The organism is Nocardia aurantia (assembly GCF_009604425.1).
Classification (GTDB): domain Bacteria; phylum Actinomycetota; class Actinomycetes; order Mycobacteriales; family Mycobacteriaceae; genus Nocardia; species Nocardia aurantia.
Window position 1 is genome coordinate 285661 of sequence record NZ_WEGI01000012.1, and the last position, 57456, is coordinate 343116.

The following is a 57456-nucleotide window of genomic DNA, read 5'->3' on the forward strand; positions in this document are numbered from 1 at the left end:
CGCGCCCGCAGCAGGTCGGTATGTGTCACCGGGACACCGGCGATGATCTGCGGTGGCGTGCCGCGCAACCGGCCGACGACAGCCGCCGCAGCCTCCTGATCGGCGAGCCGCAACGAGACCTGATCGCCCGCGTGCAGGCCGAATTCGACCGCGTAGTCGTCGAGCACGTCGGGCAGCCGCCGGCCCGTGGCGGCGAGCCGGGCCACCAGATCGGCGGCGGCCACCGCCGCCGAGATGCCGTCCTTGTCCCGCACGGCCGTCGGGTCCACGCAGTGCCCGATCGCTTCCTCGTAGGCATAGACCAGGCCGTCCCCGGCCCGGGCGAGCCATTTGAACCCGGTCAGCGTCTCGGCGTAGCGGGCGCCACGAGCGGCGGCGAGCGCGCTCAGCAGCCGCGACGACACGATGGTCGTGGCGACCAGCGAATCGGGCGCCGCCGCCCGCAGCACGTAATCGGCGAGCAGCACCCCGGTCTCGTCGCCGCGCAACATCCGCCACCCGTCCGTCGTCGGTACCCCGATCGCACACCGATCGGCGTCCGGATCCAGTGCGATCGCGAGGTCCGCGCCGATCCGCTCGGCCAGCGCCAGCAGCAGATCCGATGCCCCCGGCTCCTCCGGATTGGGGAACGGCACCGTCGGGAAGTCCGGATCCGGCGCGAACTGCTCCTCGACCACCCGGACATCGGTGAATCCGGCATCCCGCAGCGCGGCCACCGCGAGATCCCCGCCTACCCCGTGCATCGGCGTCAGCGCGATGCGAAGACCGTGTCGCGCCGAGGCGTTTCGCGAAAGCGCGGCGTCCTGTTCGCCGTCGTCCGTCCCGGGCGTCTCGTCGGAACCGCCGATCCGTTGCGGCAGTTCGGTGATGCGGGCCAGATAGCGGCGCACGAGTTCCTCGCCGATGGCGGCGACCGAGGCGGCCGGAGGCAGCGACACGATCGTGGGGGAGGGCGCGGTGGGCAGCGGATCGGCCCGGGTGACAGGGTCGCGGACGGCGTCGATGCACGCCTCGATCTCGCTGTCCGCGGGCGGGATCAGCTGTGCGCCGCCGTCCAGGTACACCTTGTAGCCGTTGTCCGCCGCCGGGTTGTGCGATGCGGTGATCTGCACACCCGCAACGGCTTTCAGCTCCCGGACCGCGAACGCCAGCACCGGAGTGGGCAATGGCCGCGGTAACGGCAGCACCGTGAAGCCCGCAGCCGCAAGGACTTCCGCCGTCACCGTCGCGAATTCCGCGGAACCGTGCCGTGCGTCGCGACCGACCACGACCAGCCCGCCGCCGAGACACCGGTCACGCAACCACCCGGCCAGTCCCGCGGTCGCGCGCGCCACAGTATCGACGTTCATACCGTCCGGCCCGTCCTGCAGCGGCCCGCGCAGTCCGGCCGTTCCGAATCGCAACATCGATAATTCCCTTCTTCCGCCGTCCGTCCCGCCCGCCTCGATACCTCCTAGAAGGCACCCGTACCGCTCGGCGCCCTTCGCCCGTAGGCGAGGCGTGGTCCGGCCGAATCATGTTGCCGGGGAAGAGGATCCGCCGACCGGCTTCGTCCGCGAACCATGGGCCGTGTGTGCCCGCAGCGGACGGCTCCTCGGAACGGCGGTTCGCATGCCTACAGGCGCTCGAGCACCCCGCGCAGCAGTTTGCCGAGGCGGGGGGCGGCGGCGTGGCCCTCGGCGAGGACCTCGGCGTGCGAGAGGTGGGCGCCGGTGACGCCGGCCGCGAGGTTGGTCACCAGCGAGATGCCCAGCAGCCGGACGCCGAGGGCGCGGCAGGCGATGGCCTCCAGCACGGTCGACATGCCGACGAGATCGGCGCCGATGGTGGCGAGCATGCGGATCTCGGCGGGGGTCTCGTACTGCGGCCCGGTCAGGCCCGCGTACACGCCCTCGGTCAGGCTCGGGTCGACTTCCCTTGCCAGCGAACGCAGTTCGGGGTCCCAGGTGTCGACCAGATCGACGAATTCGGCGCCGGCGAGCGGGCTGCGGCCGGTGAGGTTGAGGTGATCGGCGATCAGCACCGGCTCACCGACCCGCAGGCCGGGCCGGATACCGCCGGCGGCGTTGGTGAGCAGCACCGTGGTGGCGCCCGCCGCGATCGCGGTCCGCACACCGTGCACGACCTGGTCCGGGCCCTGGCCCTCGTACAGATGCCGGCGGCCCATCAGCAGCAGCACCGGGGTGTCGCCGACGGCGACCGAGTGGATCGTGCCCTGATGTCCCTGTGCGGTGGGCGATCCGAACCCCGGCACCTCCACCATCGGCAGCGACACCGCCGGGGTGCCGATCTCCGTGGCCGCGTCCTGCCAGCCCGATCCGAGCACCACCGCGGCCCGGTGGCGCGTGACTCCCGTACGTTCGGCGATCGCCGCGGCGGCCTCTTCGGCAAGCATGCGGCCCACCCTAATCCTCCGCCGCGGCCGTCGCCGACCCGGCCGTCCGGTGCGGGCGCGTGTCCCCACGCCGGGTTTCGCGGCCGGACGCGGCAGGATGGGGGCGTGCGTGAACTCGTGGTGCTGGGGACGGCCAGTCAGGTGCCGACCCGACAGCGCAACCACAACGGTTATCTGCTGCGCTGGGACGGCGCCGGATTGCTGTTCGATCCCGGCGAGGGCACCCAGCGGCAGATGCTCTTCGCGGGTGTGTCGGTGACCGGGGTGACCGCCATCTGCCTGACCCATTTCCACGGCGACCACGTCCTGGGCCTGCCGGGCGTCATCGCGCGGCTCAATCTGGACCGGGTGCAGCATCCGGTCGACGTCTGCTTCCCCGCCTCCGGCGTGGACATCTACCGCCGGCTGCGGGATGTGGTGCCGGAATTCCCGGGGCTGCGGGAGCATCACGTGACCGGTGGCCCGATCCCGCTGCCGGAGGCCGCGTTCGACCTGGAAGCGGTGCGGCTGTCGCATCGGATCGACTCGTTCGGCTATCGGCTCACCGAACCCGACGGCCGCCGCCTGCTGCCGGAGCGGCTGGCGGAGTTCGGGCTCGGCGGTCCGGTGGTGGGCCGATTACAGCGCGAGGGCGTGGTGCGCGCGCCCGACGGCCGTACCGTCACCCTCGACGACGTCTCGGCGGTGCGGCGGGGCCAGCGCTTCGCCTTCGTGATGGACACCCGGATGTGCGAGGGCGTCGAGGAACTCGCCGCCGAGGCCGACATGCTGGTCATCGAGGCCACCTTCCTGGACGGCGAGGCCGATCTGGCCCGGGAGTTCGGGCACCTCACCGCCGGTCAGGCCGCGCAGGTGGCGCGGGAGGCCGGGGTGCGGACGCTGGTGCTGACCCATTTCTCGCAGCGCTATGCCGACCTGGAAGGTCACCGACTGGAGGCCCGCAAGCACTTCGACGGCGACCTGGTCGTCGCGGAGGATCTGATGCGGGTGCCGGTTCCGACTCGCCGGTAACTTATGCTCGCGTCATGCCGTATTCGACCCGTGACGGGGATGTGTTCGTGCTCTACCTCGGCGAAGAGGGGCAGACCGACAGCGAGAACCGATTCCATCCCGACTGGCTCGATCGGTTCGAGGCGGCGCTGGACGAGATCGAGGCGTCGGAGGGACCGGCGGCGCTGGTCACCGTCTCGACCGGCAAGTTCTACACCAACGGTCTCGACGTCGACTGGCTGTTCGGCAACGTCGACAAGCACTACTGGTATCTGGACCGGGTGCACGCGCTCTACCGCCGGTTGCTGACCTTCCCGATGCCGACGGTGGCCGCGGTCAACGGCCACGCCTTCGGCGCCGGCGCGATGCTGGCCACCTCACACGACTTCCGGGTGATGCGCGGCGACCGCGGGTACTGGTGCCTGCCCGAGGTACATCTGGGCATGCGGTTCACCCCGGCCATGAATTCGCTGCTGGTCGAGCGCCTGCCCAATCAGGTCGCCCTGGAGGCGATGACCACCGGCCGCCGCTACACCGGCGCCGACGCGCTGGCCGCCGGCATCGTGGACGACACCGCCACCCCGGCTGAATTGCTGTCCGTCGCGGTGACCCGCGCGGCCGCGCTGGCGGGCAACCGCAAGCCGAACCTGCAGGTGATCAAGCGGCATCTGCACGAGCGGGTGCTGGCGGGCCTGGCGGTCCCCACCACGGCCGAGAACATGGCGTTCACCATCGGATAGCCCACCGGGCGCGCTCGCGTTCGCAGTGCAACACTGGGTGCCATGCCGCAGGGAAACAGCGCGAGTGGTCAGGGCTCGGAGGCGGCAGCGCAGCGTCACCACGGAGAGCCCCCGATCGCGCCCAGTCGATACAGCGCGAGTGGTCAGGGCTCGGAGGCGGCAGCGCAGCGTCACCACGAAGAGACCCCGGTCGCGCTCAGTGGTGACAGCACCGGCTCGGACACCGCGGATTCGCGGGTGGCGGCGGCCGATCTGCGGCTGACCACGCGGGCCGATGCCGCCATCACCGCGGCCTCGGCGGAGTTGATCGGGCTGTCGCACGCCATCCACGCTGAACCCGAGCTGGCCTTCGATGAGAGTCGCAGCGTCGCAAAGGCTCTCGCGCCGCTGCGGGAGCGCGGATTCACGATCGAGACGCCGGTCGCGGACCTGCCGACGGCGTTCACCGCGAGCTACGGCAGTGGCGACCTGGTCGTCGGGCTGTGTGCGGAGTACGACGCGCTGCCCGAGATCGGCCACGCCTGCGGGCACAACATCATCGCCGCGGCCGCCGTCGGCGCCGCGCTCGGCCTGGCGGAGGTGGCCGACGCCTGCGGGATCACGGTCACGGTGTTCGGCACCCCGGCTGAGGAGAGCGGCGGCGGCAAGGTACTGATGCTCGAGCGCGGCGTCTTCGACCCGGCCGCGCTGGTGATGATGGTTCACCCCGGCCCGTTCGACATCGTCGCCACCCGATCGCTGGCCCTGGCCGATGTATCGGTGACCTATCGAGGTCGCGAGGCACACGCCAGCGCCGCCCCCGAACGCGGCCGCAACGCGGGGGACGCCGCCACCATCGCGCAGGTGGCTCTCGGCTTGCTGCGACAACATCTCGAGCCCGGACAGCAACTGCACGGTATAGTTGCTTCGGGCGGCGTGGCCCCCAATATCGTGCCCGGACATGCGGAACTGCTGTACTACCTACGCGCAGGCAACTCCGCAGCTCTCGATGATCTGACGCGACGCGCGTCGGCTTGTTTCGAGGCGGGAGCACTGGCTACCGGATGTACCCATGAAATCCGGCCGTTGGCTCCCCGGTATACGGAGCTCACGCCCGATTCGGCGCTACTCTTTGCTTATCGCGAGCAAATTCTCGGCACCGGCCGGGCACCGCTCGCCGACGAGGTCGCGGCAACGCGGCCCCTGGGTAGTACCGATATGGGAAACGTCACCAACGTGATTCCGGGCATCCATCCGGTCATCGGCATCGATGCCGGTGGCGCGGTGACCCACCAGCCCGAATTCGCGGCCGCATGTGTGACCGCCTCCGCGGACCTCGCGGTCCTCGACGGGGCCACCGCGCTGGCACGTACCGCGATCCAGATCGCGGGCGATCAACTACACAGAGACAGGCTCTCGGAGCACAGGATTCGCAGAACATCGCGACAGGAGGAACGTCGGTGAGCACAAGCGGCCGGTCCGTCCGGACCGGCACGGACGCAGTGGAAGCGTGGCTGAGCGAGCACTCGGAGGATCTGATCGGCTGGCGGCGGCATCTGCACGCCAATCCCGAACTGTCCCGGACCGAGTTCGCGACCACCGAATTCATCGAGACCTGGCTGGTCAAGGCCGGGCTCGAACCGCGCAAACTGCCCAGCGGCACCGGCTTACTCTGTGACATCGGCCCCGACACCCCGCGTATCGGCCTGCGCGCCGACATGGACGCGTTACCCCTGCAGGAGTACACCGGCCTGTCCTTCGCTTCCACTGTCCCGGGTGTGTCGCACGCCTGCGGACACGACGCGCACACCGCGATCCTGCTCGGCACCGCGCTGGCGCTGGCCGAGATGCCCGATCTGCCGGTCGGCGTGCGGCTGATGTTCCAGCACGCCGAGGAGGTCATGCCCGGCGGCGCGATCGATATGGTCGCCGCGGGTGCGATGTCGGGCGTGTCGAAGGCGTTCGCCCTGCACTGCGATCCGCGGCTGGAGGTCGGCCGGGTCGGCCTGCGGGTCGGCGCCATCACCTCGGCGGCCGATACGGTGGAACTCGTACTCGATTCGCCGGGCGGGCACACCTCGCGCCCGCACCTGACCAGCGACCTGGTGTACGCGATCGGCACCGTGATCACCGGCCTGCCCGGCCTGCTGAGCCGCCGGGTCGATCCGCGGACCAGCACCGTGATGGTGTGGGGCGCGGTGTCGGCGGGCAAGGCGCCGAACGCGATCCCGCAGACCGGCATGCTGACCGGCACCGTCCGCACCGGCGATCACACCACCTGGGCGTTGCTGGAGCCGCTGGTGCGGGAGATCGTCGAGGGCCTGCTGGCCCCGACCGGGGTCCGGTACCAGCTGAACTACAAGCGCGGCGTCCCGCCGGTCGTCAACGACGAGCAGGCCGTGCGGATGTTCGAGGAGGCCGTGCGCACCCTCGGCCCCGAGGCGCTGGCCGACACCGCGCAGTCCGGTGGCGGCGAGGACTTCTCCTGGTATCTGGAGGAGGCCCCCGGCGCGATGGCGCGCCTCGGCGTCTGGTCCGGCCAGGGCGAACAGCTCGACCTGCACCAGCCGACCTTCGACATCGACGAGCGCGCGCTCGGTGTGGGTGTCCGCGTGCTGTCGAATCTGGTTCTGCGGCAACAGGACTGAGCTGCGGTCCGCCGGAATGCGCCGGCCCGGCCCGGCCCGGCCCCGGACATCTCCGGACGCCGGGCCGGCCTGCGTCCGGATCTAACTCAGACCGTAGGACGTACCCGGGCCGACATTGCGGCTGTTGCGGGTACGCAGCGCGTGCGCGTATTCGCTGGGGGCGCCGGCGTTCTCGGCGGCGTCGGCGATCACCCCGAGGTAGCGCGCGGAGGGCAGGCCGCCCTCGTAGGCGTCGAGCACGTACAGCCAGGGCAGGACCGGTTCGGTACCGGTGCCCGGATTCGGGGTCACGCGTAGCCGGATTTTCCTGTGGATACCGAAATCCGAACCCTCCCAGCGATCGAGGCTCTGCTCGTCCTCCGCGGAGACGTCGTACAGCACGACGAATACGCGAGAACCGGGGTCCTCGACCACCGTCGCGAGTGGTCCCTCCCAGCCGATGTCGTCGCCGGCGAAGGTCAGGCGCCAACCCTCGAGCCATCCGGTCCCGTACACGGGGGAGTGCGGACAGCGCTTGAGCATCTGCTCGGGATCCATGTTGGACCCGTAGGCGGCGTATATCGGCACTGGGAAAGCGTAGCGAACAACCGGCCGGGCTCCCCCGGCAAGGTTGAGATTAATTGTCACCATCGCGTTGCACGTCGGTTGCCGCGGCCCGCGATCGACCCCCACGGGAGAGACTGTTGTCGCGATCACAACGGGTGATGCGGTCAAACGGGGCGAGACCAGGACCGATAACGTTGTTCGCGGCCCGGAGATCCCGGCCCGCACAGCTCGACAGCGGAGGTAGAACATGTCCCGCATAGCCATCATCGGGGGCGGACCCGCCGGTTACGAGGCGGCCCTGGTGGCGGCCCAGCACGGCGCGTCGGTCACGGTGATCGACAGCGACGGCGTCGGTGGCGCCTGCGTGTTGTGGGACTGTGTGCCGTCCAAGACCTTCATCACCTCCACCGGTGTCCGCACCGATCTGCGCCGCGCGCGAGATCTGGGCATCACCGTGCACCACGCGCAGGCCCAGGTGCGGTTGTCCGAGGTCAACGCCCGGGTCAAGGCGCTCGCGCAGGCCCAGTCCTCCGATATCCGGTCCAAGTTGCAGGCGGCCGGAGTGACGCTGCTGTCCGGTCGCGGCGAGATCATCGACCAGGCTCCGGGCCTGGCCACCCATCTGGTGCTGGCCCGCCTGCTCGACGGACAGGAACGGGTCATCGAGGCCGAGGTGGTGCTGATCGCCACCGGCGCGAGCCCGCGCGTGTTGCCCGGCGCCGAACCGGACGGCGAGCGCATCCTCACCTGGCGCCAGCTGTACGACCTCAGCGAACTGCCGGAGACCCTGGTGGTGGTCGGGTCCGGCGTCACCGGTGCGGAATTCGTCTCCGCCTACACCGAGATGGGCGTGCAGGTGAAACTGGTCTCGAGCCGCGACCGCGTGCTGCCCGGCGAGGACGCCGACGCCGCGCTGGTGCTCGAGGACGCGCTCGCCGAGCGTGGGGTGGAGTTGGTCAAGCACGCCCGCGCCGACGCGGTCGAGCGCACCGCGGAGGGGATCGTGGTCAAGCTGTCCGACGGCCGGACGGTCACCGGCACGCACGCGTTGATGACGGTCGGTTCCACCCCCAACACCGACAACCTGGGCCTCGAGCGGCTGGGCATCCGGCTCGACAAGAGCGGCTATCTGCGGGTGGACCGGGTCTCCCGGACCCAGGTGCCCGGCATCTACGCCGCGGGCGACTGCACCGGCCTGCTGCCGCTGGCCTCGGTGGCCGCCATGCAGGGCCGGATCGCGATGTATCACGCACTCGGCGAAGGGGTTCAGCCGATCCGCCTGAAGACGGTGGCGTCCGCGGTGTTCACCCGCCCCGAGATCGCGACCGTCGGGGTCAGCCAGACCGCCATCGACAACGGCGAGGTGCCCGCCCGCACGGTGATGCTGCCGCTGAACACCAACCCCCGGGCGAAGATGTCGGGGCTGCGCCGCGGTTTCGTGAAGATCTTCTGCCGTCCCGCCACCGGTGTGGTGATCGGCGGTGTGGTGGTCGCGCCGATCGCCTCCGAACTGATCCTGCCGATCGCGCTGGCGGTGCAGAACAATCTGACGGTCAACGATCTCGCGCAGACCTTCTCGGTCTATCCGTCGCTGACCGGATCGATCACCGAGGCGGCCCGGCAGTTGATGCGTCACGACGATCTGGACTGAGCTCCGCTCGGAACTGGAAGGCCGCCCCACCCCTGAGAATATGCGCTACCTGGAGCGATGCGACTTGCGCCGCAGGGCATTCCGTCTGCCTTGCCGGAATCATCCTCGTGTGGTTCACTTCCCGCAGTGATGCCAATGGGTGAACGTTGGCAGATTTCGTGTGTGGGGGGCTCGACCCGTTCCACTCCACCGGAATTCGGCGACGATCGCCCGGGCCGCCGCAGGGTGCGGCCGGTGTCCGATGAGGGACAACTGGAGAGCGGCCGGATCGTCGTGACGGCGTTGCCGGCCGGGCTCGGGAAAGGGACGAGCAGTGAAACACCGTAAGCCCACTCGGGTGCAGCGGGCGATGGCGACCACATCGCTGCCGCTGGCCGCGGCGGCCGCCGTGGCGACCATCCTCGCCGCGCCCGCCGGTGCGGATCCGACCGATCAGTCGGCCGCGCCCACCACCCCCGTACAGCCGCAGCCGAGCGACAATTCGCAACTGCCGCAGCAGAACACGCCGTCGCCCCAGCCGAACACGCCGTCGCCGCAGCCGAACAAACCGCCGCAGGACGCGCCGCAGCAGCCCGGCACTGTCACCCCGCCGCAGGGCAACACCACTCCGTCGCCGAGCCAGCCGGGCGTCACCACGCCGCAGCCGGGTGTCACCACCCCGCAGCCCGGCGTGACGACCCCGCAGCCGGGCGTCACCAACCCGAACAACCCCAACAATCCGGAGCAGGGCCTGGCCGGTCCGAGCCAGCCCGGCGTGACCACGCCACGCGTGGCGCCGCTGCCGGTGCCGGGTCAGAAGGATCAGGGCCCGAACTCGGTGCAGCCGGCCGTCGTTCCCGGCCAGAACGGCCCGAACTCGAACCAGCCGGATCAGCTCGCCCCGCCGCCCGGGCAGGGCGGCACCGTGCGCCCGGCCCAGCCGGGCCAGGGCGGCTCGGACAGCCTCGCGGGCAACGGTTCCCAGGGCGCGCCGGCGCAGCCGCAGACCCAGTGGTCGTCGCCGAGCCTGCAGGGCGCCCCGGCCGCGCCGGTCGTCACCATCACCGGTCCGCACACCGAGGTCGCGGCCAACGCCGACGGCGGCACCGTGCTGCCCGGCTACGTGGCCAACACCCACCACTTCAGCAACCTGGACGGCTACGTCGGCACCGTCGGCTACAACACTCCGAACGGTTCCGGTGACGCCGGTATCTCGGTCGAGTTCGTCGAGGCGAACAAGATCAAGGTGACCACCTACACCCACAACAGTGGCGTCAACGATGTCACCAACGAGGCATTCATCGACACCACCCAGGCCAATCTGGCCAAGGCGGCGGTGGAGGGCTGGATCCGGCAGCAGCCGGGTGGCATCGCAGCCCTCGATGCGGCCGCTCAGATTGGTAGACTCCCGGCGGGTGAACTCGGTCCGCAGACGGTGGACGTCGCCGGTGTCACCGCTCAGGTCGGCGGTGACGTCCAGTACTGACACCGGGCTCGTGTCCGGCATAGTCCGAATCGACGGTGGGGCGGTCGTTGTCGACCGCCCCATGCTGGTGTCATGGTGGAAGTGACGGGTGATGGTCTCCGCAGACGACTCGAAGAACGACGATTCCGAGGGGTCGGTTCCGCCCGCGCGGAATCGCGGCGATGCGGAGTCCGGACCGCCGAGGCCCGAAACCGGCTCGGCGAAGGGTAATTTCGGCCCGCCGACGGACGCGTTCGGCCCACCGACCGGCGAGCTGCCGCGGTGGTCGCCGGTGGACACGCCGAATATCGGCTGGCAGCCCGCCGATCCGCACACCCACGCCCAGCCGTCGTCCGCCGTGTACCGCCCCGCCCCGGAATCGGCTGCGCCACAACCCACCCCGACGTACCGTCCGCCCACCGACCCCTCCACCCGGCAGTTCCGCCCCGGGCCGGAGTCCCCGGCACCCGAATCCACCCGCCAGTTCCGTCCGGCGCCGGAATCGGCTGCGCCGGGGACTACGCAGCGATTCCGTCCTCCGCCGGACACTCCCGCGCCGGGGACGGCCCAGCAATTCCGTCCTGCTCCGGACGCTTCTGCGCCGGGGGCGACTCAGCAGTTCCGTCCTGCCCAGGATGCTCCCGCGCCGGGGGCGGCTCAGCAGTTCCGTCCTGCGCCAGATGGTTCCGCGCCGGGGGCTCAGCAGTTTCGTCCTGCTCCGGACGCTTCTGCGCCGGGGACTGCCCAGCAATTCCGTACTGCTCCGGACGCTTCTGCACCGGGGACTGCCCAGCAGTTCCGTCCTGCCCCAGAGGCTTCCGCGCCGGGAACCGCCCAGCAGTTCCGGCCCGCGCCGGGCACGGCTCAGCAGTTTCGTCCTGCTCCCGATGCTTCCGCGCCGGGAACGGCCCAGCAGTTCCGTCCCGCTCCGGAGGCGTCCGTATCGGGCACGGCCCAGCAATCTCGGCCGGCCCCGGATGCGGCAGCGACCGAGTCGACCCGGCAGTTCCGGCCCACGCCGGACTCCTCGGCGACCGAGTCCACACGCCAGATCCGGCCCGAAGGCGCGGCCCAGCAGTTCCGGCCGGCCTCGGATTCCAGTGCTACCGAAGCTACCCGGCAGTTCCGGTCGCCGGAGGCCGCCGGGACCGAGTCCACTCGCCAATTCCGTTCCGCCCCTGAGTCTTCGGCCGCACCGAAGGCCCCGGCGGCCGCGCAGAAGCCCGAATCGCCGGCCGCGAAGCCGAGCGCCGAGAAGGCGGGCGAGAGCACGGCGGCGGACGAGCCGTGGTGGCGGGCGGCGGCCGGTTATCCGGCCGCGTCCTCGGCCACGCCCCGCACCGGCGGCGGATCGCTGTGGGACGACGACACGCTCGCCAAGGCGCTGGCCCCGGCCACACTCACCGCCGCCACCCGCAAGCCGAAGCGGCGTACACCGTGGCGCGCGATCGGCCTGGCGGCCGCGGCGATCGTGCTGATCGTCGGCTTGGTCGTGGTCATCCTGGCGCTCACCCGCAATTCCGGATCCCATACCGCGGCCCCGGTGCCGCCCACCCCGCCGCTCTCGGCCGCGCTGAGCTGCCCGTCCCGGGTCGACGGCGCCGTCACCATCGGCAACGGCGCCGGCGGCACCGATTCCGGTACCGCCGCGATCCTCGGTTTCCAGCACGGGTTCTACTCCGAGCGCAGTGGGGCCGTCGCCCGATCCTTCGTGGCGCCGGACGCCGCCAACGTGTCGACACCCGAGATCATCCAGAAGGCCATCGACGAGCAGATTCCGCGCGGTACCACCTACTGTCTGCGGGTGGAGCAGCTGGCCGGTGACAGGTACAACGTCGATCTGACCGAACACCGGCCCGACGGCACCACGACGGTGTATCGCCAGCAGGTGTCCACCGTCGTCCGGGACAACAAGAACCTGATCTATGCGATCAACGAGCGCTGAGAGATTCCCCTCATCTCATAGAATGAGAATGTAGTTTCATCCCATGAATGCGGCGTGCGACAGTGGATCATCCCGCTGTCCCGGAGGTCTCCATGTCGCTCGCGTACCCACCGCTGTCCAGCCGCCTCGACGGACTGCAGAGTTCGGCGATCCGTGACCTGCTGAAACTGACCGCCCGCGGCGACATCATCAGCCTGGCGGGCGGCCTGCCGGACCCGCGGCTGATGCCGCTGGATCGGATCGCCGCGGCCACGGAGGCGGCGCTGAGCGAGCGGGCCCGGCTCCAGTACACCGAGTCGGCCGGTTGGGGTCCGCTGCTCGAGGTGCTGGCCGGCCGGGAGTCGGCCCGCCTGGGCCGGCCGGTGCCGGTCGAGGAGGTCTTCGTCACACACGGCTCGCAGCAGGCGCTGTCGCTGCTGGCCGAGGTGCTGCTGGATCCGGGCGCACTGGTCGTGGTCGAGGATCCGGCGTATGTCGGTGCGCTGCAGGTGTTCCGGGCCGCGGGGGCGCGAATCGTCGCGGTGCCGCTGGACGCCGAGGGCATGCGGGTGGACGTGCTGTCCGACCTGCTCGCCCGTGGCGAGCGCCCGGCACTCGTCCACACGGTCAGCAACTTCCACAATCCTCGTGGTGTCACGATGAGCGCGCAGCGGCGCGCCGGCCTCGCGGAACTCGCTGCGCGCCACAACTTCTGGGTCATCGAGGACGATCCCTACGGTGAGCTCTGGTTCGACCGGCCGGTCCCGGATCCGGTCGCGACCTACTCGCGCAACGTGATCCGGCTGTCGAGCGCCTCGAAGATCCTGGCCCCGGCGCTGCGCGCGGGCTGGATGGTCGCGCCGGCGGCGGTGTGCCGGGGCGTGGAGCTGCTCAAACAGGGCGCGGACCTCTGCGGCTCGGCCCTGACCCAGCAGATCACCGCCGACCTGCTCGCCGACACGGAATGGCTTGCCGCACATGTGAACACGGTCCGCAGTAGCTACGGTGAACGAGCCAAGGCGCTGGTGACGGAACTGCGCACCCGCTTCGGCGACCGGATCGTGAGCACCGACGCGGCCGGCGGCATGTTCGTGTGGGCCGACTTCACCGACGGCACCGACACCGCCGCGCTGTTGCCGCGCGCGGTCGAACACGGCGTCGCGTTCGTCCCCGGCGCGGCGTTCGCCGTCTCGACGGACTACCGCCACAGCATGCGGCTGTGCTTCACCACCGACGAACCGGAAACCCTCGCCGAGGCCGTCGACCGGCTGCACCGCGCGATCGGCTGAACCACCGGGCCACCGGTCGGCCGACCTGCCGGCCTACCGGTTGGCCGGTCGACGGCCTCGGCCAACCGTCTGATCCGGTGATCGGCCGGTCCGGTGATCGGCCGGTCCGCCGGTCCGGTGATCCGCCGGGCCACCGGCCGGTCGGCCGACGCTCCGCTCCGCTTGGCGGTCGACCTGTCCGGGTCCGGCCGCCGCTCGTCCGGTCCCGTCAGTCGTCGGCCCAGTCGTAGGTGCGCTCGACCGCCTTGTTCCATTCGGCGTAGAGCCGTTCGCGTTCGTCCGCGGCCATGCTCGGCTGCCAGGTCTTGTCCTCGGCCCAGTTGGCCCGCAGTTCGTCGGTGCCCGCCCAGAAGCCGACGGCCAGCCCGGCGGCATAGGCGGCGCCGAGGGCCGTGGTCTCGGTGATCACCGGCCGCACCACCGGCACGTCGAGGATGTCGGCCTGGAACTGCATCAGAAGGTCGTTGCGGACCATGCCGCCGTCCACCTTGAGAGTGGTCAGCTCCAGGTCTAGTCGCTGGGTCTCGGCGTCGGCCCGCATCGCCTCGATCACCTCGCGAGTCTGGAACGCGGTGGCCTCCAGCACGGCTCGGGCCAGATGGCCCTTGGTGACGAACCGGGTGAGCCCGGCGATCACCCCGCGTGCGTCCGGCCGCCAGCGCGGCGCGAACAACCCGGAGAAGGCCGGCACGAAATACGCCCCGCCGTTGTCGTCGACACTGCGGGCCAGCGGCTCGATCTCGTCGGCCGAGCCGATCACGCCGAGATTGTCGCGCAGCCACTGCACCAGCGAGCCGGTGACCGCGATCGATCCCTCCAGCGCGTACACCGGCTCCTGATCGCCGAGCCGGTAGCACACTGTGGTGAGCAGCCCGTGCCGGCTCGTCACCACGGTGGTGCCGGTGTTGAGCAGCATGAAATTGCCGGTGCCGTATGTGTTCTTGGCCTCGCCGGGGATCAGGCACGCCTGGCCGAAGGTGGCCGCCTGCTGGTCGCCGAGGATCCCCGCGACCGGAACCCCTTGCAGCGGACCGGTATTGATCTCCGCGTACACCTCCGACGAACTGCGGATCGCCGGCAACAGACTCTCCGGCACCCCGAATTCGGCGCAGATCTCCGAATCCCATTGCAGGGTACGCAGATTCATGAGCATGGTGCGGGAGGCGTTGGTCACGTCGGTGAGGTGCTGTCCGGTGAGGTTCCACAGGACCCAGCTGTCGATCGTGCCGAAACACAACTCGCCGTCCTCGGCGCGCTGCCGCACACCGGGCACGTTGTCCAGGATCCAGCGCAGCTTCGGCCCGGCGAAATAGGTGCTCAGCGGCAGTCCGGTGCGGTCGGCGAAGCGATCGGGCCCGGCCGATCCGGCGAGTTCGTCGCAGAGCGCGGCGGTGCGGGTGTCCTGCCACACGATCGCGTTGTACACCGGTTCGCCGGTCGCGCGGTCCCACACGACGGTGGTCTCGCGCTGATTGGTGATACCCACCGCGGCGACGTCGGCGGCGGTGCACCCGGCGTCGTCCAGGGCCGCGCCGAGGACGTATTCGGTGTTGCGCCACAGGGTTCGCGGATCGTGCTCGACCCGGCCGCGCCGCGGGAACAGTTGCTCGTGCTCGCGTTGCGCCGAGCCGGCGATGCGCCCCGATCGGTCGAAGAGAATGCATCGGGTCGAAGTCGTGCCCTGGTCCAGGGCGGCCACGCAGCGCTGCATCCGTGCAGGCTACTAAATTCGGGCGGCCCACCGCAGGTTTCGCGATCATGGTCGCCCGGCGACCGGCGGCGTTCCGGGGTACCGTGCAGTGACGATATTCGCCGCTCGGATCGGTTACTCGTTGATAACGGGACGGGGTCCGAGGCACCGCTGCCGCGCCGCCCGCACCCGGGTCCCCTAGCCTGTACCCGAGGTCTGTACGCGAGCGGAAGCGGGAGCTGTCCCGGCATCGACACGGTTGCGGTGAAGGAGCCGACCACATGACCAACGAACGGCGTCCGAACGAGCGGCTCGGCGAGCTGGGCCCGGTACAGCGGGCCGCGGCCTGGGATCGGTTGGGTAAGAACCATTTCGACGTGGTGGTGATCGGCGCGGGCGTGGTCGGCGCGGGCATCGCCCTGGACGCCGCCACCCGCGGCCTGGAGGTCGCGCTGGTCGAGGCGCGGGATCTGGCGTCGGGCACGTCCAGCCGCTCGTCGAAGATGTTCCACGGCGGCCTGCGCTACCTCGAGCAGCTGGAATTCGGCCTGGTCCGCGAGGCACTGCACGAGCGCGAGCTGAGCCTCACCACCCTCGCTCCGCACCTGGTCAAGCCGCTGCGCTTCCTCTACCCTCTGACCCATCGCGGCTGGGAGCGGCCCTATGTGGCATCCGGCCTGGTGCTGTACGACACCATGGGCGGCGCGAAATCCGTTCCGGGACAACATCATGTGACGAGGTCCGGGGCACTGCGGCTGGCGCCCGGCCTGCGTCGCGACGCGCTGGTCGGCGGCGTCACCTACTACGACACGGTGGTCGACGACGCGCGGCACACCATGACGGTGGTGCGCACGGCCGCCCAGTACGGCGCGGTGATCCGCACCTCCACCCAGGTCGTCGGGTTCCTGCGCGAGGCCGACCGGGTGGTGGGCGTCAAGGTCCGCGACAGCGAGGACGGCCGGACCACCGAGGTGCGCGGCCACGTCGTGATCAACGCCACCGGCGTGTGGACCGACGAGATCCAGGCGCTGTCGCGGCAACGCGGCCGTTTCCACGTGCGCGCCTCCAAGGGCGTGCACATCGTGGTGCCGCGCGACCGCATCGCCAGCGACACCGCGCTGATCCTGCGCACCCCGACCTCGGTGCTGTTCGTGATCCCGTGGGGCACCAGCCATTGGATCGTCGGCACCACCGACACCGACTGGAATCTCGATCTCGCCCACCCCGCCGCCACCAAGGCCGATATCGACTATCTGCTGGACCGGGTGAACGAGGTCCTGGTCACCCCGCTGACCCACGACGACATCCACGGCGTCTACGCGGGCCTGCGCCCCCTGCTCGCCGGGGAAAACGACGACACCTCCAAGTTGTCCCGCGAGCACGCGGTCGCCCGCATCGCACCGGGCCTGGTGGCGATCGCCGGCGGCAAGTACACCACTTACCGGGTGATGGCCTACGACGCGGTCGACACCGCGGCCCGGGACATCCCACAGCGGGTGCCACCCACGATCACCGAGAAGGTGCCCCTGCTCGGCGCCGACGGCTACTTCGCGCTGCTCAACCAGACCCCGCACCTCGCCGAGGAGTACGGCATCCACCCCTACCGGGTGGAGCACCTGCTCAACCGGTACGGCGCGCTGATCACCGACGTGCTCGACCTGTCCGCGGGCAAACCCGAACTGCTGCAACCGATCACGGAGGCCCCGAGTTATCTGCGGGCGGAGGCGGTGTACGCCGCGACCGCCGAGGGCGCCCTGCACCTGGACGACATCCTGGCCCGCCGCACCCGCATCTCCATCGAGTACTCGCATCGCGGGGTCGCCTGCGCCGAGGAGGTGGCCCGCCTGGTGGCCCCCGTCCTCGGCTGGGAGGAGGCCGAGATCCGGCGCGAGATCGACACCTACACCGCGCGGGTCGACGCCGAGATCCGTTCCCAGACCCAACCGGACGACATCTCGGCCGACGCCCTGCGGGTGGCCGCCCCCGAGCCGCGCCCGGAGATCCTCGAACCGGTGCGGCTGGAGAGCTGATCTGTCGGACGCCGCCGCTAGGGTGAGGACATGACGATCGCCCCGACACTGCACCTCGACGTGGCCATCGCCCGCCCCTTCCCCGAGGTTGCGGCCTACCTGGCGGACCCGCGAAACTTCCCGTCCTGGGCGACGGGCCTGTCCTCCGGCCTGGAGCCCGCCGGCCCCGACAGCGGCGCCGAGCCGGGCGAATGGCTCGCGGTCGCGCCACAGGGCCGGGCCTTCGTCCGATTCAGCCCCGCGAACGATCTCGGCGTGGCCGACCATCGCGTCCGCTTCCCGGACGGCACCCATGTCGACATCCCCCTGCGGGCCATCCCCAACGGCACCGGCACCACGGTCGTCCTCACCCTGTTCCGCCAGCCGGACATGGACGACGAACGCTTCGCCACCGACGCTGACTGGGTACGCCGAGACCTCACCACCCTGCGAAATGCGTTGGAGCGTTGAGCGGCCCGTCGCGTCATTGTCGACGCCGAATGGGTGCGCCGAGACCTCACCGCCCTGCGAAATGCGTTGGAGCGTTGAGCGGCCCGTCGCGTCATTGTCGACGCCGAATGGGTGCGCCGAGACCTCACCGCCCTGCGAAATGTGGTGGGGCGCTGAGTGGCGCGTCGCGTCATTGTCGCCGCTGACTGGGTGCGCTGTGAGCTGACCGTCCTGTGAAATGTGGTGGGGCGTTGAGTGGCCCGCCGTGTGATTGTCGCCGCTGACTGGGTGCGCTGTGAGCTGACCGTCCTGTGAAATGTGGTGGGGCGCTGAGTGGCGCGTCGCGTGATTGTCGCCGCTGACTGGGTGCGCTGTGAGCTCACCGCCCTGCGAAACGTGGTGAAGCACTGAGTGGCCCGCCGCGTCGTTGCCGATGCCGACTGGGTGCGCCGGGAACTCACCGCCGGTGAAATGTGTTGGAGCACTGAGCGGCCCATCGCGTCGTTACCGACGCTGACTGGGTGCGTCGCGAGCGCACCGCCCACGAAACGTGGTGAAGCTCTGGGCGGCCCGCCGCGTCGTCGTCCGCGAGCGGAGATCCGCCCGCGTCGCCGCAACGGGAAACCGGCCCGGCGAGAGCCGACCGGGATGCGGAACCTCGGTACGCGTGCGCCGTGGCCACATGGGTGATCAAAGACCTTCGGTGCGCAGTACTGTCGCTGGGCCAGTCCGTACACGGACTGTGCCCGCAGCGATTCATCGCACGGTCGATTGCGCGAGGAGCCGCTAGCCGGACTACGTGGCTGCCGCCGCCGACGTATGCCTCACGGATGCGTGCGCTCCCCTGGCAGCTGCGGCGAACGGAGCCTGCACCTGAGCGGCGGATCCGCACCCGTCACGCGCCCGACCGGCCGTCGAGCCCGCGCGGGTCTAATCGCGCGATGGCGCCGGTTGACAGTGGGGACAGAAGTAGATGCCGCGCTCGGCCCGCTCGGCGTGATCATCCGCCAGCAGGTGCACGACCATGCCGTTGCCACAGCGGCGGCACGGTTGCCGCTGGCGTCCGTAGGCCAGTGCTCGCCACGGGGGCTCATGCGCTGCTTTCGTCAGCACCCGCTGTGCTTCGTCGACCAGCCCCGGCAGATCCGGGACGTCGCCGACCGGGGTCGCCGGGTGCACCCGCCGCAGATAGCAGATCTCACTGCGATAGATGTTCCCGATGCCCGCCAGATTGCGCTGCTCCAGCAAGGCCAGCCCGATCGGCCGCCCGGGCTCCGCACTCAGACGCCGAACCGCTTCCGCCGCATCCCAATTCGGACCCAGCAGATCCGGGCCGAGGTGATCGGTGGCGGTATGCTCGTCCGCCCGCGGCAACACCTCCACCAGCCCGAGCGAGAACCCCACCGCCTCAGCGCCCTCGACCCCCAGGATCAGCCGCGCCGTGAAGCCCGGCTTCGTCCAGCGCTGCCCGGTCCGATACACCCGCCACACCCCCTCCATCTTCAGATGGGTGTGGATGCTGACCCGAGGCGTCCGGACGAACAGATGCTTCCCGTAACTGCCGACACTCTCGACCACCTCGCCCCGCAGATTCAGCGTCGCATAGCGCGGCACCCGGAAGTCGGTGCGAACCAGCTCCCGACCGGCCAGCGCCGTCCGCAACCGCGCCGCCGCAAGGTAGACGGTGTCACCTTCGGGCATACGCCGACGCTAGCACCGGGCAGACAACCGCCCTCACCCACCGGACCGGCGGCCGAGCTCGCGGCCGTCCGGCGCGCGGCCTTCGCCGCGCGCCGCCGCAGTAGTAGTCGATCGGGACGATGCGTGGGGCCTGCCACTCGCTGGGTGTGTTGCGATCGTCCGTGCTGCCGTGCTGCCGTGCTGCCGTGCTGCCGTGCTGCCGTGCTGCCGTGCTGCCGTGCTGCCGTGCTGCCGAACCGCCGAGCTGGGTGTGCTTCGGACCGGTGGGGCGTAGGTCACCAGCGGTGGGCCTGGTCGGCTGTGCTGTGGACCAGCGCGCTGAAGACCCAGTGGTGGGCCCGCCCGACCGTGACGCGCGGGCCGAGGAATCGGCCCGTGAGCGCCCAGTAGCGATGGATCCGCCGGTCCGTGTCGGTGGCTCCGGTCAGCAATTGCCGGCGGAAGCGCGTAGAATCACGGTCGCCGCGGGCATCCGCGTGCGCGCCGACGAAGCGATCGAGTTCGTCGCCGCCGCGCGGCGGCACCCCGTCCGCCACGAGTGCCGCCACCTCCGTCATGATCTCACCCACCTCGGCGTAGAGACCGCGCCGGTCTCGGATCAGGTCCGGGCGCCCGCGCCAGAGTTGTTGCCGCACCGCCGTGTGCATATCCGGATCGGCGGCGATCGCGGCCAGCTCGGCATAGGCGACGACCTCGTCTGCGGTCGGATTCGCAAGTGGCGCAGGGACATTCCAGTACAGGTAGATGTCGAGATCGCTGCCGGAAATCGGTGCCAGGATGCGTCGCCAGAATCGCAGGAGGCAGTCGTGCGCCGCCGTACCGTCTCCGGCGGCCGCCAGTAGTGCGAGCCGTTCGGCTCGGTGTGCCGGACCGGCCGCAGCGACCGCCCGCAGCGCGGACCGGCGCCATGCCAGGGACCTGAATTCGACGTCGAGCCGGTCACTTTCAGCGGCGGCCGTCTCGGCGATCGAGCGCTCTCCGCGCAGCACCTCCGTGATCGAACCCAGCCCGAGGCCGAGGGCCCGTAACCGCCGTACCAGCAGCAGCCGCTCGGTGGCGCTGCCGGCCTCGAACATCCGATGCCCACCGGCGCTGCGGCCGGACTCCAGAATGCCCTCGTCGCAATAGAACCGGATCGTGCGCACCGCGAGTCCGGTGCGCCGCGCCAACTCTCCGATGCTCACGAGCGCGCTGGGCTGTGTGTCGTCCGTCACAACGTGTAGAACCTCCACCCCGGTGGAGCTCTTAGCGTACCGGTACCGCCGCCGCGGCCCTCGCATTCACGAAAGGGTTTCGGCGGGTGCATATTCCAATCAGCGAAAGAGTGAACCGTGCCAATCACCCAGCAGGAAATCGTCGCCGGTATCGCGGAGATCATCGAGGAGGTAACCGGTATCGACCCGTCGGAGGTGATGGTCGGCAAATCCTTCGTCGACGACTTGGACATCGACTCGCTGTCGCTGGTCGAGATCGCCGTACAACTGGAGGACAAGTATCGCGTGAAGGTCCCGGATGAGGATCTGGCGAATCTGCGAACCGTCGCCGACGCGGTCGCCTACGTCCAGAAGATGGCGGCCGAGACGCCGCAACTCACCGACACGCCGGAATACGAGGACGGCGGGGCCAATTGAGCTCCGGTCGGCCGGCCCACCTCGGGACGGTGTACCGATGATCGCCGACCCGCAGTCGAATCCCGCCGCCGTCGAGCTCGGCAACTTCTTTCCCCGGCCGCCGGTCGCAGTCTGGCGCGCTTTGACCGAGCCGGATCTGCTGGCGCGGTGGCTGCTTCGGCCGACCGGCTTCGAGCCCTCGGCCGGAACCCGCTTCCGATTCACCGCCGCCGTCTCCGAGGTCGACGAGGTGACCTGTGAAGTGCTGGCTGCCAGGCCATTCGAGCAGTTGACGTACAGCTGGACCTATTCGCGGGCCGCGCATCCCACCCCGTGGATCGTCGACTGGGCACTGTGGCCGCAGGGCCGGGGCACCCGACTGTTGCTGACGCACACCGGTTTCGACATCGCGGACCGCCGGCAGCGGATGGTCCGCAACGCCATGGAGCGTGGCTGGAAACGCCGCGTCCTGCCACGACTCGAGGAGGTGATGCGACCATCCGGGTGAGATGGGCGGAGACGGCGTGGTCGTCCGGTGGCATGTCTGCCGATCGTGCCGCGCGGGAGGACCCGTTCGCATGCTTGGCCGGTCAGGTCGGCAATCAGATCGCAATCGCGGTCGTAGTGCGGGATCGTCAACCCGGATCGTTCGGCGGTGGCCGTGATGATCGAGTGCGGGATCTGCCGGTCGCGAAACCCGGCCGCTCTTGGTCTACGGCCGCCCGCGCAGGCGCAGGCCGCGGGGGGTGTTGGCGAAGCCGGCGGCGGTGAGCAGGGGGGCGAACGGGCTGCCGTGGACGGATTCGCCGTCGACGCGGTCGATGACCAGTGCGTCGACGCGGCGGTCGTGGACCAGGGCGGCGAGTGCGGTGGCGGCGTCGGTGCGGATCTGCGGGTCCTCGGTGAAGGTGAGCAGGGTCTTGCCGCCGCGTTCGAGGTAGAGGGTCAGTTCGCCGCCGACCAGGACGACGATCGCGCCCGCCTTGCGGCCGGGACGGTGACCCGCCGATTCGGGGGCGCCCTTCGGCCAGGGCAGGGCGGCGCCGTACGGGTTGGCCGGATCGCAGGCGGCCAGGGCGAGCACCGGGGCGGGGGCGTGCTCGGGCCGTTCGACATCGAACGAGCGCAGCCGGTCGACCACGTCGGTGGTGGAGAACTGTGCGCCGCCGAGGGAGTCGACGAAGTAGCCGCGGCGGCATCGGCCGCGGTCCTCGAATTCGGTGAGCACCCGGTACATCAGCGCGAATCCGCCCGGTACCCCCTCGCTCTGGACGGGGCCCCGGGTCAGCACGCCGTACCGTTCGAGCAGCAGGTCGGCGGTGGCGTGTGCGCGAATCGTGTTGTCCGCCACCCGTTCCGGGAGCAGGGACCAGCGGCCCGCGACGGTCGGCGGGCCGGTCCGGGTCGGCATGGTGGTGCGCGGCAGGTAAGCCCGGCCGCGGGGGGTGCGTCGCGGGGCCCGATGCGCGGTGGTGCTGCGTGTGGTGCCGGACAGCAGCGCCCGGACCGGTGCGAACGTATCGCCGGACACGTATCCGGCCCAGACCAGGTCCCACAGCGCCGCCGCGACCGCGGTGTCGTCCAGCAGGCCGGTCGCGTCGGACAATTGCCGGAAGAAGTACGCGCCGGCCGGCATCGGCACGACCTGCCGGTCGGCGGGCGAATCATTCTGCGGGGCAGCGGTTTTCGGGACGATGGTGGCGCCGAGCGCCAGCAGTAGTGCGATCTGGGTCTCGGTGAGGTCGATCTCGTCCGGCGGGGCGAGGCTGAAGCCGGCGTGCTCGGCCGGATGCAGGGCGATCCAGCCGTCCTTGGCGGTGATCGAGCCGTGGCCGGACCAGAGCACCTCGCCGGTGGCCATCAGTTCGTCGAGCATGGCCGGGGTGTAGTCGCGCACTCGTGACGGCAGGATCAGCGACTCCCAGGCCGAAGCCGGAATCGGCACGCCCGCAAGCTGTTCCACCACCGTGGCGACGCCGTCGACCCCGCGCAGCTCGCCGGTGCCGACGTGCTGCCAGACCGGCAGGAACCGGGCCAGCGCCGCCGTCGCGACCGGCTCCACCTCCTTGCGCGCGGCCGCCAGCGACCGGCGTCGCAGCCGGCGCAGCACCTGCGTGTCGCACCATTCGCCGCCGCTCGTGCCGGGCGTGAATTCGCCCTCCACGACCCGCTTCTCGGCGGCCAGGCGATGCAGGGCGGTGGCGGCGACCGCCGGGCCGAGGCCGAAACGCCGGGCCACCGCCTCCGTCGCGAACGGGCCGTGGGTGCGGGCGTAGCGGCCGACCAGGTCGCCGAGCGGATCCGCGACCGGTTCGATGAACGCCGCCGGGGTGCCGATCGGCAGTGGTACGCCGAGGGCGTCCCGCAGCCGGGCCGCGTCCTCCACGGCGGCCCACCAGCGCGCACCGGCGAACGAAACCTCCAGTGCGCGCCGGGCTTTCGCCAACTCCGCGAACCAGGGGGCCGGATCCTCGGTACAGCGCAGCGCCGCCTCCGCCGCGGTCAGCGGGCCGAGCAGCCGCAGCAGATCGGCGAGGCCCTCGGCGTCGCGGGCCTGCCGCTCGGGGGTGAGACGCTGCAACTCGTTTTCGGTGAGTTCCAGCACCGCCGGATCGAGCAGCTCCCGCAGCTCGACCCGGCCGAGCAGTTCGGCGAGCAGCCCGGAATCCAGCGACAGCGCGGCTGCTCGTCGTTCGGCCAGCGGGCTGTCGCCCTCGTACATGAACTGCCCGATGTAGTCGAACAGCAGGGAGTTGGCGAACGGGGAGGGCGCTGCTGTCTCCACGGTCACCAGCCGCAGCTTGCGGCGGGCGATACCGACCAGCAGCTCACGCAGCGACGGCAGGTCGTACACGTCCTGCAGGCACTCCCGCACGGTCTCCAGCAGGATCGGGAAATCGGGGAACTTGCGGGCCACATCGAGCAGTTGCGCCGCACGCTGCCGCTGCTGCCACAGGGGCGCCCGTCGGCCGGGATCGCGGCGGGGCAGCAACAGCGCCCGGGCCGCGCACTCCCGGAACCGGGAGGCGAACAGCGCCGAGCTGCCGACCTGTTCGGTGACGATCTCATCGATCTCGTCGGGCTCGAACACGAACAGCTCCGGCCCCGGCGGATCGTCGGTGGTGTCGGGCAGCCGCACCACGATGCCGTCGTCGGACGCGGTCGGCGCCGCATCCACCCCGAACCGTTCCCGCAGCCGCGACCCGACCGCCAGTGCCCACGGTGCGTGCACCGGCAATCCGTACGGCGAGTGCAGCACCAGCCGCCAGTCACCCAACTCGTCCCGGAAGCGCTCCACCACCAGCGTCCGATCGGTCGGCAACTGACCGGTGGCGGCCTGCTGTTCACGCAGCAGCGCAACGAGATTCGAGGTCGCGAAGGCGTCCAGTCCCGCGCCCCGGGTCACCTGCTCGAGCAGGTCCAGGTCACCGCCGGCCGCGCGTGGGGGCACCCGAACTGAACCGGATCGCGGTGCGGCGCCTTTCGCTGCCGCGCCGGGCCGCCGCCGACTCGGCGCATGTGATTCGATCGGTGGCGCGAAGACGCTGGCCTCGATGTTGGTGCGCTCGTGCGGTGTGTCCGAATCGGAAAGTGGCGCAAGGCTTTCGGCGTCATCCCGCCGGCCCGCCGCATCGGCGGGGAAGGGCGCGAGACCCCCGACTTCGCCGTCCGCCTGGTTCGTCACGTCCGGCTGGGGATGCGCCGTCGGGCCCGCGGCCTCGCTGTCGGTCCGCTGGTTCGTTGCGCGCGACTGGAGGTCCGATGCGGGACCTTCGGTTTCGGCGCTCCGGCGGTTCGGTGCGTCCGATCCGCCCACCGGCGTGCTTTTTCCGGCGCCGGTACCGAACGGCCGCTGCGGCGCTTCGGATTCGGCGAACGGCGCGGAGCTTCCGGCCTCGGTGTCGAGCCGCTCGATCAGCGCGTCGACGTCCGCGGCCTTGGCCCGCTCGACCGCCTGCCCGGCGGTTCGCACGAATTCGCCGAGGGCGGCGCCCAATTCGGCGGGGCGGCCCAGGGAATCGCCGTGCCAGAACGGTAATCGTCCCGGTAGCCCGAACGCGGGGGAGACCAGCACGCGGTCGTGGGTGATCTCCTCGATGCGCCAACTGGTGGCGCCGAGGGCGAACACGTCGCCGACCCGGGATTCGTAGACCATCTCCTCGTCGAGTTCGCCTACGCGAGAAGCCCGTTCGCCGACCATGAACACAGGGAACAGCCCGCGATCGGGGATCGCGCCGCCCGAGGTGACCGCGAGGCGTTGTGCCCCGGGGCGGCCGGCGAGGGTGCCCGCGTCGCGGTCCCACACCAGTCGCGGCCGCAACTCGGCGAATTCGTCGGACGGATAGCGGCCCGACAGCAGGTCCAGCACCGATTCGTAGGCCGAACGCGGCAGCGCCGCATAGCTGCCCGTGCCGCGGACGGTCTCGAACCAGGCGTCGACATCGATCGGTTCCAGCGCACAGGCGGCGACGGTCTGCTGGGCCAGGATGTCCAGGGGGTGCGCGGGCACGTCGAGTCGTTCGATCTGCCCGGCCGTCATCCGCATCGACGCCACCGCGCAGTGCACCACGTCGGTGCGGTGCTTCGGGAAGATCACCCCGCGCGAGATCTCGCCGACCTGATGTCCGGCCCGGCCGACCCGCTGCAGCCCGCTGGCAACCGACGGCGGCGCCTCCACCTGTACCACCAGATCGACCGCGCCCATGTCGATCCCGAGTTCCAGGCTACTGGTCGCGACGACACAGCGCAGCCGCCCGGTCTTCAGATCGTCCTCGATGATCGCGCGCTGTTCCTTGCTGACCGAGCCGTGATGCGCGCGGGCCAGCAGCGGAGCGGCGCCGTGCGACACCTCGGTGGTCGCGCCCAGCTGGGCCGGCGGCGCGTGGGTCCGGGAGACCGGCTCGGCGGGCTCGCCGGATTCGCCGACTCCCAGCCGCTCGGCGTACGACTCGTTGAGCCGGGCCGTGAGCCGCTCGGCGAGCCGGCGGGAGTTGGCGAACACGATCGAGGACCGATGGTCGAGCACCAGATCGACGATCGCCGAATCGACATGTGGCCAGATGGAACCCGGCTGGGTGGAATCGCCCGCGGGATCCGGCTCGGTCATGTCGGGGATCGGCACGCGGACCGAGAGGTCGAAGGTCTTCGGGGCCGGTGGCGCGACGATCGTGATCGGCGCGGGACCGACCAGGAACCGGCCCACCTCCTCCGGCGGCCGCACGGTGGCCGACAGCCCGATCCGCTGGGCCGGCCGCTCGGTCAGCAGATCCAGCCGGGCCAGCGACAGAGCCAGGTGCGCACCGCGTTTCGACCCGGCGATGGCGTGCACCTCGTCGACGATCACCGTGCCGACCGTGGCCAGCGTGTCGCGCGCCGCCGAGGTCAGCATGAGATACAGCGATTCGGGGGTGGTGATGAGGATGTCCGGCGGGTTGCGCTGCAGGGCCCGCCGCGCGGTCGCCGGGGTATCGCCGGAGCGCACGCCGACGCTGATCTCCGGGGCCGGTACCCCCAGCCGTTTCGCCGTCTGGGTGACCCCGACCAGCGGGGCGCGCAAATTGCGCTCGACGTCCACCGCGAGGGCCTTCAACGGTGAGATGTAGAGCACCGAGGTGCCCCGCGCACTCTCCTCCGGCGCGCGGGCCGCCAGCCGGTCGATCGCCCACAGGAATGCGGACAGGGTCTTGCCGGACCCGGTCGGCGCGATGACCAGGGTGTGTTCACCTGCGGCGATGGCCTGCCACGCGCCCAGCTGAGCGGCCGTCGGCGCGGGGAAGGCGCCGTCGAACCACTCCTGGGTCGCGCGGGAGAATTGCTGCACGACCCCCAGTCTGCACCGGGGTACCGACAGAAATATCCCCGCCCGGATATCGAGTCGAGCGAAGCCTGAGCAATCCCCGGACGAGCGCCCGGCCCGGGCCGTACGCTTCCCGGCGTGGAGAAGGTGCTCCGAGTCGATTTGGTCAGTCACGGAATGACCGAGGCGATGCGCACAGCACGATTTCCGGTGGACGAACCGCTGACCGACGCAGGTCGCCGCGCGGCCGCCGCCTGCGGTCGACTGCCCGCCGCCCGGGTGCTCACCGCACCGGAGCGCCGCGCGATCGAGACCGCGGCGCTGCTGGGCCTGCTCGGCGAGGCGGACGACCGGTTACGCGATCTGGACGCCGGCGCCTGGCGCGGCGGTCCGCTCCTGGCGGTGCCCCGCGGTGAGCTCTACACCTGGCTCACCGATCCGAAGTTCCGCGGTCACGGCGGTGAGGCGGTCGTCGACGTGATCGAACGGACCCGGGACTGGCTCACCGACATCGCTTCGGAGGGGGTGCCCACCATCGCCGTCACCCACCCCGCGGTGATCCGGGCCGCCCTGCTGGTCAGCCTCGACGCGCCGCCGAAATCGTTCTGGCGCATCGACATTCCGCCGATGTGCGTCACCCGGCTGAACTACCGCCACGACTGGACGCTGCACTTCCGGGCGACGGTGTGAGACCGCTCAGCCGAACGTGATGCCCTGTGCCAGCGGCAGATCGGGGGAGTAGTTGATCGTGTTGGTGGCCCGGCGCATGTACGCCTTCCAGGAGTCGGAGCCGGATTCGCGGCCGCCGCCGGTGTGCTTCTCACCGCCGAACGCGCCGCCGATCTCCGCCCCGGAGGTGCCGATGTTCACGTTGGCGATCCCGCAGTCGGAGCCGTCGGCGGCGAGGAAGCGCTCCGCCTCGCGCTGGTCGCCGGTGAAGATCGACGACGAGAGTCCTTGCGGCACACCGTTGTGCACGGCGATCGCGGTGTCGAGGTCGGTGTAGTCGAGCAGATACAGGATCGGCGCGAAGGTCTCCGCCCGGACGATCGCGGTCTGCGAGGGCATCCGCACGATGGCCGGCCGCACATAGTAGGAATCGTCCCCGGCCACCGGCACTCGCTCACCGCCGCAGAGCAGTTCGCCGCCGTCCTGGCGCGCGGCCGCCAGCGCGCGCTGCATGGCCTCGTACGCCCGGCCGTCGATCAGCGGGCCGACCAGTGTTTCCGGATCGAGCGGATCACCCACCGGCAGTTGCCGATACGCGGCGGTCAGGCGTTCGGCGAGCCGATTCGCGACGTCCCGGTGCGCGATCAGCCGCCGCAGGGTGGTACAGCGCTGCCCGGCGGTGCCGGCCGCGGCGAAAACCACTGCGCGGGTGACGAGTTCGAGGTCCGCGGAAGCGGTGACGATCGCGGCGTTGTTGCCGCCGAGCTCCAGCAGGCAGCGGCCGAACCGGGCCGCCACCCGCGGTGCCACCGCGCGGCCCATCCGGGTCGATCCGGTGGCGCTGACCAGCGCGATCCGCTCGTCGTCGACCAGCCGTTCACCCACCTCGGTGCCGCCGAGCAGCAGTTGATGGATCTCCGGATCGGCGCCCTCCTCGGCCGCGGCCCGGCGCAGTAGCGCGTGACAGGCGATCGCGGTCAGCGAGGTGGTCTCCGAGGGCTTCCAGACCACGGTGTCGCCGCAGACCAGCGCGATCGCGGTATTCCACGACCACACCGCGACCGGGAAGTTGAACGCCGAGATCACCCCCACCACACCCAGCGGATGCCAGGTCTCCTGCAGCCGGTGGCCCGGCCGTTCGGACGGCATGGTGACGCCGTACAGCTGACGGGACAGCCCGACCGCGAACTCGCAGACATCGATCATCTCCTGCACCTCGCCGCGGGCCTCGGCGTCGATCTTGCCCGCCTCCAGCGTCACCAGTTCGGCCAGCTCGCCGAGGTTTTCGCCGAGCAGGCGGCCCAGCCGGCGCACCACCGCCGCGCGCCGGGGCGCCGGCACGGTCCGCCACGACCGAAAAGCCTTGGCGGCCTTGTCGACTGCGGCATCGACCCGATCGGGAGTGGACCCGGTCAGGGTCGCGAGCTCACCACCGGTGATCGGGGTACGGGCCGACAGTGTTCCGCCGGAGGGTAATTCGGCGCCGAGCGCGCGCAGTGCCCGCTCGGCGCGAGCACGCAGTGCGGTCGTGTCGGGCGCCGCGACGCCGGTGCGGACGGAGACGTTGGTCATGGCAGCTCCTGGGGTCGGCGGAATATTTCCGGCCACGAGTCGGGCCGTCTGAGCTAGCCTTCGCTGATGGCTGACGTGCCGGGGAAACCCGTTCTGGACGACATCGATCGACTATTGATCCGCGAGCTGATGGCCGACGGCCGCGCGACCCTCTCCAATCTCGCGGAAAAGGCCACGTTGTCGGTCTCGGCGGTGCAGTCCCGGGTACGTCGGCTGGAGGCGCGCGGTGTGATCCGAGGGTATACGGCGAAGGTCGATCCCGAGGCGCTCGGACAGCTCCTGTCGGCATACGTCGCCATCACTCCTCTCGACCCGTCGCAACCGGACGATGCCCCGGCTCTGCTGCAGCACATCCCCGGCATCGAGGAATGCCACTCGGTGGCCGGTGACGAGAGCTACATGCTGCTGGTGCGGGTGGCCTCGCCCCGGCATCTGGAACAGCTGCTGCAGGAGATCCGCGCCACCGCGAACGTGCGGACCCGAAGCACGATTATTCTGCAGACATTCTACGACAGATGATGCTGGATCGTAATTTATCCGGCCATCCGTAGCTTTAGCGTAAAAATTTGCGTAGTCTGCGGGTGTGACCATCGAACTGGAACGACCCGGGGTGGTTACCGACGAGCAGCCGGTCACCCCCGATCGGGTTCACGAGATCCTGTCCGCGAACATCCTCGCCGATGGGTTCGATCTGGTGCTGGATCTGCGCGCTTCGCGCGGCCGCCGCCTGGTCGACGCCCGCGACGGCGCCGAGTATCTGGACATGTTCGGTTTCTTCGCGTCGTCCGCGCTGGGGATGAACCACCCCGCACTGGCCGACGACGCGGATTTCCGCGACGAGCTGACCGTCGCGGCGCTGAACAAGCCCAGCAACTCCGACATCTACACCGTCGAGATGGCCCGATTCGTAGACACTTTCGCGCGCGTGCTCGGTGATCCCCGGTTGCCGCACCTCTTCTTCGTCGACGGCGGCGCGCTCGCGGTCGAGAACGCGCTGAAGGCCGCCTTCGACTGGAAGAGCCGGCACAACGAGATACACGGCCGCCCACCGGAACTCGGCACGAAGGTGCTGCACCTGACCGGCGCCTTCCACGGCCGATCGGGCTACACCATGTCGCTGACCAACACCGATCCGGTCAAGACCGCGCGGTTCCCGAAATTCGTCTGGCCGCGCATCGACACCCCCTTCCTCGGTGAGAACGTCGACATCGAGGCCGCCGAGCGGCACGCGCTCACCCAGGCGCGGGTCGCCTTCACCGAGAATCCGCACGACATAGCGTGTTTCATCGCCGAGCCGATCCAGGGCGAGGGCGGCGACCGGCATCTGCGCCCGGAGTTCCTGCAGGCCATGCAGGAGCTGTGTCACGAGCACGACGCCCTGTTCGTGCTCGACGAGGTACAGACCGGCGTCGCGGCCACCGGCTCGGCCTGGGCCTACCGGCAGCTCGGCGTGACCCCGGATCTGGTGGCCTTCGGCAAGAAGACCCAGGTGTGCGGCGTCATGGCGGGCGGGCGCATCGACGAGGTGCCCGACAACGTGTTCGCCGTCAGTTCCCGGCTGAACTCCACCTGGGGCGGCAACCTGGCCGACATGGTCCGCGCCCGGCGGATCCTGGAGGTGATCGAGAGCGAGAAGCTCGCCGAGCGGGCCGCGCGGCTCGGTGAGCACCTGTTGCATCGGCTCACCGGACTGGCCGGCGCGCACGCCATCGTCAGCGAACCGCGGGGCCGCGGACTGCTGTGCGCGATCACCCTGCCCTCGGCCACCCAGCGGGACGTGGTGCTGACCGATCTGCGGCAGCGTGAGCGAGTGCTGCTGCTGGGCACCGGCGCACGCGGTATCCGGTTCCGGCCGCCGCTGACGGTCACCACGGACGAACTGGACGAGGCGGTCGACGCCCTGGATCGGGTGCTGCGCGCGCTCGCGCACTGAGCGGCCGCACGGAATCGCCCCGGGGACGTCCCGGGGCGATCAATTCATCCGATGGCACGCTGGGCATCGCCCGGATGTTGCTGTCAAAGGTTTTGCGACACCTACTATTCGCGCCATGTCGACTCGCCGATACGGGCCGGAGAGTGGGTGCGCCGCGTGATCGCGCGCCGAACCGGCTCGGTACTCGCCCTCGCGGTTGTCCTCCTCACCGGCTGCTCGGCCGGCAGCCACGCACCGAACGCGCAGACCGCGCCGGCGTCGGCGCCGGGCACGGCGGTTCCCGCCCCGGCCACCCAGGCCGCGATCGCGCTGCTGCCCGGAATGCCGCCGCCGCTGTCGCCGACGGATGTCTACGCCGCCGACCGCGAACTCTCCCCGGCGGTGGCGGGGCATTTGCCGCGGGTCTACGTGCCGAACAGTGAATCGAACACCGTGACCGTGATCGATCCCGACACCTTCCGGGTGATCGACACCTATCCCTCGCAGGGCCGGGAACCGCAGCACGTGGTGCCGTCCTACGATCTGCAGACGCTGTACGTGACCAACGATCTGCCGATCGGTGGCGGCAGTCTGCTGCCCATCGATCCGCGCACCGGCGAGCCGGCCGGTGAACCACTGCCGGTGCGCGATCCGTACAACATGTACTTCACGCCGGACGGCGCCTTCGCTCTCGTCGTCGCCGAGGCGGATCGGTCGGTGGACCTCTACGACCCGCACACCTGGGAACAGATGGGCGCGATCGCGGCGCCGGACTGCCCCGGCATCGACCACCTGGACTTCACCGCGGACGGCCGGTTCGCCCTGGCCAGTTGCGAATTCTCCGGCCGGATGGCGGTGCTCGACCTGATCGGCGCGGACCTGGTGAAGATGATCGACCTGCCCGGTGGCCGCGGCGGCATGCCGCAGGACGTGAAGCTCGCACCCGACGGATCCACCTTCTACGTCGCGGACATGATGGCCGACGGGGTCTACACCGTCGACGCGCACGCCTTCGAGCCCACCGGATTCATCGAGACCGGGAAGGGCACGCACGGCCTCTACGTCACCCGCGACTCCGCGGCGATGATCGTCACCAATCGCGGCGAGGGCAGCCTGTCGGTCTGGGACTTCGCGCAGCAGCGGATCGTGCGCACCTGGTTCATCCCCGACGGCGGCAGTCCGGACATGGGCAATCTGTCCGCCGACGGGCGGGTGTTCTGGGTCTCCGGCCGGTACAACGGCGAGGTCTACGCGATCGACGTCGTCGACTGGACGCTGCTGGCCCGCATCCCGGTCGGCCGCGGCGCGCACGGCCTGACGGTGTGGCCGCAACCGGGACGGTATTCGACCGGCCACACCGGGGTCATGCGCTGAGGCGACATTCCGGTCGCCCGCAATGGGATTCGTCACCGATTTCCGGCGCGATCGGACGGCGTCCCGGGGTCGCGTTCCCGCCGCGATACGCTGGCGATAATCCGGTTTCACCAGCCGTTTTCTACTGGCGAGTAGCCAATAGTGGTACTCGTGAGTAGCCCCTACTGGAATTCCGCACATCGGCGACGATGGCTACACTCCGGGACATGACGAGTGTCCAGCAGCAGTCTTCGCCGGATTCGGCGGGCGCCCCCGATATCCACACCACCGCAGGGAAGCTCGCCGATCTGCGGAACCGGCTGGAAGAGGCCAAGCACCCGATGGGTGAGGCCGCCGTCGACAAGGTGCACGCCAAGGGCAAGATGACCGCCCGTGAGCGGATCCTGGCCCTGCTGGACGAGGGCTCGTTCGTGGAGCTGGACGCGCTGGCCCGCCACCGCAGCGTCAATTTCGGCCTGGAGAGCAACCGCCCGCTCGGCGACGGCGTGGTGACCGGTTACGGCACCATCGACGGCCGCGACGTGTGCATCTTCTCGCAGGATGTCACCGTCTTCGGCGGTTCGCTCGGCGAGGTCTACGGCGAGAAGATCGTCAAGGTCATGGACCTCGCGCTGAAGACCGGCCGCCCGCTGGTCGGCATCAACGAGGGCGCCGGCGCGCGGATCCAGGAGGGCGTCGTCTCGCTCGGCCTGTACGGCGAGATCTTCCACCGCAACATCCAGGCCTCCGGCGTGATCCCGCAGATCTCGCTGATCATGGGCCCGGCCGCCGGTGGGCACGTGTACTCCCCGGCGCTGACCGACTTCGTCGTCATGGTCGACCAGACCAGCCAGATGTTCGTCACCGGTCCCGACGTGATCAAGACCGTCACCGGTGAAGAGGTCACCATGGAGGAGCTGGGCGGCGCCCACACCCACATGGTGAAGTCGGGCGTCGCGCACTACGTCGCCTCCGGCGAGCAGGACGCGCTGGACTATGTCAAGGACCTGCTGGGCTACCTGCCCAGTAACAACCGCGCCGAGGCGCCGCGCTTCCCGGCCACCGACCCGATCGACGGCGCCATCGAGGACTCGCTCACCGACGAGGACATCGAGCTCGACACGATCATCCCGGACTCGCCGAACCAGCCGTACGACATGCACGAGGTGATCCGCCGGCTGGTCGACGACGACGAGTTCCTGGAGGTGCAGGCCGAGCGCGCGATGAACGTCATCGTCGGCTTCGCCCGCATCGACGGCCGCAGCATCGGCATCGTGGCCAACCAGCCCACCCAGTTCGCCGGCTGCCTCGATATCGACGCCTCGGAGAAGGCCGCGCGCTTCGTGCGCACCTGCGACGCCTTCAACATCCCGATCATCACCCTGGTCGATGTGCCGGGCTTCCTGCCGGGTACCGGCCAGGAGTACAACGGCATCATCCGGCGCGGCGCCAAGCTGCTCTACGCCTACGGCGAGGCCACTGTGGGGAAGATCACAATCATCACCCGTAAGGCGTACGGCGGCGCCTACGACGTGATGGGTTCCAAGCACATGGGCGCCGACGTGAACCTGGCGTGGCCCACCGCGCAGATCGCGGTCATGGGCGCCTCCGGCGCGGTCGGATTCGTCTACCGCAAGCAACTGCAGCAGGCCGCCAAGGAGGGTTCGGACGTCGACGCGCTGCGCCTGGAACTGCAGAACGAATACGAGGACACCCTGGTGAACCCGTATGTCGCCGCCGAGCGTGGTTATGTCGACGCCGTCATCCCGCCGTCGCACACCCGCGGGCAGATCGTCTCCGCGCTGCGCCTGCTGGAGCGCAAGATGGTGTCGCTGCCGCCCAAGAAGCACGGAAACATCCCGTTGTGATTTGAGCGATATGCGTAGGTGTGGTGTGGCGCCTTCTGAGAAGATCATGAGAAGCTTGAGAAGACGGTGAAACCGTACCGCGCAGAATTGCCTCATCCGAACGAAGATGGTAAGAACGGCCTCTCGTCATCGAGGGTCGTGACGAATTACCCGGGAGGCGGGCTCGGAGCATCCGGTCCCGCAGACCGAAAAGTCGTCGGGGATCGAATCCCGGCGATGCCTGAACAGGAGGAACTGGCGCTGTGACGACTGTATCCGACGAAGAGGTGCTGAGGGCCGCTGAGCTGGAGCTTTCGGTCGACGAGCTCGTCGACACGATCGAGTCCGCGGTACCCGAACCCGAATCGCCTGCGGGACCCGTCATCCGGATTCTCAAGGGCTCGCCGGCCGCCGACGAGATCGCCGCCGTGGTCAGTGTGCTGTCCGCCGCCATGGCCGCGGGTTCCGCCGCGCCCGTGGCATCGGGTCCGATCGATAACTGGGGTCGCCCCTCGTACATGCATCGCGGCGCCTCGAGCTTCTCTCCCTACGCCTATCCGTTCGTGTCGCATCTGCGCGACTGACGCGTGGGTGCATTCGTACTCGCGTCGGCGTCCCCGGCGCGGCTGCAGGTGTTGCGGTCGGCCGGTCTGAGCCCCCTCGTGCGGGTCTCCGACGTCGATGAGGACGCGGTGGCGGCGGCGCTGCCCGCCGGCACCGGTCCGGAACAGGTCGTGGTGGCGCTGGCCCGGGCGAAGGCCGAGGCCGTCGCGGCCGCCTTCGCCCGCGAGGGCGCCGATATCCTCGCCGACGCCGTGATCGTCGGCTGCGATTCCATGTTGCTCGTCGACGGGGTACTACAGGGCAAGCCGCTCGTCCCGGATGTGGCGCGCGCCCGCTGGTCGGCCATGGCCGGCCGCAGCGCCGATCTGCTCACCGGGCACTGTGTCCTGCGCATCGCGGGCGGTTCGATGGTCGGTGCGGCCGACGACTGCAGCCGCACCACCGTGCACTTCGCGAAGCCCGAGCCGGAGGAACTGGACGCCTACATCGCCACCGGCGAACCGTTGCAGGTGGCCGGCGCCTTCACCCTGGACGGCCTGGGTGGCTGGTTCGTCGATCGGATCGAGGGCGATCCGTCGAGCGTGATCGGTATCGGGCTGCCGCTACTGCGTCGGCTGCTGCGCGACGTGGGTGTCGGCGTTCCGCAACTGTGGGTCGGCGCCTAGCTTCGGATCGTTCCCGCGCAGCTGCGGGCCCACCCGGGATCCGGTCGGCGCCGCGATCCGCGGCTCCGGCACCGGGATGGCCGCGGAATCCGCCGGCACCAGTGAGCTCTCCAGCGCCTCCAGCCGGGCCACGCACAGCTCGGGCTCCACGAACGGATGCAGGCGGACGTTGACCACGTCCCGGCCGCCGTTGCGGTCCAGCACCTCGCGCATGAGACCCAGGTGCACGCCGCACACCACCTCGGAATGGGTGCGGGCGAGCTCCCGCAGCGGGCAGGCGGTGAGCCGGATCATGACCTGCTGGTCGGAGTCGTTGCCGGGATCTCGCTCCGGCGCGAATCCGAGTTCCGACGAGACGGCGATGGTCACGTCCTTGGCATCCTCGAGGTTCTGGATGCCTTCCTCGATGGTGTCCAGTTTGGCGCCCCACGCCCGGCCTGCCGAGACGGCCGCGTCGGAGCGGCGCCGGGGGTCGCTGCCCAGTTGATCGGCGAGGACCTGGGCCAGGTCCTGGTAGCCGACCGATCGCTGCACGGCGCTGTAGCCGATGCGCGGGCGACCCCGGCCGCGGGGTGGTTGCTGGAACTGCCGGACCAGCGACTCACGCGTGAGAACATCCAGGTGAAAACGGACCGTGGTGACATGCTGTCCGGTAACCCGGGCCAATTCCTGGGCGTCGAGAGGCTCGCTGGCGCCGCGCAGGATCGCAAGCAGGCGCCGTCGTGGCCAAGAATCGGACATAGCTCACCCCTCCTCCCGGGAGACTTTATCGGATGAAGCTGCGACTTATTCGCTCATTCACCCGATTCGTGGTGTGGAACAAGTTCTCGTATTTGTGCGCACCTACGATCGGTGGGACAGCTGATCACCGCCCTGCCTCCTCGGAAGGACCGACCTCGTGTCCGTCGCACCGGACCCTCATCCTTCCTTCGGTCTGCACGCACATCCTCAACGACTAGTAACCACACAGTGGCTGTCGGCAAACATCGGCGCGCCGGGATTGCGGATCGTCGAATCCGATGAGGACGTCTTGTTGTACGACATCGGTCACGTACCCGGCGCCATCAAGATCGACTGGCGTGCCGAGCTTACCGATCCGCGGACGCGCGATGTCGTGGATGGCGTGCGTTTTGCCGAACTGATGCGGGAGAAGGGCATCGGGCGCGACGACACGGTGGTCGTCTACGGGGACAAGGCGAACGGGACGGCCGCGGCGGTGCTGTGGGTGTTCGACCTGTTCGGGCACGCGGACGTGCGGCTGCTCGACGGCGGCCGGGAGGCCTGGATCTCCGAGGGACGCGACACCACCTTCGAGGTGCCGCCGGCCGGATACGGCGAGTATCCGGTGCTGGAGCGCGACGACCACGGCGCCCGGGCCTTCCGGTCCGAGGTGCGGGAACAGCTGGCGAGCGGAGCCGGCGTCCTGCTCGACGTGCGCGCGGCGGAGGAGTACACCGGTGAGCTCGGGCGGATCGCCGATCGGCCCGAGGAACAGTCGCTGCGTGCCGGGCACATTCCGACCGCGGTGAACATCCCGTGGACCACGGCCGTCGGCCCGGACGGCCGATTCCGCTCCCGGGCCGAACTGGATCGCTGGTATCTCCCGCAACTCGCGGCGGCCGACGGCGGGACGATCGTGTACTGCCGGATCGGCGAGCGGTCCGCGCACACCCGTTTCGTGTTGACCGCGCTTCTGGGACTGGACACCGTGCGGGTCTACGACGGATCCTGGACCGAGTGGGGCAACGCCGTGGGCGCGCCGATTGTGCGGGGTCACGAATCCGGCGGTGTACCGGCCGCCACGCCGATTGCGGCACAGCGAGTTTGAGTTGTCGCACGTCCCGCTCTTCGGGACTACTCCTCAGTAGCCCCTAGCCGGGTTCCGGCTTTGTTGGCAGACTGCCTACACTCGCGAGAAGCGAAAGATGTCCACAGCACAGGAGGCTCAGTGCCCAGCCATGCCAGCGCGCAGATCACGAAGGTCCTCGTAGCCAACCGGGGTGAGATCGCGGTGCGTGTGATCCGGGCAGCGAAGGATGCCGGGATCGCCAGTGTCGCGGTGTATGCCGAGCCGGATGCCGAGGCGCCGTTCGTGCGATTGGCCGATGAGGCGTTCGCGCTCGGAGGCCAGACCTCCGCCGAGTCGTACCTCGTGTTCGACAAGATCCTCGACGCGGCCGCCAAGGCCGGCGCCGACGCGATCCACCCGGGCTACGGGTTCCTGTCGGAGAACGCGGATTTCGCGCAGGCCGTGCTGGACGCGGGCCTCATCTGGATCGGCCCCTCCCCGCAGTCGATCCGCGACCTCGGTGACAAGGTCACCGCGCGGCACATCGCCGAGCGCGCGAGCGCGCCGATGGCCGCGGGCACCAAGGATCCGGTGAAGGACGCGACCGAGGTGGTCGACTTCGCCAAGGAGTTCGGCGTCCCGGTGGCGATCAAGGCCGCCTTCGGCGGTGGCGGCCGCGGCATGAAGGTCGCGCACACCATCGAGGAGATCCCCGAGCTGTTCGAGTCCGCCACCCGTGAGGCCACCGCCGCCTTCGGCCGCGGCGAATGCTTCGTGGAGCAGTACCTGGACAAGGCCCGCCACGTCGAGGCGCAGGTGCTGGCCGACCAGCACGGCAACGTAATCGTGGTCGGCACCCGCGACTGCTCCCTGCAGCGCCGGTTCCAGAAACTGGTCGAGGAGGCCCCGGCCCCGTTCCTGAGCGACGAGGTCCGCGCCAAGATCCACGAGTCCGCCAAGCGGATCTGCCGCGAGGCCGGTTACTACGGCGCCGGCACCGTGGAGTACCTGGTGCAGGGCGAGACGGTGTCCTTCCTCGAGGTCAACACCCGCCTGCAGGTCGAGCACCCGGTCACCGAGGAGACCGCGGGCATCGACCTGGTGCGGCAGCAGTTCCGGATCGCCAACGGCGAGGAACTGGAGATCAAGGAGGATCCGACCCCGCGCGGGCACGCGATCGAGTTCCGGATCAACGGTGAGGACGCGGGCCGCAACTTCCTGCCCGCACCGGGCCCGGTGAAGGAGTACCGCGAGCCGTCCGGCCCCGGCGTGCGCGTCGATTCCGGCGTCGTCGAGGGCAGCGTCATCGGCGGTCAGTTCGACTCCATGCTGGCCAAGCTGATCGTGTGGGGCGAGACCCGCACCCAGGCGCTGGAGCGGTCGCGTCGCGCGCTGGCCGAGTACCACATCGAGGGCCTGGCCACCGTGCTGCCGTTCCACCGGCACATCGTCGAGAACCCGGCCTACATCGGTGACGGCACCAAGTTCGACGTCTACACCAAGTGGATCGAGACCGACTGGGACAACCCGATCCCGCCGTACACCGGCGCCGAGCCCATCGACGAGGACGACGAGTCCGCTCGCCAGACTGTGGTGGTCGAGGTCGGTGGCCGCCGCCTCGAGGTGTCGCTGCCGTCGCAGTTCAGCGTGGGCGCCGGTGTGGCGGCCGGTGCCGCCAACGGCGCGGGCGCCATCCGCAAGAAGCCGAAGCCGCGCAAGCGCGGTGGCGCCGGCATGGGCGCCGCGTCCGGTGACGCGGTCACCGCGCCGATGCAGGGCACCGTGGTGAAGGTCGCCGTCGAGGAGGGCCAGTCGGTCGAGGCCGGCGACCTGATCGCGGTGCTGGAGGCCATGAAGATGGAGAACCCGGTCAACGCGCACAAGTCCGGTGTGGTCACCGGGCTGGCCGTCCAGCCGGGCGCCGCCATCACCCAGGGCACCGTGCTGGCCGAGATCAAGTAAGGCCGAAACAAACCCGTCCGTGGGCCCCGCACGCTCTTGCCGAGCGTGCGGGGCCCACGCCGTCTTCCCGACCGCCGGGCCGTCGATTCCCTTGTGTCCCAGGTGAACCGGAGGCTTACCCGCCTTGGCCGGGATGTGGAACCGGAGGCTCACCCGCGCTGGCCGGGATGTGGAACCGGAGGCTTACCCGCGCTGGCCGGGGATGTGGAACCGGAGGCTTACCCGCGCTGGCCGGGGATGTGGAACCGGAGGCTTACCCGCCCTGGCCGGGGATGTGGAACTGAGTGGGGAAGCCGGGCGGGACCGGGATCTGCAACTGGGACGGCAGCTGGAACGGCTTCGGGGTGGTGCTGGGCGGCGCTGTGGTCGGGACCGCGGTGGTGGTTCTCGGCGCAGTGCGCGGCGCGGAGGTCGTGGAACTGGGCGCGGCGGGCGACTGATGGCTGCCCAGCGTGGATGCCAGCGCGGTGATGACCGCGACGAGAGCCAGCACCGCCACCAGAGTGCCTACACCGATCGCGGCGAGTTTGATCCTGCGGCCGCCCCGATCCGGCTGGATCCGATCCAGCGCCGCGGAGTGCCCGGTGAAGCCGCCGGGCAGCGCCGGGTCCGAGGCGGGCAGCACCTCGGTCGGCCGGGGTCCGGCTGCCACCGCACCGCCGGCTGCCACCGCACCGCCGGGCGTCACCGCACCGCCGGGCGCCATCGCACCGCCGGGCGTCACCGCACCGCCGGGCGCCATCGCACCGCCGGGCGCCATCGCACCGCCGGGCGTCACCGCACCGCCGGGCGCCATCGCACCGCGGGGCGGCGCCGCGAAGCCGGGAGCAGCCGCCGGAGGCGGCCACCCGGGCCCACCGGATCGGCTCGGCGGCAAGGAGGTGCCGACGGGATTCGGCGTGCTGCGGACCGGCTCCGGGGCATTCCCGCTGGACGGTCTGCCGGCCTGAGGTCCGGGCGATACCGGGTTCGACACGTTGCGGGCCGGTCCCGATGGAGCGCCGACGGGAGGCCGGGGTCCGCCGGAGGCGCCGGTTCGGCCCGGGTTCGACGGGTTGCGAGCCTGTTCCGCAGGGCCGCCGAGGTGCGGCGGGTGTCCGACGGGGATCGGGTTCGACGCGCTCGAAGTCGCTTCCGGAGCCCTGCCGACGGGAGGCCGGGCGCTGGCTGGGACCGCGGATCCGCCCGAGTTCGGCAAACTGGGGGTCGGTTCAGCGGGGCTGCCGGTCGGAGGTCGGTTTCCGGGCGCGGACCGGTTCGACGGGTCGGAGGCGGATGCGGAGGGGGTGCGGGTCGAGGGGCGGGGGCCCGGCTGTTCGCGAGGGGCCGCGGCGCGGTCCAGATCGGGTGGGGTGCGGGGGACCGCGTGGGGCATGCCGATCGCGGCGCGGGCCGCTGCCGCGAATTCTCCCGCGGTGGGGTAGCGGTCCTTCGACTTCTTCGCCATGCCGCGCGCGATGACCGCGTCCAGGGCAGTGGGGACGGTGGGGTCCGTCGCGTGCACGCTCGGGGGTGTCTGGTGCAGGTGGGAGTGGAGTTGTCGGGCCGCGTCGGTATCGCCGAACGGGCGTTGCGCCGTGAGGCATTCGTACAGCACACAGGCCAGTGCGTAGATGTCCGAACTCGCGTCGGCGTGGCCGGTGAAGCGTTCGGGGGCCATGTATGCCAGCGTGCCGACGGTGAAACCGGTTGCGGTGATGGTGGGCTGGTCGGTGGCGCGGGCGATGCCGAAGTCGATGAGGTAGGCGAATCCGCCGGCGTGCACCAAAATGTTGGCGGGCTTGACGTCCCGGTGGATCAGATCGGCGGCGTGCGCGGCGTCGAGGGCATCGGCGACCTGCGACACCAGATCGACGGCCTCCGGGGCGCCCAGTGGACCGGCGTGCAGGCGGGCCGCCACGTCGATGCCGGGAATGTAGGCCATCGCCAGGAACAGCCGGCCCTGCTCCTCACCGAAGGCGAGGATCGGCACCACGTGTGGATTGCTGAGCCGGGAACCGATTCGGGCCTCCCGGTCGAACCTGCGGCGATAGTCGGGATCCGCGCCCGTCACGGAGAGGATCTTGAGCGCCACGGCGCGCTCGGCGGGGTCGCGCGCCAGCCACACCTCGCCTGCCGATCCCCGTCCGAGCTGCCGTTCCAGCCGGTAGTCCCCGAACTGCCGCGTCGCCATCAACGCCCCCGCTCACCCCGGCCGTCTCCCGGCGCCGTCACGATCCGCGCAGCGGTCGGGGAAACTGCGGGTCGACCCGTGCCACACTGCCGGAACATGGCCCCGACAGTAGTCGGGACGCCCCGGTCGCAACCAGTGTGTCCCCGGTGACAGCGGCCCGGCCGCGGTCGGCCGCGCCCCGGAAAAACTCGGTGACGGGCGGTAATCTCGTCGTATGGCTGCAGATTCACCGGATATCCGCATCGGTACCGCGGAGCGCGAGCAGGCCATGCGGCGCTTGTCGGACCATTTCGCGGCCGGGCGGCTGACGGTGACGGAATTCGACGAGCGCACCGGTGTGGTCGCCGCCGCGGTCACCCGCGGCGACCTGGCGAAGGTGTTCGTCGATCTGCCCGAACCGGTCGTCGCGGAACCGGTTCCGGCCGCGCCGGCGATGCGGCGGCCCGGCGGCGCCCGGCCCGATGTGGTGGTCCCCGCGGTCGGTATCGCGGTCGTGCTGGCCGTGGTGCTGTTTCTCGCCACCCACCTGTGGTTCTGGTTCCTGCTGATCCCGGTCATCGTGCTGGCTCGCGCCGGGCGCAGCCCCAACGACCGGGAGCACCACCGCCGGGAACGGCGGGAGTACCGGCGGCGGGAGCGCCGGCAGCGCCGGGGACACTGATCGGGTGGAACCCATCGAGATCAACGCCGGCTCCTGGTACCTGCGCGCGCTGCGCGCCGACGACCGGGTCGACGACCGCCCGGCCCTCGCCGAGGGCGGTGTCACCGAACCCGGCTACGTCGAGCGCCGCGGCCGCGAATGGGCGGCCGAGACCCATCTGTCCTGGGCGGTCTGCGTTCCCACCACCGCCGAACTGGTCGCCGAGATCGGCGCCACCCCGCAACCCGGCGGCACGGTGACGATCTCCGGCTGGTCCCGCCCCGGGTACGAGAACGCGCTGGACGAGGGCCTCGCGGCCGTCCGCCGCTTCGTCGCGGGCGCACTCGGCTTGCAGCCCGCCTGATTTCGCGAATACGGGTCGCATATCGCTTGTGGCCGAACACTTTTCGACTCTCAGATGCGTAAAAGCGCTGTCTCCCTGCCCGGTCGGTCGGCTACTGTGGTGTCGTCCGACAGACGGCGCTTGGGGAGGGTGCGATATGTGGGCATGGGGCAGGAGCTACGCCGAACGGGCACTGGCGGCCACCTGGCAGAGCCGACGGCCCGTCGAACCGGAGCCGACGATTCTCGATCCGCGGCCCTGGGAGGCCGGCAACGAAGGGGAGACCGATCCGATGGATGTGGTAGCGGAGTACGAGCTGATCGGCTGATCACCGGCCCGGTTCCGGCGCCGTCACCGCGGCGCCGGAACGGGCGGTGGGGCCGGGGCGGGTAGCCTGCGGGAATGCAGAGGCCCCCGTTGGATGTCGACCGGTTGCGGCGCGAGGTCGCCGAATCGCCGGAACTGGAATTCTTCACCCGCGTCGATGTCGTCGAGTCGACCGGTTCGACCAACGCCGACCTGGTGATCCGGTCCGCCGACCCCGAGGCCGATCGGCAGGTGCTGATCGCCGAGGCGCAGGAGGCCGGGCGTGGGCGGCACGAGCGGGCCTGGGTGAGCCCGCCGCGGGCGCAGATCGCGATGTCGGTGCTGCTGCGCCTGGGCGACATCGATCCGGAGGTACTCGGCTGGCTGCCGCTGCTGACCGGCATCGCGGTGGTCGACGCGATCCGCGGCGTCACCGACTTGGACGCGAATTTGAAGTGGCCCAACGATGTTCTGATCGGCGGCCGGAAGGTGGCGGGCATTCTCGCCGAAATCGCCACGGGCGCGGCCACTCCCGCTGTCGTGGTCGGGATCGGGCTCAATGTGAGCCTCACCGAGGCGGAATTGCCTGTGCCGCATGCCACTTCGCTCACCCTCGCCGGTGCGCCGGACGAGGACCGGACCGCGGTCGTGCTCGGCATCCTCGCCGAGTTCGCGCGGCGGTTCACCGGCTGGCGGGACGCGTCCTGGGACACCACCGCCCTCGCCGCGGCCTATCGCGAACGCTGCGTGACATTGGGTGCCGACGTGCGGGCCGAACTGCCCGGCGGTGAGGTGCTCACCGGTATCGCCACCGACGTCGACGAGCACGGCCGGCTGCGCATCGGCGACCGCGCCGTTTCCGCGGGCGACGTCACCCACCTGCGCGCCGAGTACTGACCCCGGCCGCCGGTGGGCGATCGTGCCGCTGTTTCCGAGCCGCCCCGGGTGCACGGATCGGTGACCGGACGGCGGCCCGGGCAGCGGTGCGCAGCCCCGGCGTCCAGGGCCGACCCGGCTGCGGATCGGCGATCGACATGCTGCCCGGGACACTGACGCACCGTCCGCGTCGCTATATTTCCGCGCCGGGTACCGACCTCGATCGGTACCGGGCACCGGGTACGACCCCGGTGCGCCGGTACTACGCGATCTGCATGTCCCGTGCGGCTTCCCGGGCGAGCATGCGGTCGCGCTGCTCCTCGAACTTGGTGGCGTCCTGGTCCAGCTTCACCAGGTAAGCGGCGAGCTCGTCGCGCGCCTGCTCGCCGCGCGGCCCGAAATCGGTGCGGTCGAAGACGTTCCAGTGCTTCAGCACCGGTTCGATGACCTCCTGCAGATGCTGGCGCGGATCGTAGATCCCGTGCTTGGCCATCATGATGGCGTATCGGCGGAAGTTGGGCATCGAGCGGCCCGGCATCTCGAAACGCTGCACCAGATAGTTGATGTCGTCCATCATGCGATCCGGCACCAGGTCCAGCGCCGCGCCGGTCAGTGAGCGATAGAAGATCATGTGCAGGTTCTCGTCGGCGGCCACCCGCTGCAACATGTGATCGGCGATCGGGTCGTCGCAGACCTTGCCGGTGTTGCGGTGGCTGAGCCGGGTCGCCAGTTCCTGGAAGGTCACGTACGCGACCTGCATCAGCACCCCGCCCCAGCGCGGATCGGTGGGAGTCGGTACGCCCGTGGTCATATGGGTCATCCGGGCCTGTTCCAGCGCCACCGGGTCGACCGCGCGGGTCACCGTCAGGTAGTCGCGGATGACGATGGCGTGCCGGTTCTCCTCGGCGGTCCACCGGCCCACCCACGTGCCCCAGGCGCCGTCCTGGGTGAAGTTCGCGGCGATCTCGCGATGGTAGGCGGGCAGATTGTCCTCGGTGAGCAGGTTGGTGATCAGCGAGACCTTCGCGATCTCGCTCAGCCTCGACTGGGAAGGCTCCCAGTCGACTCCGCCCATCGCTGCGAAGTTGCGGCCCTGGTCCCAGGGGACGTAGTCGTGCGGGTACCAGTCCTTGGCCATCTCCAGGTGGCGGTTCAGGTGTTGCTCGGCCACCGGTTCCAGCTCCCGGAGCAGCTCGAACTGCGTCAGTTCCTTGGTCACACGTGCCTCCGCTGTCGCACATCGATGAAACCGAAAAGGTGGATCGAACTCGAGTCGAGCGAGAGAACTGCCTGGCATTCTTGCACCTTCGAGCCCTTCGACTCCACTGCCCCGCGCGGTAGGGTTTCTCCATGGGTTATCCGGAGGAACTGCTCGCGCCGGACGAGCAGTTGCTGCTGCACCGTCATCCGCACTGGAAGATGTTGTTCTGGCCTGCGGTCACTTTCGTCGTGGCGACCGCGATCGCCGGATTCGCCGGGGGCGCCGCCTGGCCACATCTGGAGGGCGCCAGCCGCAACGCGGTACTGATCGTCATCGTCGTGCTGTGGGCCGCAATCGTGTTGTGGCGCGGGCTCGGTCGGGTGTTGCATTGGAAGTCAACACATTTCATCGTGACCGACCGCCGCGTGATGGTGCGTGAGGGGGTGTTCACGCACACCGGTATCGACATCCCGCTGAATCGGATCACCAGCGTCCAGTTCCGCAACGGGCTCTCGGATCGGCTGCTGGGCACCGGTACCCTCATCATCGAGTCGGCCTCGGGCGAGCCGCTCGAGTACGACGACATCCCCGATGTGATGCAGGTGCACAATCTGCTGTACCACGAGGTCTTCGAGCAGGATCGCGTCGATCCGCGCTACGACCGGCCGCCGGGCACGGGCCACCAGCACGGGGCGTGACCGGATCCGGTCATCCGTGACCGGGTGCGGTCAACAGGGCATATCGAACACCGGGCACCACCCGAGTAAGTAGTCTTTAGCGGTGACCGCAGTACTGCTGGCCGAAGACGACGAGGCCATCGCCGCCCCGCTGTCCCGGGCACTGGGACGCGAAGGCTATTCGGTGACCGTGGAGAGCTTCGGTCCCGCGGTGCTGCAGCGTGCGCTGGAGGGCGAGCACGACCTGTTGATCCTGGATCTGGGTCTGCCGGGCATGGACGGGCTGGAGGTGTGCCGGCAGGTGCGGGCGCGCGGCGCCGATCTGGCGGTGCTCATGCTCACCGCCCGCACCGACGAGGTCGATTTCGTCGTCGGGCTCGACGCGGGCGCCGACGACTATGTCGGCAAGCCGTTCCGGCTCGCCGAGTTGCTGGCCCGGGTGCGAGCGCTGCTGCGCCGCAGCGGAATCGGCGACGAAGCGGTGGAGATCGGCGGTGTCCGGCTCGAGCCGCAGGCGCGCCGGGTGATGGTCAACGGCCACGAGGTGAACCTCGCCAACAAGGAGTACGAACTGCTCAAGGTGCTGATCGACCGAGCCGGCCAGGTGGTGCCGCGGGAGACCATCCTGCGCGAGGTGTGGGGCGACGCGGATCTGCGCGGCTCCAAGACCCTGGACATGCACATGTCCTGGCTGCGCCGCAAGATCGGCGACGAGGGCCCGGTGGCCGAGCGTCGCATCGTCACCGTCCGGGGTGTCGGCTTCCGGTTCAACGCCGACTAGATGCGCCGCCGAATCCTGTTGTCGATGCTGGCGGCATTGACCCTGACCACGGTGGTGCTGGGCATCCCGCTGGCCTATACGGCCTGGCAGTGGGTCGCCGACATCACCCGCAACGATCTGCGCGCCCGCCTGGACCGGATGTCCGTGGAGATCGTCGCGCAGGAACGTGACGACGGCCTGGTGCACGGCACCCTCGACCTGCGGTCGGTGCGGCCGCTGATCCCGCCCGGCGGCCGGCTCACGGTCATCTATCCGACGCCGGAGGACGCGGCGCTGCGGATCGACGCCGGGGTGTCGCGGGTGCCCGATCCGATCGTGGAGTCGCTGTCGATGGGCACCTCCGGATCACTGCGGCTGGAGGCCCCGTCCGGGCAGATGCACAACATGCAGCGGCAGGCCGTCGGCGCGGTGGCCCTGGTGGCGCTCGCGTCGCTGGCCGCCGGCGCGGCGGTCGCGGTGGTGACCGCCCGCCGGGTCGCCGACCCGCTGCGCGATGTGGCCGCGCGGGCCGCCCGGCTGGCCAAGGGCGATTTCCGCGCCGATTCCCGCCGGCACGGCATCACGGAACTGGATCGGGTCTCGGACGTGCTGGATTCGGCGACGGTCGAGATCGCGGGCCGGTTGCAACGTGAGCACGCCCTGGTGGCCGACGTCTCCCACCAGCTGCGCAGCCGCCTGACCGCGGTCCGGCTGCGGCTGGACGAGCTGTCGGCGCACAGCGACCCGGCCGTGGTGCACGAGGCCGAGGAGGCGATGGCCCAGGTCGACCGGCTCACCGCGGCCATCGACGAACTGGTCCGGACCTCCCGCGACGACGGCGCCGCCGACCGCGATCCGGTGCCGGTGGTGGCCGAACTGCGCAAGGTGATCTCGGAGTGGCGGCTGCCGTTCAGCGAGGCGGGCCGGATGCTGATGCTCTCCGGCGACCCATTGCTGCGGGCCCCGGTGACCGGTTCCCGGCTGCGCGAGGCGGTGGCGGTGCTGGTGGACAACGCCCTGATGCACGGTGACGGTGATTGCACGGTCTCGGTGCGCGCGGTGTACGGCGGGCCGGATCTGGCGCCGCTGGTGGCGGTGGAGATCGCCGACGAGGGCGAGGGCGTCAGCGACGAGCTGGCCCCGCACATCTTCGACCGTGGTTTCTCCGGCGCCGGCTCGACCGGTGTGGGTCTGGCGCTGGCCCGGGCGTTGATCGAGGCGGACGGTGGTCGCCTGGAGCTGCAACGCCGGCGGCCGGCCCTGTTCAGCGTGTTCCTCGGCAAGCCCGGCCCGCAGCGATCGGGCGTCGTCAACGAACCGCGCTGAGCGGGTGCTCACCCGAAACGGTGCGCTCAGCTGTGGCCGAGCTGCTCCTCCTCGTAGAGCCCCTCGATCTCCTCGACCAGGGTGTCGATCTCGTTCGGGAACACCCAGCGGCGCATCGACCAGAATCGGAACACCATCTGCAGCAGGTTGCCGATCACGAAGGCGCTGACGAAGTCGGCGATGTTCTCGGCGGTCAGGCTGACATGCGGGACCTGAAGGTCGAACACGTACCGCGAGGCCCACAGCGGGATGTTGCTGATCAGCACACCGATGCCGCTGACCACGAAGAACAGCAGCGCCTCGTGATGCTTCTCGCGGCCGCCGCGGCCCTTGAACGACCACTCCCGGTTCAGGATGTAGGACGCGATGACCGCGACGACACCGGAGATGATCTTCGCGGTGATCGGCTTGGAGGACAGGACGGTCAGCTTGAGCAGGTAGAAGATGCCGCTGTCGATGACGAACGTGGTGGCGCCGACGATCGCGAACTTGATCAGCTCGCGATGCCGGTAGGCGAACTCTCGCACCGCCGGCGGCAACACACTGACCACGTTGTCCAGGAATGACACGGGCCGAGTTTATGCCTCCGGCCTGAGAGGTCCCGTCGGCCCCCGTCGAACCGGAACCGGTTCCACACCGGGACGGGCGGCGATTGCCCGAGGTTGCCCCGTCGACAGGCCCGTCCGCCGGGGATGACAACATTGTGTGACGTGAGCGCTCGTTCTTTCGACTCGTCGGGAATGCCGACGGTGACCATGATCGGTGGCGGCCAGCTGGCGCGGATGACGCACCAGGCTGCCGTCGCGCTGGGCCAGTCGCTGCGGGTGCTGGCGGAGCATCCCGACGACCCCGCCGCCCAGGTCTCGCCCGAGGTGGTGCTCGGCTCCCACACCGACCTCGCGGCGCTGCGCAAGGCCGCGGTCGGCTCGCATGCGCTGACCTTCGACCACGAGCACGTGCCCACCGAGCATCTCGAGGTGCTGATCGCCGAGGGCGTGAACGTCCAGCCGCCGCCGCGGGCCCTGGTGTACGCCCAGGACAAGCTGGCCATGCGCCGCAAACTCGCCGAGCTGGGCGTCCCGGAACCGCCGTTCGTGGCGGTCGAGTCGCCGGCCGACGCACTCCGCTTCGGCGACGAGCACGGCTGGCCGTTCGTGCTGAAGGCGGTGCGCGGCGGCTACGACGGCCGCGGCGTCTGGATGATCGCCGACCGCGCCGAGGCGGAGCGCCTGGTCACCGAGCAACTGGCGGCCGGCGTGACCCTGCTGGCCGAACAGAAGGTCGACCTGAAGCGCGAGCTGTCGGCGATGGTGGCCCGCTCCCCGTTCGGCCAGGCCGCCGCGTGGCCCGTGGTGGAGACCGTCCAGCGCGAGGGCCAGTGCGCCGTCGTGATCGCCCCCGCCCCCGGCCTGTCCGCCGCCGCGGCGACCGACGCGGAGGCCCTGGCCCTGCGGCTGGCCGGCGAGTTGGGCGTCACCGGCGCGATGGCGGTCGAACTGTTCGAGACGCATTCCGGTGAACTGCTGGTCAACGAGCTGGCGATGCGCCCGCACAACTCCGGCCACTGGGGTATGGACGGCGCCGTCACCGGCCAGTTCGAACAGCACCTGCGCGCGGTCCTGGACTACCCCCTGGGCAGCACCCGCCCCTTGGCGCCGGTGACGGTCATGGCGAACATCCTCGGCGCCCCCGAGGCGCCCGAGATGTCGATGGACGAGCGCCTGCACCACCTGTTCGCCCGCCTCCCGGAGGCCCGGGTGCATCTCTACGGCAAGGGCGAACGCCCGAAACGCAAGATCGGGCACGTCAACATCCTCGGCGACGACGTGGCCGAGGTACGCGAGAAGGCGGAGCGCGCGGCGCACTGGATGTCGCACGCGGTATGGACCGACGGATGGGACCCCCATGGCCACTGACAACACCGCGCCCGGTTCGGCGGGGCACTCCGCCGGCTCCGCGCCCGGCCCCCAGGTCGGCCTGATCATGGGCAGCGACTCCGACTGGCCGACCATGGAAGCGGCCGCGGAAGCCTTGGCGGAGTTCGGAATTCGCTTCGAGGTAGGCGTCGTCTCCGCCCACCGCACCCCCCAGCGCATGCTCGACTACGCCCGCTCGGCCGCCACCCGCGGCCTCCAGGTGATCATCGCCGGCGCCGGCGGCGCCGCCCACCTCCCCGGCATGGTCGCCTCCGCCACCGCGCTCCCCGTGATCGGCGTCCCGGTCCCGCTGAAGTACCTCGACGGCATGGACTCCCTGCTGTCGATCGTGCAGATGCCCGCCGGCGTCCCGGTCGCCACCGTCTCCATCGGCGGCGCCCGCAACGCGGGCCTGCTCGCGGTCCGAATCCTCGCCGCCACCGACCCCACCCTCCGTGCCCGCATGGAACAATTCCAGGCCGACCTGGAGCAACTGGTCCTGGAAAAGGACGACGCCCTCCGCACCCGCCTCCTCGGCTGAGCCGGGTCAGATCCGCCCGTCTCGAAGTGCGGCGGCCGACTCGACGAGACCTGCTCGTTCGAGGGCCTCGAGGATGTCCGCGACTGTTTCGGGTGGATTGTTCCGAGCGTCGGCGATCTGTTGTACGCACGCCCACACAACGCGACCGTCGAGTTCGATCTGGTCCAGCAGAAAATCATCGGGGCTCCTGGCCTCGATGTGCCACGGCGCCAGGGATTCCGTCGGGAAATCCCGGAGATTCGACGTGGCGATTACCTGGGCGCGACTCTTGATCGCTGCGGCGAGGATGTGCCGGTCGTCGGGGTCGGGGAGTTTCAATCCCTCGATCAGCGGTTCGTAGCCCTCGATGATGCAGTCGGGGACTGCGTGGATGATCCTGCTACGCAACGTTTCCAGCTTCTCGACCGGAATATCGGGGCGCTTGGCGTGCAGGTTGCCGAGTGTCTCGTCCAGGATTCGATGTCTCCACCTCGCCTGTACGAAGCCGGCCCTCGCCACCCGAATCATGATGTCCCGCACGGTATTTCCGTAGAGGACATTGGCATCGTAGATGACAACGAATGCCATCAGATACCGAATTCCTGTCCGAGCCGGGTGATCTCGTCCGCAGCTGTTCGGCTTTTCGCCTCGCTTCTCTGCTGGTACGCCTCGAGATCATCGAACCTGATGCGACGGTGCCTGCCGACCGATCTGAACGGGATGTCTCCCGCTTCGAGGAGTCCGACGATGTAGGGTCGCGACACGTTCAGCATGTCGGCAGCCTGTTGAGTGGTCAGTTCGGCATGTGCCGGGACCACCGACACGCCGCGCCCTTCGGCGGCCTGCACCAGGATGAATGCCAGCAGAGTAACCGCCTCGCGTGGCAGGACCAGAGGATCGTTCCCGTCGATCTCGTCCAGGACCGAGATCAAGTCCTCGTCCGGATGTGTCATCAGATAGTCCTTGATGCGCCGCACTGCGCGTGCGGCGATCTCGGGATCGATCGCACCGGGTTCGGCACGCTTGGCTGTCTGTGGTCCGGCCATCGCGGTTCTCCTCTCCTATTCGAAGCATACGCAACAATCGAAATAAACGAAAATGCGGGTGCGAGGGCGCGGTGTCACCGCGGGGGAGGTGAAGCGGACACGCTGCTGCTAGTAGGTTGCAATGGTGGACGTGAATTCCCTGGCAGCGCTGCTGCCGGATGGTGTCGTGGTCACCGATCCGGACATTCTCGGTGGGTATCGGCAGGATCGGGCGCAGGATCCGGAGGCGGGGACGCCGGCGGCGCTGGTGCGGCCGGCGAATACCGAGCAGGTGGCCACGGTGGTGCGGTGGGCGCACGAGCGCGGGGTGGCGATCGTGCCGCGCGGGGCGGGGACCGGGTTGTCCGGCGGCGCCACCGCGCAGGACGGCGCGTTGCTGCTGAGCACCGAGCGGATGCGGGACATCTCGGTCGATCCGGTGACGCGGACCGCGGTGGCGCAGCCGGGTCTGCTGAACGCCGAGGTCAAGGCGGCGGTGGCGGAGCACGGATTGTGGTACCCGCCGGATCCGTCCTCGTTCGAGATCTGTTCCATCGGCGGCAACGCGGCCACCAATGCCGGGGGCCTGTGCTGCGTGAAGTACGGGGTCACCACCGACTACGTGCTCGGCATGGAGGTGGTGCTCGCCGACGGGACCGTGGTGCGGCTGGGTGGTCCGCGGTTGAAGGATTCGGCGGGGCTGTCGCTGACCAAACTGTTCGTCGGCAGCGAGGGCACCCTCGGCATCATCACCGAGCTGACGCTGCGGTTGCTGCCCGCGCAGCCGCCGCAGAGCACGGTGGTGGCGTCGTTCGCCACGCTGGAGGCGGCCTGTGACGCGATCCTCGCGATCACCGGGCGGCTGCGGCCGTCGATGCTGGAGTTCATGGATTCGGTCGCGATCAACGCGGTCGAGGACCAGTTGCGGATGGGCCTGGACCGCGAGGCCGCCGCCCTGCTGGTCGCGCGCTCCGACGCTCCCGGTGAACATGCCGGCCTGGAGGTGGCCGAGATCGCGGCGCTGTGCGAGAAGGCCGGGGCCACAGAGGTTTTCGCCACCGACGATCCGGCCGAGGGTGAGGCGTTCACGGTGGCCCGCCGGGTCGCGATCCCGGCGCTGGAGCGCAAGGGGCCGCTCCTGCTCGAGGATGTGGGGGTGCCGCTGCCGAAACTCGGTGAGCTGGTGACCGGCATCGCGGGCATCGCCCGCCGCCGCGAGGTGCTGGTGTCGGTGATCGCGCACGCCGGCGACGGCAACACCCATCCGCTGATCGTCTACAACCCCGCCGACGCGGACGAGTCGGCGCGCGCCCAGCAAGCCTTCGGTGAGATCATGGATCTGGCCATCGCCCTCGGCGGCACCATCACCGGCGAGCACGGTGTCGGCCGCCTCAAGAAGGCGTGGCTGCCGAATCAGGTCGGCCCGGACGTGATGGCGCTGACCCGCCTGATCAAGAGCGCCCTCGACCCGCAGGGCATCCTCAATCCCGGGGCCGTACTGTAACCGGAACAATTGTCGCTACCAAGGAGTTCCGCCGAGCATGACGACCAGGCTCGAACACAACGCCGCGGCCACCAGGTACGAAATCCACATCGATGACACGCTGGCCGGCTACGCGGACTACAGCGAGCGCACCGTCGGCGACACCACCGTGCGGGATTTCCAGCACACGCTGACCTTCCCGGAATTCCGCGGTCGCGGCGTCGCCGCGGAGCTGATCGAATTCGCGTTGCGCGATGCCCGCGACAATGGGTTCGGGATAATACCGACCTGCTGGTATGTCGAGAAATTCATCGCGGAACATCGCGAATACGCCGACCTGGTGGCTTAATTCCGCCGCCACAGTCGCTGGTTCACACCACTGCCGAGGGCGTGGGCAACCTTACTGCCGTCGAAACCCGGTAACTGCCGCAGCCGGTCGAGGAACTTGCTGTCGGCCGCCGAACGCGGCACGACGCAACCGTTCCCCTTGGTGCCGATGAGCACGTAGAACACCACGTCGGTGAACGGGCCGTCCGACGTGCTGATGATTCGAACCTCCGAAAGCTCCTGCCACGCAACCTCTTCGATTCGTCCGTTGTCGAGGGTGCGCCGGACGAACCTGTCGTTGATCTCGACTCCGGCCATGGATCAATAGTGCGCTATGAGCCGCACGTATGCATAGACCCTAATTCGCCCGATTGCGAATGAAACGTCAAATGCAAGAACGACTCTGGCAGCGGATATCAGCCCTTGAGCAGCGCCCGGGACATCACCACGCGTTGAATCTGGTTGGTGCCCTCGTAGATCTGAGTGATCTTGGCGTCGCGCATCATTCGCTCCACCGGGAAATCGGTGGTGTAGCCGGCGCCGCCGAACAACTGCACCGCGTTGGTGGTGACCTCCATGGCGACATCGGAGGCGAAGCACTTGGCGGCGGCGGAGATGAAACCGAGGTTCTTCTCGCCCCGCTCGGCGCGGGCCGCGGAGGTGTAGACCATGAGCCGCGCGGCCTCGACCTTCATCGCCATGTCGGCGAGCATGAACTGGGTGTTCTGGAAGTCCGCGATGGCCGTGCCGAACTGCTTGCGGTCCTTGGTGTAGGCGAGCGCGGCGTCCAGGGCGCCCTGGGCGATGCCGACGGCCTGCGCGCCGATGGTCGGGCGGGTGTGATCGAGGGTCTCCAGCGCCGTCTTGAAGCCGGTGCCCTCCGCGCCGATGATCCGGTCGCCGGGGACGCGGCAGTTCTCGAAGTAGAGCTCCGCGGTCGGCGAGCCCTTGATGCCGAGCTTGTGCTCCAGCGGGCCCACGACGAAGCCCTCGTCGTCCTTGTGCACCATGAACGCGGAGATGCCGTTGGCGCCCATCTCCGGGTCGGTGACGGCCATGACGGTGTACCAGGTGGACTGGCCGCCGTTGGTGATCCAGCACTTGGAGCCGTTGATCACCCAGTCGTCGCCGTCACGGCGGGCGCGGGTGCGCATGCTGCCGGCGTCGGAACCGGCCTCGCGCTCGGACAGCGCGTAGGAGGCCATCAGGCCGCCGGCGATATCGGGCAGCACCCGCTGCTTGAGCTCCTCGGAACCCTTGAGGATCAGGCCCATGGTGCCGAGCTTGTTCACCGCCGGGATCAGCGAGGACGAGCCGCAGACCCGGGCCACCTCCTCGATCACGATGCAGGTGGCGACCGAATCGGCGCCCTGGCCGCCGTACGCCTCCGGGACGTGCACGGCGTTGAAGCCGGCCGCGTTCAGCGCGTTCAGGGCCTCCTGCGGGAATCGCGCCTGTCCGTCGACGTCCTTGGCGTACGGCGCGATCTCCTTCTCGGAGAGGGCGCGGATGGCCGCGCGCAGCTCGTGGTGGACGTCGTCCAGCTGAAAGAGTCCGAAGTCGGGGTTGCCCGCCATGAGTTCACTCCTGGTCGTGGGTCGGATCGCGTGACGACGCGAAGCTCCAGCATGTCGGCACCGAGTGCCATTCGATTCGAGTATACGCCGCCAGGTGGCGACCACATGCGCGGACAACAGTACTGAGCCTGTGGCACTGAGTGCCATGAAATGTGTTCAGGAACCTGTGGGTGCCGTCACAGGCTATCCAGGTGATCCGACAGCAACTCGGCCACTTGTCGCGGCGGCATGTCGCGCGGGAACACCGCCACCACCATCTCGCCGGCCGTGCGATCACCACGCGGGACGGCGGCCAGGGCCGTCCGCAGATCCGCCGCAGTGGCCTCGCTCTCGCCGCGCACCATCCGGCGCAGCAGATAGTTGTGGGTGGCCGTGACCGCGGCGCTGAACTGCACCATCGCCAGATCCGGCGCCTGGGGCAACCGGCCGCGCAGATAGTCGGTGAACAGCCGCTCGTAGCGGAACACCGTCACGATCTCGCGATCCCGCAGCGCCGGCACCTGCCGCACCACCCGATATCGCTGTGCGGCCAATTCCCTTGTCCGCGTGAACCTCTCGAACACCCCGACCACCGCATCACCGACGGCGGTCCACGGATCCGTCTGTGCCGCTTCGAGATCCGCGCGAGCCTGCGCCAATTGTGCTTCGTGGTCGGCGAAGACCACATCCTCCTTGGAACGGAACTGCCGGAAGAAGGTCCGCCGCGACACGCCCGCCGCCTCCGCGATCTCGTCGACGGAGGTCGCCTCGTAACCCTGCTCCGCGAACAGGCGCAGCGCCTCCCCGGCCACCCGCAACCGGAACCGGGCGGCCTCCGCGGTCACCTCGGCGCGAACATTGTCGTCAACAGGCACGGGTCAACGGTAGCGAGTGCCGCCGAACTCGACTGGCGACGAGTCGGCAAAAGCGGCACACTCCCTGCACGACGGATTGCCGCGCGCCGGGGGAGTCGGCGCGGGCGGTCGACGAAAGGATGCCTGCGTCATGGGGACGGAATCGCCCGGAATCCGGGATCTGCTGGTGGGACTGTTCGCCGACGACGAGGTCGATGCCACGGTGCTGGGACACATCCGCGACGGGGAGATCCGGTCCTGGGTCGAGGCGGTGGACCGTTCCGGTCTGTTCGGCCGCGAGGTGGTGGCGCACTTGCGGCAGCAGTGGACCGAGGATCCGCGGGCGCTGCTCGACGTGCTGCTCGGAACCGCCGACGACCTCACCCGGCGGCGGTGGCTCGGCGAATGGGGCGGTGGCTCGGCGGGCGAGCGCTTGATTTCGTAGTCGGTACCCCGCGCTACACTGCCGCGGTGTCCGATTCGAAGCTCGAAATTCAGATGCTGCACGATCGGGTGATGGTCCGCGTATCTCCCGAAGAGGGGGAGCGGCGCAGTAGCGGAGGCATCCTGATCCCGGCGACCGCGCAGGTCGCGAAGCGTTTGACCTGGGGTGACGTCTGTGGGGTGGGTTCGCACGTGCGTGCGGTGAGCGTAGGGGACCGGGTGCTGTTCAGCGCCGACGACCAGTTCGAGGTCGAGGTCAAGGGCCAGGCGTATCTGGTGATGCGCGAGCGCGACCTGCACGCCGTCGCCAGCGAACGGCCGGAACACGGCACCGGTCTCTACCTGTAGGGGCCTTCGCCGCAGGCCGTCCGGCTCTGCACTGCCGCGCGAGCGCCCGGCATCGGCCGGAACGCTCGGAGCACCCGGGTGCTCGGGGTTCCGGCCGACGCCGGGAGCTCACGCGGGATCAGTCGCGATCGGCCGCCGGACGCGGTAGCGCCAGCGCGGCCACCAGCACGATCGCCAGGACGAGGGCCCCGCCGAGTGCGGAGGTCTCCATCGCGGTGACGTAGTGCCCGCCGTGCTGTCCGGTGCCCAGGGCGGCGAAGAAGATCACCCCCAGCACGGTGGCGCCGATCGCGTTGCCGAACTGCTGGGCGGTGGTCAGCACCCCGGCGGCCATGCCGGCCTGCCGCGCGGGGATGCCCGAGGAGAGCACCGCGCCCACGACCGAGGGAATGGTGAGCCCGTTGCCGGTGCCGACGATCATCATGCCGGGGATCAGCGCGAGGGTGCCGAGATGCGGTTCGCCGAAATGCAGCACCGCCAGGGTGATCGCCAGTCCGGTGAGGCTGGTGCAGGTGCCCAGCACCATCACCCGGGTGCCGATCCGGGCCGCCACCCGTGGTGCGAGGAAGAACGAACCGCTAGCGAAGCACACACCCAGCGGCGCGAACGCCAATCCCGCTTGCAGCGGCGACAATCCGAGCCCGTTCTGCAGGAACAGGGTGAGGCACAACATGAATCCGGCGAAGAAGGTCAGATAGCCGCCCGCGATCAGCAGTCCCAGGCCGAATCCGCGGGCGCGAACCATCGCGATGTCCAGTACCGGTTCGCCGCCGCGGGTGGTGAGCCGCCGCTCGTAACCCACGGTGAGCGCCATGACCGGCACCGCGGCGACCATCGACAGCCAGGTCCACAGCGGCCAGCCCTCCGGCCGGCCCAGCGTGATCGGCACCAGCAGCAGCGCCAGTGCCGCCGAGAAGCCCAGTGCGCCAACCGGATCCAGCTTGGGTCGCTGGATCCGCTCATGCGCGGGCAGCCAGCGGGCGGCCAGCGCCGCGGCGGCCAGGCCGATCGGCACATTGATGTAGAAGATGCTGCGCCAGCCCCAGCCGAACAGGTCGAGGTTCAACAGGATTCCGCCGAGCACCTGCCCCGACACCGCGCCGATGCCGATGGTGGCCCCGAAAGCGGCCATGGCCCGCGGCCTTTCGCGGACCGGGAACAGGGTGTTGATCAGTGCCAGCATCTGCGGCACCATCAGCGCGGCGGTGCCGCCCTGCAGGATGCGGAAGGCGACCAGCGCCCAGGCGTTCGGCGCGAGCCCGCACAGCAGCGAGGCGGCGGTGAAGGCCAGCATGCCGAGGACGAACAACCGCCGGTGACCGTGCAGGTCGCCGAGCCGGCCGCCGGTGATCAGCCCGGACGCGTAGGCGAAACCGTATCCGCCGACGATCAGTTCCAGCGCGGATTCGCCCGCGTGCAGGTCGTGTTGCAGGGAGGAGGCGGCGACGTTGACCACGAACCAGTCGAACATCGCCATGAACATGG

Annotated in this window: 52 protein-coding genes and 2 pseudogenes (2 of these 54 cut by a window edge); 34 read left to right on the top strand and 20 right to left on the bottom strand. The window is 69.8% G+C overall.

The window, feature by feature from the left end; genetic code table 11:
- Positions 1–1406, bottom strand: the 5' portion of a protein-coding gene (locus NRB56_RS27590) for a phospho-sugar mutase (RefSeq protein WP_153347184.1). 199 nt of this gene lie to the left of the window's left edge; 1406 of the gene's 1605 nt are visible here — the first part of the coding sequence; it begins with the start codon at positions 1404–1406; the stop codon falls past the left edge of the window.
- A 209-nt stretch (positions 1407–1615) separates the two neighbouring features.
- Entirely contained in the window at positions 1616–2395 is a 780-nt protein-coding gene (locus NRB56_RS27595) for a purine-nucleoside phosphorylase (RefSeq protein WP_153347186.1), read from the bottom strand.
- 105 nt (positions 2396–2500) lie between these two features.
- Between NRB56_RS27595 and NRB56_RS27600 the strand changes: the two genes are divergently transcribed.
- The 4 genes from NRB56_RS27600 to NRB56_RS27615 all read left to right on the top strand — a co-directional run bounded on the left by NRB56_RS27600 (position 2501) and on the right by NRB56_RS27615 (position 6752).
- On the top strand, positions 2501–3406 hold the full coding sequence (locus NRB56_RS27600; RefSeq protein ID WP_319943608.1) for a ribonuclease Z: 906 nt from the start codon (positions 2501–2503) through the stop codon (positions 3404–3406).
- A gap of 14 nt (positions 3407–3420) precedes the next feature.
- Positions 3421–4125 carry an enoyl-CoA hydratase/isomerase family protein gene (locus tag NRB56_RS27605; protein ID WP_153347188.1) on the top strand — a complete coding sequence of 235 codons (705 nt, stop codon included), beginning with the start codon at positions 3421–3423 and terminating at the stop codon, positions 4123–4125.
- Positions 4126–4383: 258 nt separating this feature from the next.
- On the top strand, positions 4384–5568 hold the full coding sequence (locus NRB56_RS27610) for a M20 family metallopeptidase (RefSeq protein ID WP_153347370.1): 1185 nt from the start codon (positions 4384–4386) through the stop codon (positions 5566–5568).
- 38 nt (positions 5569–5606) lie between these two features.
- Positions 5607–6752: a M20 family metallopeptidase gene (locus NRB56_RS27615; RefSeq protein ID WP_406603540.1), complete on the top strand. Its 1146-nt coding sequence runs from the start codon at positions 5607–5609 to the stop codon at positions 6750–6752.
- An 81-nt stretch (positions 6753–6833) separates the two neighbouring features.
- Here NRB56_RS27615 and NRB56_RS27620 read toward each other — a convergent pair whose 3' ends face one another.
- On the bottom strand, positions 6834–7319 hold the full coding sequence (locus NRB56_RS27620; protein WP_319943610.1) for a gamma-glutamylcyclotransferase: 486 nt from the start codon (positions 7317–7319) through the stop codon (positions 6834–6836).
- Between the two features lie 226 nt (positions 7320–7545).
- On the opposite strand from NRB56_RS27620, the gene NRB56_RS27625 reads away from it, so the two are divergent.
- Positions 7546–8949: an NAD(P)H-quinone dehydrogenase gene (locus NRB56_RS27625; RefSeq protein ID WP_153347190.1), complete on the top strand. Its 1404-nt coding sequence runs from the start codon at positions 7546–7548 to the stop codon at positions 8947–8949.
- 313 nt (positions 8950–9262) lie between these two features.
- On the top strand, positions 9263–10414 hold the full coding sequence (locus NRB56_RS27630) for a hypothetical protein (RefSeq protein ID WP_319943611.1): 1152 nt from the start codon (positions 9263–9265) through the stop codon (positions 10412–10414).
- A 1287-nt stretch (positions 10415–11701) separates the two neighbouring features.
- Here NRB56_RS27630 and NRB56_RS27635 read toward each other — a convergent pair.
- Complete coding sequence (locus NRB56_RS27635; RefSeq protein ID WP_153347192.1) at positions 11702–11893, bottom strand: hypothetical protein; 192 nt, start codon at positions 11891–11893, stop codon at positions 11702–11704.
- On the opposite strand from NRB56_RS27635, the gene NRB56_RS27640 reads away from it, so the two are divergent.
- Together NRB56_RS27640 and NRB56_RS27645 are read left to right on the top strand one after the other, a co-directional pair.
- Positions 11880–12338 (top strand): hypothetical protein, encoded by a 459-nt coding sequence (locus NRB56_RS27640; protein ID WP_153347194.1) that lies wholly within the window; start codon positions 11880–11882, stop codon positions 12336–12338. The genes NRB56_RS27635 and NRB56_RS27640 overlap by 14 nt on opposite strands.
- Before the next feature lie 92 nt (positions 12339–12430).
- Positions 12431–13606 (top strand): aminotransferase-like domain-containing protein, encoded by a 1176-nt coding sequence (locus tag NRB56_RS27645; protein WP_153347373.1) that lies wholly within the window; start codon positions 12431–12433, stop codon positions 13604–13606.
- 208 nt (positions 13607–13814) lie between these two features.
- On the opposite strand, the gene glpK is transcribed toward NRB56_RS27645, so the two are convergent.
- On the bottom strand, positions 13815–15317 hold the full coding sequence (gene glpK, locus NRB56_RS27650; protein WP_153347196.1) for a glycerol kinase GlpK: 1503 nt from the start codon (positions 15315–15317) through the stop codon (positions 13815–13817).
- A gap of 260 nt (positions 15318–15577) precedes the next feature.
- On the opposite strand from glpK, the gene NRB56_RS27655 reads away from it, so the two are divergent.
- The gene (locus NRB56_RS27655) at positions 15578–17326 is read left to right on the top strand and encodes a glycerol-3-phosphate dehydrogenase/oxidase (protein WP_153347198.1); all 1749 of its coding nucleotides are present in this window, start codon (positions 15578–15580) and stop codon (positions 17324–17326) included.
- Between the two features lie 30 nt (positions 17327–17356).
- Positions 17357–17776, top strand: a complete 420-nt coding sequence (locus NRB56_RS27660) for an SRPBCC family protein (protein WP_153347200.1) — start codon at positions 17357–17359, stop codon at positions 17774–17776.
- Between the two features lie 909 nt (positions 17777–18685).
- On the opposite strand, the gene NRB56_RS27665 is transcribed toward NRB56_RS27660, so the two are convergent.
- Both NRB56_RS27665 and NRB56_RS27670 read right to left on the bottom strand, forming a co-directional pair.
- On the bottom strand, positions 18686–19456 hold the full coding sequence (locus tag NRB56_RS27665) for a DNA-formamidopyrimidine glycosylase family protein (protein ID WP_153347202.1): 771 nt from the start codon (positions 19454–19456) through the stop codon (positions 18686–18688).
- A 275-nt stretch (positions 19457–19731) separates the two neighbouring features.
- Positions 19732–20670, bottom strand: coding sequence for a MerR family transcriptional regulator (locus tag NRB56_RS27670; protein WP_319943612.1), 939 nt, complete (start codon positions 20668–20670; stop codon positions 19732–19734).
- Between the two features lie 117 nt (positions 20671–20787).
- Between NRB56_RS27670 and acpM the strand changes: the two genes are divergently transcribed.
- Together acpM and NRB56_RS27680 are read left to right on the top strand one after the other, a co-directional pair.
- Positions 20788–21087, top strand: a complete 300-nt coding sequence (acpM, locus tag NRB56_RS27675) for a meromycolate extension acyl carrier protein AcpM (RefSeq protein WP_319943613.1) — start codon at positions 20788–20790, stop codon at positions 21085–21087.
- 37 nt (positions 21088–21124) lie between these two features.
- The gene (locus NRB56_RS27680; RefSeq protein WP_153347206.1) at positions 21125–21574 is read left to right on the top strand and encodes an SRPBCC family protein; all 450 of its coding nucleotides are present in this window, start codon (positions 21125–21127) and stop codon (positions 21572–21574) included.
- Positions 21575–21778: 204 nt separating this feature from the next.
- Here the strand turns inward: NRB56_RS27680 and NRB56_RS40625 are convergent.
- Together NRB56_RS40625 and NRB56_RS40630 are read right to left on the bottom strand one after the other, a co-directional pair.
- A pseudogene (locus NRB56_RS40625) lies at positions 21779–24466 on the bottom strand (Lhr family ATP-dependent helicase); the annotation flags it as partial.
- Positions 24467–25021: 555 nt separating this feature from the next.
- Positions 25022–26887: pseudogene (locus tag NRB56_RS40630) on the bottom strand (DEAD/DEAH box helicase); the annotation flags it as partial.
- 114 nt (positions 26888–27001) lie between these two features.
- Here NRB56_RS40630 and NRB56_RS27695 point away from each other — a divergent pair.
- Positions 27002–27553: a histidine phosphatase family protein gene (locus NRB56_RS27695; RefSeq protein ID WP_319943615.1), complete on the top strand. Its 552-nt coding sequence runs from the start codon at positions 27002–27004 to the stop codon at positions 27551–27553.
- A gap of 6 nt (positions 27554–27559) precedes the next feature.
- On the opposite strand, the gene amaB is transcribed toward NRB56_RS27695, so the two are convergent.
- On the bottom strand, positions 27560–29104 hold the full coding sequence (amaB, locus tag NRB56_RS27700) for an L-piperidine-6-carboxylate dehydrogenase (RefSeq protein WP_153347210.1): 1545 nt from the start codon (positions 29102–29104) through the stop codon (positions 27560–27562).
- 66 nt (positions 29105–29170) lie between these two features.
- Between amaB and NRB56_RS27705 the strand changes: the two genes are divergently transcribed.
- The 6 genes from NRB56_RS27705 to NRB56_RS27730 all read left to right on the top strand — a co-directional run bounded on the left by NRB56_RS27705 (position 29171) and on the right by NRB56_RS27730 (position 35445).
- Positions 29171–29623, top strand: coding sequence for an Lrp/AsnC family transcriptional regulator (locus NRB56_RS27705; RefSeq protein ID WP_019932986.1), 453 nt, complete (start codon positions 29171–29173; stop codon positions 29621–29623).
- Positions 29624–29687: 64 nt separating this feature from the next.
- Positions 29688–31037, top strand: a complete 1350-nt coding sequence (gene lat / locus NRB56_RS27710; protein ID WP_319943616.1) for an L-lysine 6-transaminase — start codon at positions 29688–29690, stop codon at positions 31035–31037.
- A gap of 156 nt (positions 31038–31193) precedes the next feature.
- Positions 31194–32390 carry a YVTN family beta-propeller repeat protein gene (locus NRB56_RS27715; RefSeq protein WP_319943617.1) on the top strand — a complete coding sequence of 399 codons (1197 nt, stop codon included), beginning with the start codon at positions 31194–31196 and terminating at the stop codon, positions 32388–32390.
- Between the two features lie 206 nt (positions 32391–32596).
- Positions 32597–34237 carry an acyl-CoA carboxylase subunit beta gene (locus NRB56_RS27720; RefSeq protein ID WP_153347214.1) on the top strand — a complete coding sequence of 547 codons (1641 nt, stop codon included), beginning with the start codon at positions 32597–32599 and terminating at the stop codon, positions 34235–34237.
- Positions 34238–34479: 242 nt separating this feature from the next.
- Positions 34480–34800, top strand: coding sequence for an acyl-CoA carboxylase subunit epsilon (locus tag NRB56_RS27725; RefSeq protein ID WP_319943618.1), 321 nt, complete (start codon positions 34480–34482; stop codon positions 34798–34800).
- Positions 34801–34803: 3 nt separating this feature from the next.
- Entirely contained in the window at positions 34804–35445 is a 642-nt protein-coding gene (locus tag NRB56_RS27730; RefSeq protein ID WP_319943619.1) for a Maf family protein, read from the top strand.
- Here NRB56_RS27730 and NRB56_RS27735 read toward each other — a convergent pair.
- Positions 35383–36186, bottom strand: a complete 804-nt coding sequence (locus NRB56_RS27735; protein ID WP_153347216.1) for a helix-turn-helix transcriptional regulator — start codon at positions 36184–36186, stop codon at positions 35383–35385. The two genes, NRB56_RS27730 and NRB56_RS27735, sit on opposite strands and share 63 nt — an antisense overlap.
- A 157-nt stretch (positions 36187–36343) precedes the next feature.
- Here NRB56_RS27735 and NRB56_RS27740 point away from each other — a divergent pair, with 157 nt between their 5' ends.
- Both NRB56_RS27740 and NRB56_RS27745 read left to right on the top strand, forming a co-directional pair.
- Positions 36344–37273 (top strand): sulfurtransferase, encoded by a 930-nt coding sequence (locus NRB56_RS27740; protein WP_319943620.1) that lies wholly within the window; start codon positions 36344–36346, stop codon positions 37271–37273.
- Between the two features lie 120 nt (positions 37274–37393).
- Positions 37394–39196: an acetyl/propionyl/methylcrotonyl-CoA carboxylase subunit alpha gene (locus NRB56_RS27745; RefSeq protein ID WP_319943621.1), complete on the top strand. Its 1803-nt coding sequence runs from the start codon at positions 37394–37396 to the stop codon at positions 39194–39196.
- Between the two features lie 253 nt (positions 39197–39449).
- Here NRB56_RS27745 and NRB56_RS39840 read toward each other — a convergent pair whose 3' ends face one another.
- Positions 39450–41369 carry a serine/threonine-protein kinase gene (locus NRB56_RS39840; protein WP_153347220.1) on the bottom strand — a complete coding sequence of 640 codons (1920 nt, stop codon included), beginning with the start codon at positions 41367–41369 and terminating at the stop codon, positions 39450–39452.
- 214 nt (positions 41370–41583) lie between these two features.
- Between NRB56_RS39840 and NRB56_RS27755 the strand changes: the two genes are divergently transcribed.
- The 4 genes from NRB56_RS27755 (at position 41584) to NRB56_RS27770 (ending at position 43555) form a co-directional block, all read left to right on the top strand.
- Positions 41584–42030, top strand: a complete 447-nt coding sequence (locus tag NRB56_RS27755) for a DUF1707 SHOCT-like domain-containing protein (protein ID WP_153347222.1) — start codon at positions 41584–41586, stop codon at positions 42028–42030.
- Between the two features lie 4 nt (positions 42031–42034).
- A complete protein-coding gene (locus tag NRB56_RS27760; RefSeq protein WP_319943622.1) occupies positions 42035–42373 on the top strand; it encodes a hypothetical protein in 339 nt (112 codons plus the stop codon).
- Positions 42374–42509: 136 nt separating this feature from the next.
- Entirely contained in the window at positions 42510–42680 is a 171-nt protein-coding gene (locus NRB56_RS27765; protein WP_153347224.1) for a hypothetical protein, read from the top strand.
- A 74-nt stretch (positions 42681–42754) separates the two neighbouring features.
- On the top strand, positions 42755–43555 hold the full coding sequence (locus NRB56_RS27770; protein ID WP_153347226.1) for a biotin--[acetyl-CoA-carboxylase] ligase: 801 nt from the start codon (positions 42755–42757) through the stop codon (positions 43553–43555).
- 241 nt (positions 43556–43796) lie between these two features.
- Here NRB56_RS27770 and NRB56_RS27775 read toward each other — a convergent pair whose 3' ends face one another.
- Complete coding sequence (locus tag NRB56_RS27775; RefSeq protein ID WP_319943623.1) at positions 43797–44753, bottom strand: acyl-ACP desaturase; 957 nt, start codon at positions 44751–44753, stop codon at positions 43797–43799.
- A gap of 131 nt (positions 44754–44884) precedes the next feature.
- Between NRB56_RS27775 and NRB56_RS27780 the strand changes: the two genes are divergently transcribed.
- From NRB56_RS27780 to NRB56_RS27790, 3 genes are all read left to right on the top strand, one after another.
- A complete protein-coding gene (locus tag NRB56_RS27780) occupies positions 44885–45433 on the top strand; it encodes a PH domain-containing protein (RefSeq protein ID WP_153347228.1) in 549 nt (182 codons plus the stop codon).
- An 82-nt stretch (positions 45434–45515) separates the two neighbouring features.
- A complete protein-coding gene (locus NRB56_RS27785) occupies positions 45516–46193 on the top strand; it encodes a response regulator transcription factor (RefSeq protein ID WP_319943624.1) in 678 nt (225 codons plus the stop codon).
- Positions 46194–47498 carry a sensor histidine kinase gene (locus NRB56_RS27790; RefSeq protein ID WP_153347230.1) on the top strand — a complete coding sequence of 435 codons (1305 nt, stop codon included), beginning with the start codon at positions 46194–46196 and terminating at the stop codon, positions 47496–47498.
- Positions 47499–47524: 26 nt separating this feature from the next.
- Here NRB56_RS27790 and NRB56_RS27795 read toward each other — a convergent pair whose 3' ends face one another.
- Positions 47525–48067 (bottom strand): GtrA family protein, encoded by a 543-nt coding sequence (locus tag NRB56_RS27795; RefSeq protein WP_319943625.1) that lies wholly within the window; start codon positions 48065–48067, stop codon positions 47525–47527.
- A 123-nt stretch (positions 48068–48190) separates the two neighbouring features.
- Between NRB56_RS27795 and NRB56_RS27800 the strand changes: the two genes are divergently transcribed.
- Together NRB56_RS27800 and purE are read left to right on the top strand one after the other, a co-directional pair.
- Complete coding sequence (locus NRB56_RS27800) at positions 48191–49414, top strand: 5-(carboxyamino)imidazole ribonucleotide synthase (protein ID WP_153347232.1); 1224 nt, start codon at positions 48191–48193, stop codon at positions 49412–49414.
- Entirely contained in the window at positions 49404–49955 is a 552-nt protein-coding gene (gene purE, locus NRB56_RS27805) for a 5-(carboxyamino)imidazole ribonucleotide mutase (RefSeq protein WP_264767070.1), read from the top strand. Before NRB56_RS27800 ends, purE begins: the two co-directional genes overlap by 11 nt.
- Positions 49956–49961: 6 nt before the next feature.
- On the opposite strand, the gene NRB56_RS27810 is transcribed toward purE, so the two are convergent.
- Together NRB56_RS27810 and NRB56_RS27815 are read right to left on the bottom strand one after the other, a co-directional pair.
- Positions 49962–50522 carry a PIN domain-containing protein gene (locus tag NRB56_RS27810; RefSeq protein ID WP_153347234.1) on the bottom strand — a complete coding sequence of 187 codons (561 nt, stop codon included), beginning with the start codon at positions 50520–50522 and terminating at the stop codon, positions 49962–49964.
- The gene (locus NRB56_RS27815; RefSeq protein ID WP_153347236.1) at positions 50522–50980 is read right to left on the bottom strand and encodes a helix-turn-helix domain-containing protein; all 459 of its coding nucleotides are present in this window, start codon (positions 50978–50980) and stop codon (positions 50522–50524) included. Before NRB56_RS27815 ends, NRB56_RS27810 begins: the two co-directional genes overlap by 1 nt.
- Before the next feature lie 121 nt (positions 50981–51101).
- On the opposite strand from NRB56_RS27815, the gene NRB56_RS27820 reads away from it, so the two are divergent.
- A complete protein-coding gene (locus NRB56_RS27820; RefSeq protein WP_153347238.1) occupies positions 51102–52463 on the top strand; it encodes an FAD-binding oxidoreductase in 1362 nt (453 codons plus the stop codon).
- 37 nt (positions 52464–52500) lie between these two features.
- Complete coding sequence (locus tag NRB56_RS27825) at positions 52501–52791, top strand: GNAT family N-acetyltransferase (protein WP_153347240.1); 291 nt, start codon at positions 52501–52503, stop codon at positions 52789–52791.
- Here the strand turns inward: NRB56_RS27825 and NRB56_RS27830 are convergent.
- The 3 genes from NRB56_RS27830 to NRB56_RS27840 all read right to left on the bottom strand — a co-directional run bounded on the left by NRB56_RS27830 (position 52788) and on the right by NRB56_RS27840 (position 55200).
- Positions 52788–53087 (bottom strand): hypothetical protein, encoded by a 300-nt coding sequence (locus tag NRB56_RS27830; protein ID WP_019933009.1) that lies wholly within the window; start codon positions 53085–53087, stop codon positions 52788–52790. The genes NRB56_RS27825 and NRB56_RS27830 overlap by 4 nt on opposite strands.
- Before the next feature lie 98 nt (positions 53088–53185).
- Positions 53186–54346 (bottom strand): acyl-CoA dehydrogenase, encoded by a 1161-nt coding sequence (locus NRB56_RS27835; RefSeq protein ID WP_153347242.1) that lies wholly within the window; start codon positions 54344–54346, stop codon positions 53186–53188.
- Between the two features lie 176 nt (positions 54347–54522).
- Entirely contained in the window at positions 54523–55200 is a 678-nt protein-coding gene (locus NRB56_RS27840) for a TetR family transcriptional regulator (RefSeq protein WP_319943626.1), read from the bottom strand.
- A 130-nt stretch (positions 55201–55330) separates the two neighbouring features.
- Between NRB56_RS27840 and NRB56_RS27845 the strand changes: the two genes are divergently transcribed.
- Both NRB56_RS27845 and NRB56_RS27850 read left to right on the top strand, forming a co-directional pair.
- Positions 55331–55624 carry a hypothetical protein gene (locus NRB56_RS27845; protein WP_153347244.1) on the top strand — a complete coding sequence of 98 codons (294 nt, stop codon included), beginning with the start codon at positions 55331–55333 and terminating at the stop codon, positions 55622–55624.
- Positions 55625–55650: 26 nt separating this feature from the next.
- Complete coding sequence (locus NRB56_RS27850) at positions 55651–55971, top strand: GroES family chaperonin (RefSeq protein WP_319943627.1); 321 nt, start codon at positions 55651–55653, stop codon at positions 55969–55971.
- Between the two features lie 118 nt (positions 55972–56089).
- Here the strand turns inward: NRB56_RS27850 and NRB56_RS27855 are convergent, their stop codons facing one another.
- Positions 56090–57456: the 3' portion of an MFS transporter gene (locus tag NRB56_RS27855; protein ID WP_319943628.1), read on the bottom strand. The gene runs 103 nt beyond the window's last position; the window shows 1367 of its 1470 coding nt (coding positions 104–1470); its start codon lies off the right edge, out of view — the gene reads right to left on this strand; its stop codon occupies positions 56090–56092.

Excerpts from the sequence above, each read along its gene's own strand:
- NRB56_RS27595 (WP_153347186.1), bottom strand. The coding sequence starts at position 2,395 with ATGCTTGCCGAAGAGGCCGCCGCGGCGATCGCCGAACGTACGGGAGTC.
- NRB56_RS27605 (WP_153347188.1), top strand. The coding sequence starts at position 3,421 with ATGCCGTATTCGACCCGTGACGGGGATGTGTTCGTGCTCTACCTCGGC.
- NRB56_RS27625 (WP_153347190.1), top strand. The coding sequence starts at position 7,546 with ATGTCCCGCATAGCCATCATCGGGGGCGGACCCGCCGGTTACGAGGCG.
- NRB56_RS27635 (WP_153347192.1), bottom strand. The coding sequence starts at position 11,893 with ATGACCACGACCAAGCCGACGATCAGCACGATCGCCGCGGCCGCCAGG.
- NRB56_RS27645 (WP_153347373.1), top strand. The coding sequence starts at position 12,431 with ATGTCGCTCGCGTACCCACCGCTGTCCAGCCGCCTCGACGGACTGCAG.
- glpK (WP_153347196.1), bottom strand. The coding sequence starts at position 15,317 with ATGCAGCGCTGCGTGGCCGCCCTGGACCAGGGCACGACTTCGACCCGA.
- NRB56_RS27655 (WP_153347198.1), top strand. The coding sequence starts at position 15,578 with ATGACCAACGAACGGCGTCCGAACGAGCGGCTCGGCGAGCTGGGCCCG.
- NRB56_RS27660 (WP_153347200.1), top strand. The coding sequence starts at position 17,357 with ATGACGATCGCCCCGACACTGCACCTCGACGTGGCCATCGCCCGCCCC.
- NRB56_RS27665 (WP_153347202.1), bottom strand. The coding sequence starts at position 19,456 with ATGCCCGAAGGTGACACCGTCTACCTTGCGGCGGCGCGGTTGCGGACG.
- NRB56_RS27680 (WP_153347206.1), top strand. The coding sequence starts at position 21,125 with ATGATCGCCGACCCGCAGTCGAATCCCGCCGCCGTCGAGCTCGGCAAC.
- amaB (WP_153347210.1), bottom strand. The coding sequence starts at position 29,104 with ATGACCAACGTCTCCGTCCGCACCGGCGTCGCGGCGCCCGACACGACC.
- NRB56_RS27705 (WP_019932986.1), top strand. The coding sequence starts at position 29,171 with ATGGCTGACGTGCCGGGGAAACCCGTTCTGGACGACATCGATCGACTA.
- NRB56_RS27720 (WP_153347214.1), top strand. The coding sequence starts at position 32,597 with ATGACGAGTGTCCAGCAGCAGTCTTCGCCGGATTCGGCGGGCGCCCCC.
- NRB56_RS27735 (WP_153347216.1), bottom strand. The coding sequence starts at position 36,186 with ATGTCCGATTCTTGGCCACGACGGCGCCTGCTTGCGATCCTGCGCGGC.
- NRB56_RS39840 (WP_153347220.1), bottom strand. The coding sequence starts at position 41,369 with ATGGCGACGCGGCAGTTCGGGGACTACCGGCTGGAACGGCAGCTCGGA.
- NRB56_RS27755 (WP_153347222.1), top strand. The coding sequence starts at position 41,584 with ATGGCTGCAGATTCACCGGATATCCGCATCGGTACCGCGGAGCGCGAG.
- NRB56_RS27765 (WP_153347224.1), top strand. The coding sequence starts at position 42,510 with ATGTGGGCATGGGGCAGGAGCTACGCCGAACGGGCACTGGCGGCCACC.
- NRB56_RS27770 (WP_153347226.1), top strand. The coding sequence starts at position 42,755 with ATGCAGAGGCCCCCGTTGGATGTCGACCGGTTGCGGCGCGAGGTCGCC.
- NRB56_RS27780 (WP_153347228.1), top strand. The coding sequence starts at position 44,885 with ATGGGTTATCCGGAGGAACTGCTCGCGCCGGACGAGCAGTTGCTGCTG.
- NRB56_RS27790 (WP_153347230.1), top strand. The coding sequence starts at position 46,194 with ATGCGCCGCCGAATCCTGTTGTCGATGCTGGCGGCATTGACCCTGACC.
- NRB56_RS27800 (WP_153347232.1), top strand. The coding sequence starts at position 48,191 with ATGACAACATTGTGTGACGTGAGCGCTCGTTCTTTCGACTCGTCGGGA.
- purE (WP_264767070.1), top strand. The coding sequence starts at position 49,404 with ATGGCCACTGACAACACCGCGCCCGGTTCGGCGGGGCACTCCGCCGGC.
- NRB56_RS27810 (WP_153347234.1), bottom strand. The coding sequence starts at position 50,522 with ATGGCATTCGTTGTCATCTACGATGCCAATGTCCTCTACGGAAATACC.
- NRB56_RS27815 (WP_153347236.1), bottom strand. The coding sequence starts at position 50,980 with ATGGCCGGACCACAGACAGCCAAGCGTGCCGAACCCGGTGCGATCGAT.
- NRB56_RS27820 (WP_153347238.1), top strand. The coding sequence starts at position 51,102 with ATGGTGGACGTGAATTCCCTGGCAGCGCTGCTGCCGGATGGTGTCGTG.
- NRB56_RS27825 (WP_153347240.1), top strand. The coding sequence starts at position 52,501 with ATGACGACCAGGCTCGAACACAACGCCGCGGCCACCAGGTACGAAATC.
- NRB56_RS27830 (WP_019933009.1), bottom strand. The coding sequence starts at position 53,087 with ATGGCCGGAGTCGAGATCAACGACAGGTTCGTCCGGCGCACCCTCGAC.
- NRB56_RS27835 (WP_153347242.1), bottom strand. The coding sequence starts at position 54,346 with ATGGCGGGCAACCCCGACTTCGGACTCTTTCAGCTGGACGACGTCCAC.
- NRB56_RS27845 (WP_153347244.1), top strand. The coding sequence starts at position 55,331 with ATGGGGACGGAATCGCCCGGAATCCGGGATCTGCTGGTGGGACTGTTC.